Below are 56,858 nucleotides of genomic sequence, written 5' to 3' on the forward strand. Positions count from 1 at the left end.
GCCGAACTGGGCGAGCACGGCATCCGTGTCAACGGCGTCAACCCCGACGGCGTGGTCCGCGGGTCCGGCATCTTCGCCGCCGGCTGGGGCGCCCAACGCGCCGCCGTCTATGGGGTGGAGGAGTCGAAGCTCGGTGAGTTCTACGCGCAGCGGACCATCCTCAAGCGCGAGGTGCTGCCCGAGCATGTCGCCAACGCGGTGTTCGCGCTGACCGGCGGCGATCTCACCCACACCACCGGACTGCACATCCCCGTCGACGCGGGCGTGGCGGCCGCGTTCCTGCGATGAGCGGTGGCGTGAAGGCCTACGCGGCGGTCGACCTGGGCGCGTCCAGCGGACGCGTCATGGTCGGCCAGGTGGGTACGGACTCGCTGCGGCTGGACGAGGCGCACCGGTTCGTGAACCGGCCGGTGCGTGTCCCGGAAGGGCTGCGTTGGGACGTACTCGCCCTGTACGCGGGGGTGTTGGACGGACTGCGCGCGGCGGGGCAGGTCGACTCCGTCGGCATCGACACCTGGGCGGTGGACTACGGGCTGCTCGACGCCGACGGCGCGCTCCTCGGCAACCCCGTCCACTACCGCGACAACCGCACCGAGGGCATCGCCGACAAGGTGTGGGCGACCCTGCCCGCGAGCGAGCTCTACACCCGCACCGGACTCCAGTACGCCCCCTTCAACACCCTCTACCAGCTGGTCGCCGCGCGATCGAGTGCCCAACTGGGGCAGGCCGAGCGGCTGTTGCTCGTCCCGGACCTGCTGTCGTACTGGCTGACCGGCGAGCAGGGCACGGAGCTGACCAACGCCTCCACCACCCAGCTGATCGACCCCCGCACCCGCACCTGGTCGACCGAGGTCGCCGACCGGCTCGGGATCGACCTCGGACTCTTCGCACCCCTGCGACAGCCCGGAGACCCGGCCGGACTGCTCCGGCCCGAGGTACTGGAGGAGACCGGACTGACCGGCCCGGTGCCGGTGACCGCCGTCGGCTCGCACGACACCGCCTCCGCCGTGGCCGCCGTACCGGCGACCGAGAAGCACTTCGCCTACATCTGCACCGGCACCTGGTCGCTGGCCGGACTGGAGCTGGGCGCCCCGGTGCTCACCGAGGAGAGCCGGGCCGCCAACTTCACCAACGAACTCGGCCTCGACGGCACCGTGCGCTATCTGCGCAACATCATGGGGCTGTGGCTGCTCCAGGAGTGTGTCAGGGCCTGGGACGAACCGAATCTGGGCGGGCTGCTGCGGGAGGCGGCCACGGTGCCCGCGCTGCGCTCGGTGGTGGACGCGGGGGATGCCGGCTTCCTCGCGCCGGGGCGGATGCCGGAGCGGATCGCCGACGCCTGCCGGGCCTCCGGGCAGCCGGTGCCCGGGACCCGGCCCGAGATCACCCGCTGCATCCTCGACTCGCTCGCGCTCGCCCACCGTCGGGCCGTCGCGGACGCCCAGCGGCTCGCAGACCACCCGGTGGACACCGTGTACGTGGTGGGCGGCGGTACCCGTAACGCGCTGCTCTGCCAGCTCACCGCCGACGCCTGCGGGCTGCCGGTGGTGGCCGGGCCCACGGAGGCGGCGGCGCTCGGGAACGTGCTGGTCCAGGCCCGCGGGCACGGCCTCGTCGGTGACCTCGCCGACATGCGGGGGCTGCTCACCCGCACCCAGCCGCTGACCCGTTACACGCCGCGCGGCGACACCGCCCGCTGGCGGGAGGCGGAGGACCGGCTCGCCGCACGGTGAGCCGGTCCCTCCCCTCCCCCGCGCAAGGCCGTTGCCCCGCGCGGGACGACCGCGCCGGACGGCGGCCCGCACCGGGGCCGCCGTCGAACGCCTCGCCCCGGCCCGCCCGTTGGCCCGGCGCTCCGGTCCCTCCGCCGTCGGCGGTGTCGATGCCGTCATCCCTTCGGACAACGGGGCCGCGCGCCCTTGAACGCCCGCGGATAGCGTGGGGGAATGATCCGGTTCGAGCAGGTCACCAAGCGGTATCCGGACGGTACGACCGCCGTGGACGGCCTCGACTTCGAGGTGGCCGAGGGTGAGCTGGTCACGCTGGTCGGGCCGTCCGGGTGCGGCAAGACCACGACCATGATGATGGTCAACCGGCTCATCGAACCGACGTCCGGCCGGATCCTCGTGGACGACGAGGACATCGCGGCCGTGGACCCGGTGCGGCTGCGGCGCCGGATCGGCTATGTCATCCAGCAGGTGGGGCTGTTCCCGCACCGCACGGTCCTCGACAACACCGCGACCGTCCCGGCGCTGCTCGGCTGGAAGCGGGCCAGGGCCCGCGAGCGCGCCGCCGAACTGCTGTCCCTGGTCGGCCTGGACCCGAAGACGTACGGTCCGCGCTATCCGGACCAGCTCTCCGGCGGTCAGCGGCAGCGGGTCGGGGTGGCGCGGGCGCTGGCCGCCGACCCTCCGGTGCTGCTGATGGACGAGCCGTTCGGCGCGGTCGACCCGGTGGTGCGGGAGCAGTTGCAGGACGAGTTCCTGCGGATGCAGGCGGCCGTGCGCAAGACGGTGCTGCTGGTCACGCACGACATCGAGGAGGCGGTGCGGCTCGGTGACCGGATCGCGGTGTACGGGCAGGGCCGGATCGAGCAGTTCGACACGCCGGGGGCGGTGCTGGGTGCGCCGGCCACGCCGTATGTCGCGGAGTTCGTGGGTGCCGACCGGGGGCTGAAGCGGCTGTCGGTGACCGAGATCGAGCCGGACGATCTGGAGCAGCCGCCGGTGGCCCGGCTGGACGAGCCGGCCGCGGCCGTCGCCGAGCGGATGCGGGCGGAGGGTGCCCGCTGGGCCGTGGTGCTGGACGCCGGCGGTGATCTGCACGGCTGGGTGGGGCTGGACGAGCTGGCGGCGGGCGGTCCGGTCGGCGGTCTCGCGCACCGGATGACCTCGTGGGTGCCGGTGGGTGCCCCGCTGAAGCAGGCGTTCGGTGTGATGCTCCAGCACGACGCGGGCTGGGTCGCGGTGCTGGACGGCTCGCGTTTCCTCGGTGTGCTGACGCCGGCCCGGCTGCACGAGGCGCTGCGCCGCTCGGTGGACGCGGACGCGCGCGGGGTGTCCCGGGGGCAGGTGCCGTTCGACTCGGTGTCGGACGCCTGAGGCAGGCGGCGGTCCTCCGGCGCGGCGGCGGCCGGGTGCGTCAGCAGTACGTCATCGGGCAGCCGCGGCGCAGCGAGTGCTGGGCGGCTCTCAGGTAGAGCGCGACGTAGAAGGCGGTGTCCAGGTCCTCGCCCCAGGGTCCGGGCCGGGTGGCTGCCGTCCGCTGCGCCTGCCCCTCCAGGAACCAGGTCGTCAGATCGAGGTTGTCGCAGGCCTCCGGTATCGCGTCGGCGGGCAGCCGGACCGCCGTCGCGAGGCGCTGGGCGAGGACCAGGACCTCGGGGGCGCCGACGATCACCGTCTCGTCGTCGTAGGCGGAGTTCAGGGGCAGCCGGATCTCCTCGTCGAGGGAGAACGGCACCAGCACCGACCAGCCCAGCAGCAGTTCGGACTCCGGCGCCGACAGGTGCTCCTGGCACAGGGCGCCGAACCCGTCCATGGGCGGCGCCAGCTTCTCCTCGAAGGACTGCCCCGAGCCGCGGGCGAAGGCGGCCTCCTCGGGCACCGAGGTGTAGGGCGCGCGGCCCCGTCGTGCCAGCTCCTCGTCGAGGGCGGCGGCCACGGCGCCCTTGCCGCCCTCTTCCTCGTCGCCGTCGAACCACTCCTGGGCGGCGACGCTCACCAGATAGATCCCCATGCACCAGAACGTACCGCCCGCCACTGACAACGGGCCCGGACCTCACTTCACCAGGCCTTTGTCCTTCAGGTAGGTGCGGGCTACGTCCGCGGCGAGCCGCCGCCAGCTGTCGACCTGCTCGTTCATGGCGGCGAGGTCGGCGGTCGTCAGAACGTCGTTGAGCCGGCCGAGCGCCTGCGTGACACGCTCGCTCCCGGCGCGGGAGCGGTTGACGACGGGCACGACGTAGTCGGCGTTCTGGAGGTGCTTGTCGTCGGCGAGGAGGACGAGGCCGAACTGGTCGAGGGTCGCGTCCGTGGTGGTGGTCAGGACCATCTGGTCCTGGCCGTTCTGCACGGCCCGCTTGGCCTGGGTGGTGCCGACGCCCTTCGGGTCGACGCCGGTGATGTCGATGCCGTAGACCTTCTTCAGTCCCGGTTCGCAGTAGGGCCGTTGCACGCACTCGTCGCCCGCGGCGAGCCGTACCGGCAGTTTCGAGGCGCCGAGGTCGCTGAGGGTCTTCAGGTGGTGGCGGCGGGCGTAGTCGGCCGCCACCGCGAAGGCGTTCTGGTCGACTGCTCTGCCCGGGTCGAGGACGGTCAGGCCGCGGGGTGTGGCGAGGCGGCGCAGTGCCGTCATGGTGGTGTGCAGGTCGGGTGAGCCCACGGGCGGGGCGTCGGCGCCGTTGGTCTTGGCGTCGAGCCAGTCGGCGAAGGTGGCGGCGTACTCGGGGACGACGTCGATCTGCCCTGATTCCAGGGCCGGTTCGTAGAGTTCGCGGTTGGCGACGGTGATGAGGGAGGTGGGGCGGCCGGCCTGGTTCAGCAGCTGTGCGTACATCTGGGCGAGCAGGTCGCTCTCGGTGAATCCGGCGGAGCCGACGGTCAGCCGGCCGCTGTCGCCCGGGGGTGCGGTGACCTCGCCGCGGTTCTCCAGGGAGGGGCCGGTGGCGCAGGCGGTGAGGGCGAGCAGGAGGACGGCCGTGGCCGTCGTACGGGGTCTCACCGCGGGCCCCGTACCCATACCGGGGCGAGCCGTTCGGCGGCCTCGAAGACGCCCTCGACGACCAGGGCGAAGGCGGCGACCAGGATCGCGCCGGCGACCACCATGGGTGTGCTGGCCAGGTTGAATCCCGCGGTGATGATCCGGCCGAGTCCGCCGCCGCCCGCGAGCGCGGCGATGGTGGCGGTGGCGACGAGCTGGACGGCGGCGATCCGTACCCCGTTGAGGACCATCGGGAGCGCGAGGGGCAGTTCCACGCGGAACAGCAGCTGCCGTCCGGTCATCCCCATGCCCCGTGCGGCCCGCACGACGTTCCGGTCGACCTCGCGCATGCCGACGTAGGCGTTGGTGAGCAGGGGCGGTACGGCGAACAGCACCAGGGCGACGACCGTGGGGCCCTCGCCCCGGTCGCCGATCGGGGTGAGCAGGAGCAGCACCAGGACGGCGAAGGTGGGGACGGCCCGGCCGATGTTGGAGAGGTTGACGGCGAGCGCGCCGCCCCTGCCGAGGTGGCCGAGGACCAGGGCGACGGGGAGGGCGATCAGGCAGCTGATGACGAGGCAGACGACGGTGAGCAGGAGGTGCTGGAGCAGCCGGTGCCGGATGCCGTCGTCGCCCGACCAGTGCGCGGGGTCGGTGAGCCAGGCCCAGGCGTCGGTGAGCGTCGTCATCCGCGGGCCGCCCGGGTCCAGGGGGTGATCAGCCACTGCACGCCGAGCAGCAGCAGGTCGGCGGCGACGGCGATCACCACGCACAGCACGGACGCGGTGAGGACCTGTGCCTTGAAGTAGGTGTTCATGCCGGCGTAGATGAGATTGCCGAGTCCGCCGAAGCCGACGATCGCGCCGACGGTGACCAGGGAGACCGCGGAGACGGTGGCGATGCGCAGTCCGGCCATCGCGGCGGGCAGCGCGAGCGGCAGTTCTACGGTGAGCAGCATCCGGACGGGGCCGTAGCCCATGCCGCGGGCGGCCTGCCGGGTCTCCTCGGGGACGGCGCGCAGGCCCGCGAGGATGTTGCGGACCAGGAGGGTGAGCGAGTAGAGCACCAGGCCGGCGACGACGAGCGTGGCGGAGAGGCCGTAGACCGGCAGGAGCAGGGAGAACATCGCCAGGGACGGGATGGTGTAGAGGATCGTCGTGACGGCGAGGACGGGTCCGGAGGCCAGGCGCAGGCGGCGGGCCAGGACCGCGAGCGGGAGGGCGATCGCCAGGCCGACGAGCACCGAGACGGCGGTCAGCCGCAGGTGCTGGCCGACCGCGTCGAGGAGGATCTGACGGCGGCTGGTCAGATAGGCGCCGCAGATCCACTCGTTGCGCGCGAGGCAGTCGTTCGGGGGCGCGGTCACCCGTCCATTGCACCGGGCGGGCGGCCGGCCGGGCGCGTTGTGGTGACCCGTACGGGTCACAGCGGGCGGGTCAGCGCATGCCCGCGGCGTCCATCAGCGCGCCGGCCGTCCCCGTGACCAGTCCGTCGCCGTAGCGTTCGATGTGGGCGCCGGCGCGGGCGCTGGCCCCGTCGAAGACCAGCATCAGCTGCCGGGCGAGGACCGCCGGGTCGGCCGCGCCGCCCTGTTCCGCCTGCGTCCGGAAGAAGCCCTCCAGCCGGTCCTTGACCGTCCGGGCCACCAGGCTCGCCGGGTGTCCGGCGTCCTTCAGCTCGACCAGGACCGCGAGGTAGGGGCATCCCTGGTAGTCCGGGTCCGCGGAGGCCTGCTCGACCCGCTCGAAGACGAACAGGATCCGCTCCCGGGGCGTGGCCGTCCCCGCGTCCGGGGGTGTGAGCTGGGCCTCGTACCAGGGCCTGCGCCGTTCCAGGCTGGCGGCCAGCATCTCGTCCTTGCTGTCGAAGAGCTGGTACATGGACCGTTTGGAGACGCCCGCGGACCTGCACAGCGCCTCGACGCCGACGGAGACGCCGTCCCGGTAGAAGAGCTGGGCGGCCGCGTCGAGCAGCCGGTCGCGGGGGGACGCCTTGTCCGTGGTGGCCATGCGCCCGAGGTTACCGCGCCGGACGCGGTTCGGAAACCGATCGGTATGCAGGGTGGTCCGCGAGGTGAACAAGCGCTTAGATAGGAGCCGGGGACCGGCCCCGGGTACCGCCCGGACCGCGGCCCCGGACCCGATCCACGACCCTGAGCAGCCGGAGGCCCCGTTGTTCACTTCCGTCGACGACGTCTCCGCACGCCTCGCGGAGACCGGCTACCTGGCCTCCCCCGCCGTCGCCACCACCGTCTTCCTGGCCGACCGGCTGGGCAAGCCCCTGCTGGTCGAGGGCCCCGCCGGGGTCGGCAAGACCGAACTCGCCAAGGCCGTCGCCGAGGTCGCCGGAGCCCGCCTGGTACGGCTCCAGTGCTACGAGGGCGTCGACGAGTCCCGGGCACTGTACGAGTGGAACCACGCCAAGCAGCTCCTGCGCATCAGCGCCGGCCGCGACCGGAGCTGGGACGAGACCCGCACCGACATCTTCAGCGAGGAGTTCCTGCTCCCCCGCCCGCTGCTCACCGCGATCCGGGGCGACGACCCCAAGGTGCTGCTGATCGACGAGACCGACAAGGCCGACGTCGAGGTGGAGGGCCTGCTCCTGGAGGTGCTCAGCGACTTCCAGGTGACCGTCCCCGAACTGGGCACGGTCACCGCGACCCGCCGCCCCTTCGTCGTCCTGACCTCCAACGCCAGCCGCGAACTCTCCGAGGCGCTGCGCCGCCGCTGCCTGTTCCTGCACATCGGCTTCCCGGACGACGAACTGGAGCGCCGGATCGTACGGCTGAAGGTGCCCGGCCTCACCGAGGCCCTCACCGAGTCCGTGGTCCGGGTGGTCGGGGCCCTGCGCGCGATGGACCTGCGCAAGGTGCCGTCGGTGGCCGAGACCATCGACTGGGCGCGCACCCTGCTGGCACTCGGCGCCGACACCCTGGACGAACGGGTCGTACGGGACTCCCTCGGCGTCATCCTCAAACACCAGGACGACATCCAGAAGGCGGCCGCCAAGCTGGACCTGGACGCACTGTGAGCTCCGGCGCCGATGTCGCCGACCGCATCACCTCCCTGGTCGGGGCGCTGCGCGCGCACGGGATGCGGGTCGGCACCGCGGAGAGCGTCGACGCGGCCCGCGCGGTCGAGGCACTGGGCCTCGCCGACCGGGAGCTGCTGCGCGAGGGACTGGCCGCGACCCTGCTCCACGGCCCCGCCCAACGGGCCGTGTTCGACCAGGTCTTCGACCTCTACTTCCCGCGCGGGACGGGCGGTCCGGACACCCGGCCCACCGGCCGCGAGGAACTGCGCGAGCGGATCGCGGCCGCGCTGGCCGCCGAGGACGAGCCGCTGCTCAGGCAGTTGGCGGCCCAGGCCGTCGACGGCTTCGGCGGCTACGGGAGTTCACCGGGATCGGACGGCTGGTCGTCGTACCAGACCCTGGACCGGCTGCGGCCGCAGACCCTGCTCGCCCGGGTCCGGGCCGACGTCCGCGGGCGGGGCGGCAACGGCGCCGGCTTCACCGACCGGCTCCTCGACGACGAGATCCGCCGCCGGATCGAGGCGTTCCGGGGCATGGTCGCGGCGGAGGCCCGGCGCCGGGTGGCCGAACGGCGCGGACGGGACGAGATCGCCCGGCGGGCGGTGGCGCCGAGCACCGACCGGGTGGACTTCCTGGCCGCCGGACGCGACCAGCTCACCGAACTGCGCAGGACCGTCCGGCCGCTGGCCCGCAAACTGGCGACCCGGCTGGCCGCCCGCCGCCGCCGGGCCGCGCGGGGCACCATCGACCTGCGCCGCACCCTGCGCGGCTCGCTCTCCACGGGCGGGGTGCCGATGCGGCCGGTGCTGCGGCGGCGCCGGCCGGTCCGGCCCGAACTGGTGCTGCTGTGCGACGTCTCCGGCTCGGTGTCGGGGTTCTCGGACTTCACGATGCTGCTGGTGCAGGCGCTGCACGACCAGTTCAGCAAGGTCCGGGTGTTCGCCTTCGTCAACCGCATCGACGAGGTCACCGGCCTGCTGGAGCGCGGCCGCGCCGACCCGGAGGGGCTCGGCGCCCGGATCCGCGCCGAGGCCACCCTCACCGGCTGGCACGGCAGCAGCGACTACGGCATGGCGCTGGGCGAGTTCGCGGAACGCCACGGCGCCGCGGTCGGCCCCCGCACCACCGTGTTCGTCCTCGGTGACGCCCGCACCAACAACCTCGACCCGAACCTCGCCGCCGTCCGCGGCATCGCCCGGCAGGCCCGCCGCGTCTACTGGCTCAACCCCGAGCGGCACTCCCTGTGGGGCACCGGCGACTCGGCCGCGCCCGCCTACGCGGAGCTGGTGGAGATGCACGAGTGCCGCACAGCCCGCCAGCTCGGCGGGCTGATCGCACGGCTGCTGCCGGTGTAGGCCGGGGCGTGCCTCAGGTGTCCTTGGCCTTCGCGTAGTCCGTCGCCATGGCACCGGCGAAGTCGTACAGGATCACCTGCTCGTCGCCCACGACCCAGGCGTCGTGCCCGGGCGGGCAGACGAAGACATCGCCCGGTCCGATCTCCCCCTCGCCTCCGTCGTCCATGACCAGGTGCATCCTGCCCTGCACCACGAAACCGTTGTGGTGGACCATGCAGCTCTCGGTGCCCGCGATCGGCCCCACCGACTCCGACCAGCGCCAGCCCGGCTCGAAGGTGCCGACGGCGAAGTCGAGTCCGGTCATGTGCACGGCCTCAAGGTGACCGCGGGGGAAGTCGCGGCGCTCGTCCGGCTTGTCGACCGTCTTTATCTCCAGCATGACGGTGTCCTCCCTTCGACCACTCACTCCATCGTCTGCCTGTCAAGTCGGGAGCGCCATTCGGGGCGGGGGTGCGGGCGGGGACGGGGGCGGGCCGGGGCGGGGCCGGGACCGCCGCCCGCTCGGCGCGGCGTACGGCGAGCACCGCGTACACGTAGCCGAGGTCGAGCAGGAAGCAGCCGGTGTACAGGCAGTACATGAGGGCGCTGTCGTAGCGGGCGTGGATGTGCGAGGCGGCGGCCGGACGCGGAGAGACGTGCAGGGAGCTGACCACGAAGAGGGCGGCGCAGGCGGTGCCGATCAGCTTGTTGACGGCAATGCCCGGTGACTGGCCCCGGGTCGAGCGGCGGGCGGCGAGCATCGACAGGAACAGGCAGGACATCAGCAGGTTGCCGCCGAACGACGTGTAGATGCCCTCGCCTTCGTCGAACCGCAACGAGACGCGGTCCATGCCGAGGAAGGCGAGGACCAGCAGCGCGGCGAGCGAGGGCAGGAACAACTTCCTCGGCAGGTACGGGAATTCGTCGCGGCCGTAGCGGACGACGGTGCAGGCGATGGCGAGGTCGAAGCCGAACCAGGCCAGGTTGATCCAGCGCAGGGCGCCGTCCGCCGGCCGCACGACGGCGTAGGTGAACTCCCAGCTCATGTTGGTGGCGCACGAGACGACCGGCATGCCGAAGGTGCGGTCCCGCAGCCCCGCGCGGATCAGCTGCACATAGGCGGCCGTCCAGAAGACACCCGTGCCGAGCATGAACACCAGCGGCAGCACGCTCACGGGGTCCCCTCCGCCTTGTGTCCCGCCGAGCGGCGGGCCGCATGTCCGTGGACTGTCAAGTGCGGTGCCTACTGTGGCATGACGGGGGGCCGGGACGCAGGGGGTGGGAGCTCGTGTCGCGCCATTCCGCCGCCTGGTGGCATGTGACATATTACTGCCGTGAGCAACCAATTGACCTGCGACGTGGTGATCGTCGGCGCGGGCATGGTGGGCGCGGCCTGCGCCCTCTACACGTCTCGCGCGGGTCTGGACGTCATCGTGGTGGACCGCGGCCCGGTGGCCGGCGGCACCACCGGCGCCGGCGAGGGCAACCTGCTCGTCTCCGACAAGGAACCCGGACCGGAACTCCGACTCGCCCTCCTGTCCGGGCGGTTGTGGACCGACCTGGCCGGCGAACTCGGCGACCGGATCGAGTACGAACCCAAGGGCGGCATCGTCGTCGCCACCGAACCCGCCGCACTCACCGCCCTGGAGGAGTTCGCGGCCGCGCAACGGGCCTCAGGCGTCAGGGCCGAGACCCTCACCCCGGACCGACTCCGCGAACTGGAGCCCCACTTGACGCCCGGCCTGGCAGGCGGCGTGCTCTATCCACAGGACGCACAGGTCATGCCGACACTGGCCGCCGCACACCTCCTGCGCACCTCCGGCGCCCGCCTGCTGACCGGCCGCACGGTGACGAAGGTACTGCGCGGCACCGGCGGTTCCGTACAGGGCGTCCGCACCGACGACGGCGAGATCCACGCGCCGGCCGTGGTCAACGCGGCCGGGACCTGGGGCGGCGAACTGGCCGCCCTCGCCGGCGTCACCCTCCCCGTCCTCCCCCGGCGCGGCTTCGTCCTGGTCACCGAACCACTGCCACCCCGGGTACGGCACAAGGTGTACGCCGCCGACTACGTGGCCGACGTCGCCAGCGACTCGGCCGCCCTCCATACCTCGCCGGTCGTCGAGGGAACAGCGGCCGGCCCCGTCCTGATCGGCGCCAGCCGCGAACGCGTCGGCTTCGACCGGACGTTCTCACTGCCCGCCGTACGAGCCCTGGCGGCCGGCGCCACCCGGCTGTTCCCGTTCCTGTCGGACGTCCGGGCGATCCGCGGCTACCTGGGCTTCCGCCCCTACATGCCGGACCACCTGCCCGCCATCGGTCCCGACCCCCGCGCGCCCGGCCTGCTGCACGCCTGCGGACACGAAGGCGCGGGCATCGGACTCGCCACCGGCACCGGACAGCTGATCGCCCAGGTGCTCGGCGGCAAGACCCCGGAGCTGGACCTCACGCCGTTCCGCCCCGAGCGCTTCGCCGAGGAGCCCGCATGAACCCCCTTGAGCTGGCACAGGCCCACCCCGGCCCCCCGTTCACCGTCACCCTCGACGGCCACGCGATCGAAGCGCTGCCCGGCCAGACGGTCGCCGCCGCACTGTGGACGGCAGGCGTCACGGCCTGGCGCACCACACGGGGCGACAGCCGCCCCCGCGGCGTGTTCTGCGGGATCGGCGTCTGCTTCGACTGCCTGATCACCGTCAACGACCGCCCCAACCAACGCGCCTGCCTGGTACCCCTGCGCCCCAGCGACACGATCCGCACCCAGGAGGGCACGGGCCACGATGACTGAACGACCACGGCTGGCCGTCATCGGCGCGGGCCCGGCCGGCCTCGCCGCCACCCTCGCCGCCACCCGGCACGGCCTGCACGTCACCCTCGTCGACGCGGCACCCGAAGCGGGCGGCCAGTTCTACCGGCAGCCCGCCACCGCACTCGGCGCACGCCGCCCCCAGGCACTCCACCACCACTGGCGCGGCTGGCAGTTGCTGCGCGACGGCCTCGACCGGCAGATCGCCGCCGGACAGGTCACCCACCTCCGCGACCATCACGTGTGGCTCGTGGACCGACAACCGGAGAGCTTCACCGTGCACGCCCTCCTCGGCCCCGAACAGGAGCAGCCGGCCGAGGTGCACGCCGACGCCGTCCTGCTCGCCACCGGCGGCTACGAGAAGGTACTCCCCTTCCCCGGCTGGACCCTCCCCGGCGTCGTCACGGCGGGCGGCGCACAGGCCATGCTCAAGGGCGGCCTCGTCCTGCCGGGCCGCACCGCCGTCGTGGCCGGCACCGGCCCCCTGCTCCTGCCCGTCGCGACCGGACTCGCCGCCGCGGGCGCCCGGGTGGTGGCCCTGGTCGAGTCCGCCGACCCACGCAACGTCGTACGACGCTCCCCGGCCCTCGCCACCCAGCCCGCCAAGCTCGCCGAAGCCGCCCGGTACACCGCCCTGCTCCTACGCCACCGGGTACGGACCCTGGTCCACCACACCGTCGTCGAGGCACACGGTGAACAACGGCTGGAAGCGGTCACCGTCGCCGCCCTCGACACCGACGGCCGGGTACGGCCCGACACCCGACAACGCATCGCCTGCGACACCCTCGCCGTCGGACACGGCATGCTCCCCCACACCGATCTCGCCCAGAGCCTGGGCTGCCGTGTGAACGACACCGCCGTCCACGTCGACCACGAACAGCGCACCGACGTACCGGGCGTATGGGCGGCGGGCGAGGCCACCGGCATCGGCGGCGCGGCCCTCGCACTCGCCGAAGGACACATCGCCGGCCGCTCCGCCGCCGCACGATTGTCCGGCACCGAACCCGACCCCCGCGACTGGACCGGCGCCACCAGAACCCGCACAGCACTCCGGAGATTCTTCGCCGCCCTGGACAGCGCCTGCACACCCCCCGCCCACTGGACCGAACAGGTCACCGACGACACGGTCGTCTGCCGCTGCGAGGAAGTGACCGCCGGCACGGTCCGCCACGCCGTGACCGAACTGGGCGCCGGAGACACACGCACCGTCAAACTCCTCACCCGGGCCGGCATGGGCTGGTGCCAGGGCCGGATGTGCGAACCCGCCGTCACCGGACTCACCGGCTGCCCCGAAACCCCCACCCGCAGACCCTTCGCCCGACCGGTACTGCTCGGAGTCCTCGCGCGGAGCGGGGACGGGGACGGGGACGCAGATGGGGACGGGGAGGGGGAGGGGGCTGGGGGTGGGGACGGGCAGTGATATGTCACGCGGCACACATGACGCACCGCATATCACGCGTCGCACATCACGCGGCACACATGACACCCAGCGCATCACGCACCACACGTCACGCACCACGCATGACGCATCGCACGTGACACAGCACGCATCACACAGAAGGGAACCCCATGCCCACCACCTCACACTCCCACCCCTGGCGCGGCGTCCTGGTAGCCACCGCCCTCCCGCTCACCGACGCTCTCTGCGTCGACTACGACAGGTTTGCGGAGCACTGTTCCTGGCTGGTCGAGAACGGCTGTGACGGTGTCGTGCCGAACGGCTCGCTCGGCGAGTACCAGGTGCTGACGCCGGAGGAGCGGGCCAGGGTCGTGGAGACCGCGGTCGCCGCGATCGGCGGGGCTCGGGTGATGCCAGGGGTCGCCGCCTACGGCTCGGCGGAGGCGCGCCGTAGGGCCGAGCAGGCGCGGGACGCCGGGTGTCAGGCCGTGATGCTGCTGCCGCCCAACGCCTACCGTGCCGACGAGCGTTCGGTGCTGGCGCACTACGCGGAGGTGGCGAAGGCAGGTGTGCCGGTGGTGGCGTACAACAATCCGATCGACACCAAGGTCGACCTCGTGCCGGAGTTGCTGGCGAAGCTGCACGGCGAGGGGTACATCCGTGCCGTCAAGGAGTTCTCGGGTGACGTCCGCCGTGCGTACCGGCTTGCCGAACTCGCTCCGGATCTGGACCTGTTGATCGGTGCGGACGATGTGCTGCTGGAGCTCGCGATCGGGGGTGCCAAGGGCTGGGTGGCCGGCTACCCGAACGCGCTGCCGGCCGCGTCGGTCGAGCTGTACCACGCGGCGGTGGACGGGGACCTGGACACCGCCAAGCGGCTGTACGAGCAGTTGCATCCGTTGCTGCGCTGGGACTCGAAGGTCGAGTTCGTGCAGGCGATCAAGTTGTCGATGGACATCGTCGGCCGGCACGGCGGGCGTTGCCGGCCGCCGCGGGTGCCGTTGCTGCCCGAGCAGGAGGCCGTGGTCCGCGCGGCCACCGAGAAGGCCGTCGCGGCCGGACTGGCTTGAGGGATACCGCCCGACCACCAGGAGTGTCATGCGCAGCAAACTCGTCCTGCACGCCGTCGACTCGCACACCGAGGGCATGCCCACCCGTGTGATCACCGGCGGGATCGGGACCATTCCCGGCGCGACCATGAACGAGCGGCGGCTGTACTTCCGTGAACACCGAGACGACATCAAGCAGTTGCTGATGAACGAGCCGCGTGGGCACTCCGCGATGAGCGGGGCGGTCCTGCAGCCGCCGAGCCGCCCGGACTGCGACTGGGGGGTGGTCTACATCGAGGTCTCCGGCTATCTGCCGATGTGCGGGCACGGCACGATCGGTGTGGCGACCGTGCTCGTGGAGACGGGGATGGTGGAGGTGGTCGAGCCCGTGACCACGATCCGGCTGGACACGCCGGCCGGCCTGGTGGTCGCCGAGGTGGCGGTGGAGGACGGTGCGGCGAGGAACGTCACGCTGCGGAACGTGCCGTCCTTCGCCGTCGGACTCGACCGCAGGATCACCCTCGCCGACGGGCGGAGCGTGACATATGACATGGCATACGGCGGCAACTTCTACGCCATCCTCCCCCTCGAAGAATTCGGCCTCCCCTTCGACCGCACCCGAAAGGACGACATTCTCGCCGCTGGCCTGTCCCTCATGGAGGCGATCAACGCCGAGTCGGAACCGGTGCATCCCGAGGACCCGTCCATCCGCGGCTGTCATCACGTCCATCTGATCGCGCCCGGTGCCACGGCCCGTCTGTCGCGGCATGCGATGGCCATCCATCCGGGCTGGTTCGACCGCTCCCCCTGCGGTACGGGCACCAGTGCGCGTATGGCCCAGCTGCACGCGCGTGGTGAACTGCCGCTGGACACCGAGTTCGTGAACGAGTCGTTCATCGGTACCCGCTTCACCGGACGGCTCCTGGGCACCACCGAGGTCGCCGGGATCCCGGCGGTCCTGCCGAGCTTCACCGGGCGAGCCTGGATCACCGGGACCGCGCAGTACCTGCTGGACCCCGACGATCCGTTCCCGGCGGGCTTCGTACTCTGATTCCTCCGTTTCTCTCCCAGGAGTTCCGTCATGGCCGACCAGCCCAGCCGTTCGCGTGCCGCCGATCCCGCCATTCCCTCGCTCGGCGGCCGGAAGCCCAACTTCCGGGAGCGGGTCGTGGACGTGCTGCGGGCTTCGCTGATCTCGGGTGAGCTGCGTCCCGGCACGGTGTACTCGGCGCCGGGGCTCGCGCCGCGGCTGGGGGTGTCGGTGACCCCGGTGCGTGAGGCCATGCTGGAGCTGGTGAAGGAGGGGCTGGTCGAGATCGTCCCGAACAAGGGGTTCCGGGTCCTGGCCGTGTCGGAGCGGGAGCTCGACGAGTACACGCATGTGCGGTCCCTGATCGAGATCCCGACGACCGTCGGGCTCACGGGCACCGTCGATCCGGCCGCTCTCAAGGCGCTGCGTCCGCTCGCGATGGAGATCGTCACCTCGGCGGTGAAGGGCGACCTGATCGCGTATGTCGAGGCCGACCTGAACTTCCATCTGGGGCTGCTGGCGCTGGCGGGCAATGCTCATCTCGTAGAGGTGGTGCGGGACTTGCGGCAGCGGTCCCGGTTGTACGGGCTGACGGCGCTGGTGGAGGCGGGGCGGCTGAAGGCCTCGGCCGAGGAGCATCTGGAGTTGCTCGACGCGCTGCTGGCCCGCGACGTGTACGCCGTCCGGGAGATCATGACCCGTCATCTCGGTCATGTCCGCGGCCTGTGGGCGGCCCACGGAGCGGAGCACTCCTGACAACCCCAGACCCCACCCCCCCAGGTGGTGGTCTCGGGTGAACTACGTTCCGAGGCCGGCGAGTTGGATGTCGTGGACTTGGGAGCCTGTGTCGAGGTCGGAGAAGGCGCAGGCGCCGTCGTTCCCGGTGGTCGTACGCGACAGGTCCGGTGCTCACGACGAGGGTGGTGGCCGGCAGCCGTCGGCGGAGGCGCTCAGGACGCACTCGTAAGGAGAGCCGGCGTCTCCCGTTCAGCTCGACTCGCGCACCACCAACTGGCAGGGCACCGTGTGCACTCCGGGTGCGGGCTCCGCGTCGATGGCCTGGAGCAGGCGTAGCGCGGCGATGCGGCCGATCTCGGCGAGGTTCATGTCGACGGTGGTGAGCGGGGGGCGGCAGGCGAGCGCCATCGTGTCCCAGTTGTCGTAGCCGACGACGGCGATGTCGCCGGGCACTTCCTTGCCGCGTTCCCGCAGCGCGTCGGCCACGCCGCGGGCGATCTGGTCGTTGCCGCAGAAGAACGCGTCCGTGTCCGGGGCGGTGCGCAGTACGGCGTCCGCCGCGCGCCGTCCCCAGGCTTCGCTCCACTCCCCGAAGTGCACGCGTGCGGTGGCGAGTCGGAGCCCGGCTCCGGCGAGGTGTTCGACGGCGTGCCGGGCGCGGTCGCGGGCGGCCTGGTGGTGTTCGGGTCCGGTGACATGGGCGACGCGGGTGCGGCCGGCGGCCAGCAGGTGCTCGACGGCGAGCCGGGCGCCGCCCCGGTCGTCGGTGACGACGGAGGTGTCGGCGGGGTCGGTCGAGGGGGAGAGCGCGTAGACGACGGGGATGGCCGGGTCGATGCCGGTGAGGGGCGGGCGGGGGTCGGTGCGGCGGCCGGTGACGATGATGCCGTCGACGCGCCGGTCGGTGAGGTTGCGCAGGTGGTGCTGTTCGCGGATGGCGTCGCCGCGGGTGTCGCAGAGCAGGACGGAGATCTTCCCGGCGCCGAGCGCGTCCTCGGCGCCGAGCAGTACGGGGGTGCTGAAGCGGCCGATGCCGTCCGTCGTCATGAGGCCGACGGTCCAGCTGCGTCCGCTGTGCAGGCTCTGCGCGTGCTGGTTGGGCCGGAACCCGAGCGCCTGGACGGCGTCCAGCACCCGTTGCCGGGTCTCCGGGCGCATCCGGCCGGCGCCGTTCAGCGCTTTGGACGCCGTGCCCACGCTGACGCCGGCGAGTGCGGCGACATCGGCGAGCCTGGCCCGGCCGGCGGGCGGGGAGCTGGGAGCAGAGGTCACGGGCAAACCTTTTCCTGGACGGTTCCTCGGCCGCGCCGTCGGCCTGTCGGCGACACAGCCGCCCCACATCGTCGCAGTCGTCCAGGTGAAGTGCCAGTCCTCCCGGGCAACTTGAAAAATCTGCGCCGGGCATCTTGACCCCTCTGCCCGGCTGCCCTGTACTTCTCGGCGAGAAAACGGTTGCGCAAAGTGGTTCCGCGCCACCTCGCGTCCCAAGTCCCAGACGGCGTTCGGTATTTCGGCACGGCCGGCGCCCGGGCACCCCGTCCCCTCCCCACCCCGGAGAGCCATGCCCCGCATCCGCTCCGTCCAGCTGCCCTCCCCCGTCGGCCCGGTCCGGCTCACGCCCGGCGCCCGTACCGCGCTGCGTCCGGCAGCCGTCTGTGTCGACGGCGGCTTCTGGCACGACCGGCGCCGGACCAACGCCCGGGTCTCCCTCCCCCAGGGCCCCGGTCTGCTGGAGTCCGCCGGCAATCTGCACAATCTGCGGCTGGCGGCCGGCACGGCCGACGGGGAGTTCCGGGGCGCGTACCCGTTCGTCGACACGGACGTCTACAAGTGGCTGGAGGCGGCCTCGTGGCAGCTCGGCCAGGACCCGGACGCGCCGCTGGCCGAGGACGTGGCGCGGATCGTCGCCCTGGTGGCCGCGGCCCAGCAGCCGGACGGGTACCTCAACACCTGGTTCCAGCTGGTGAAGGGCGGTGCGCGGTACCAGGACCTGCGCTGGGGGCACGAGTTGTACTGCGCGGGTCATCTGATCCAGGCCGCCGTGGCCCACCACCGTTCCACCGGCAGCTGCGAACTCCTGGACGTGGCACGGCGGTTCGCCGACCACATCGACTCGGTGTTCGGCCCGCCCGGCAGCGGGCGGCCCGTCGACGGCATCGACGGCCACCCGGAGGTGGAGACCGCCCTGGTGGAGCTGTACCGGGAGACCGGTGAGCGCCGCTACCTGGATCTGGCGGGCTACTTCGTGGACCGGCACGGCCACGGTCTGCTCGGCGGTGAGGCCTACTGCCAGGACCGCGTCCCGGTGCGCGAGGCGACGAACGTCGAGGGGCATGCCGTACGGCAGTTGTACCTGCTGGCGGGGGCCGCGGACCTGGCGGCGGAGACCGGGGACGCCGGACTGCGGTCGGCGGGCGAGCGGTTGTGGCGGGCCATGACGGCCACGAAGACCCATCTCACCGGCGGGCTGGGCGCCCATCACGACCAGGAGGACTTCGGGGACCCGTACGAACTCCCCAACGAGCGTGCCTACTGCGAGACCTGCGCCGCGATCGCCTCGGTGCAGTGGAGCTGGCGGCTGGCCCTGCTCACCGGTGAGGCCCGCTACTCCGACCTGATCGAGCGCACCCTCTACAACGGTTTCCTGGCCGGGGTCTCGCTGGACGGGGAGCGGTGGCTGTACGTCAACCCGCTCCAGGTCCGCGACGGTCACACCGACACCGGCGGGGACCAGTCGGCCCGCCGCACCCGCTGGTTCCGGTGCGCCTGCTGCCCGCCGAACGTGATGCGGCTGCTGGCGAGTCTGGAGCACTACCTGGCGTCGAGCGACGAACAGGGCCTGCAGATCCACCAGTTCGTGACCGGTGTGTACGAGACCGACCGGGTGCGGGTGCGTGCCGAGACCGACTATCCGTGGCACGGCGGCATCGCGCTCACCGTCGAGGAGACGCCGACCGGCGAGCCCTGGACGCTGTCGCTGCGCGTCCCGCAGTGGTGCCGCGAGTTCCGGGTGCGGTGCGGGGAGCAGGCGTACGACCAGTCCGACGCCCCGGTCGAGGAGGGCTGGCTGCGGCTGACGCGTACCTGGGAGCCGGGTGACCGGGTCCTGCTGGAACTGGGCCTGGAGCCCCGGCTGACCAGCGCCGACCCTCGGGTGGACGCCGTGCGTGGCTGTGTGGCGATCGAGCGCGGGCCGCTGGTGCACTGCCTGGAGCAGGCCGACCATCCGGGCGGCGGTCTGGACGGCGTCGTCCTCGACCCGTCCCGTCCGCTCGCCGTCAAGCACCGTCCGGACCTGCTCGGCGGCGTCACCACCGTGGTGGCCGCCGGACGGCGGCGGCCGGTCGCCGACCGGGGCTGGTGGCCGTACGCCTCCGCGGGCGGCGCGCAGGCCGAACCCGAGGGCGAGCCGGTCGAGTTGACGGCGATCCCGTACGCCGTCTGGGCCAACCGCGAGGACGGCAGCATGCGCGTCTGGCTCCCCACCTCCTGAAACACCCCGTCCTACGACAACGAGGTCACCCCGTGATACCCACCCGCCGTACCCTCCTGGCCGTCGCCGTCGCGACCCTTCTCCCGCTCACCGCCTGCGGTGGCGGTTCCGGCTCCTCGGGATCGTCGTCCTCGGCCGGCGGGACGTACACCTTCTGGGACCCGTACCCGCAGTTCGACGCCTCCTCGGACTGGGGCAGGCGGGTCGCCGCGTGCGGCACCGCGGCCGGGGTGAAGCTCAAGCGGACCGCGTACGACACCAGCGACCTGGGCAACAAGGCGCTGCTGGCCGCGCAGCAGGGCAACGCGCCGGACGTGATGCTGGTCGACAACCCGGTCGTCTCCACGCTGGTGGAGGCCGGGATCCTCAACAGGACGGGTGACCTCGGGCTGGACACCGCGTCGGTCCAGAAGAACATCATCGGCGCCGGCACGATCGAGGGCGCCTCCTACGGCGTGCCGATCGGTGCCAACACCCTCGCGCTCTACTACAACAAGAAGATCCTCGCCGCGGCCGGTGTCGACCCCACTGCCGTCAGGGACTGGGCGTCGCTGACGGCCGCGCTGAAGAAGGTGAAGGCGGCCGGGAAGAAGGGGATCACCTTCTCGGCGATCAACACGGAGGAGGGCAGCTTCCAGTTCCTGCCCTGGTTCTGGGGCGCGGGCGGCGACCTCACGAAGCTCGACTCCGCCGAGGGAGTCGCCGCGCTGTCGCTGTGGAAGCAGTGGGTGCAGGCGGGATACGCGCCGAAGGACGTGCTCCAGAACACGCAGACCACCAGCTGGCAGGAGTTCGCCACCGGGGACTACGCGTTCGGCGAGAACGGCACCTGGCAGCTCGGCAACGCCGACAAGGCCGGTTTCGGGTACGGAGTCATCAACATCCCGGCGAGAGAGGGCGGTTCGGCGCCGGTGCCGACGGGCGGCGAGTTCGTGACCGTACCCGTGCAGAAGGACACCTCGCGCTACGGCGTCAGCAAGAAGATCGTCGGCTGTCTGACCAGCGCCACGAACCTGCTGGCCACCGACACCACGCTCATGTACGTGGCGCCCACCACCGCGGTGCAGAGCGAACAGGTGAGGAAGAACGCGGAGTTGAAGCCATGGGTGGCGGCGGTCGCGGCGGCCCGGGGCCGGACCAGCGGCGGGCTCGGCACCAAGTACCCGACGATCTCGCAGCCGATGTGGACGGCGGTGCAGGCGGCGCTGTCCGGCGGCAAGAGCCCGCAGGACGCCCTGGCCACCGCGCAGTCCAGCGCTCAGAAGGGCTAGGACCGGCATGACCATCGCCCGGGTCGACCGGCCGCGGCGGGCACCGGCCGCCGCGGCGGGGGCGGGCACGGCCGGCGCCCGCTCGGTGCGCCGCAGGCGCCGGCTGACCGCGCTCGCCTTCGTGACACCGCTGCTCGCCTACCTCGCCGCCTTCTACGTCCTGCCTCTCTACCGCAACCTGGACCTGAGCCTGCGCGACTACACCGTGCGCTCCTTCGTCGCGGGTGACGCGCCCTTCTCCGGCTGGGACAACTTCCGTACGGTGCTGGACGATCCGGCCTTCGGCCCGGCGATGCGGCACACGATGGTCTTCACCTTCGTGTCGATCGTCTTCCAGTACGCGATCGGGCTGGCCCTCGCGGTCTTCTTCAACCGGCACTTCCGGCTGTCGACCGTGCTGCGGGCGCTGTTCCTGATCCCGTGGCTGCTGCCGCTGATCGTGTCGGCGTCGACGTGGTCGTGGATGTTCAACAGCGAGTCGGGGGTGGTGAACTACTTCCTGCACTTCCTCGGGGCCGACCCGGTCGGCTGGCTCACCTCGCCCCACTGGGCGCTGACCGCGGTGATCGTCGCCAACATCTGGATCGGCATCCCGTTCAACCTGGTCATCCTCTACAGCGGGCTGCAGAACATCCCCGGCGAGCTGTACGAGGCGGCGGCCCTGGACGGGGCGGGCGGCTGGCAGCGGTTCCGGCGGATCACCTTCCCGCTGCTGCGCCCGGTGTCCGCGATCACGCTGCTGCTCGGCCTCGTCTACACCCTCAAGGTGTTCGACCTGATCTGGATCATGACCAAGGGCGGTCCGGACGACGCCTCCACCACCCTGGCCACCTGGTCGTACCAGCTGGGCTTCGGCACGCTGCTGCCCAGGTTCGGGCCCGGCGCGGCCGTCGGCAACATCCTGATCCTCATCGCGCTGGTCTTCGGACTCCTTTACGTACGCGTCCAGAGGAGGCGGGAGGCGTGAAGTCACGCGGCTGCACCCTGATCGGGCTCGTCCTCACCGCGCTGATGCTGTTCCCGGTGTACTGGATGCTGAACGTGTCCCTCACCCCGCAGCGGGACATGCGCAAGGACCCGCCGGACCTGCTTCCGCTGCACCCGACGTTCGAGGGCTACCGGGCCGTCCTGCACGACCAGCTCCCCTACCTGGGCACCAGCCTGCTGATCGGCCTCGGCACCGTCGCCCTCACCCTGGTCGTGTCCGCCCCGGCCGGCTTCTCCCTGGCCAGGCTGCGGCCACGCGGCGGCGGCGTGCTCGGACTCGCCCTGCTCGTCGCGCAGATGATCCCGGGCATCGTCATGGCGATGGGTTTCTACGGCGTCTTCCTGGACCTCGGTCTGCTCAACTCCTGGTGGGGACTGATCGTCGCGGACTCCACCATCGCCGTGCCGTTCGGCGTCATGATCTTCACCGCGTTCATGTCGGGCATCCCCGGCGAACTGCTGGCGGCCGCGCGGATCGACGGCGCCGGCACCTGGCGCACCTTCCGCTCGGTCGTCCTCCCGCTGAGCCGCAACGCGATCGTCACCGTCTCGCTGTTCGGCTTCCTGTGGGCCTGGTCCGACTTCGTCTTCGCCAACACCCTCGACGGAGGCGGCAGCTGGAAGCCGATCACCCTCGGCATCTACAAGTACATCGGCAACAACAACCAGGAGTGGAACGCGATCATGGCCACCGCCGTCGTCGCGTCGATCCCGGCGGCCGTCCTCCTGGTCCTCGCCCAGCGCTACGTGGCCGCGGGCGTCACCGCGGGCGCGGTGAAGGACTGAACCCCCAACTCCCCCATCCGCTGAGGAGATCCATGCCATGAGCCGCATCATCCCCGCACCCGCCGTCAGAGCCGCGCTCGGTGCCGCGGCCCTCACCGCGGCCGTCCTCGGTCCCGCCTCTCCCGCCCAGGCCGCGCCCACCTCCGCCACCACCCTGGTGGTCAGCGCCAACCAGACGCTGCGCTCGGTCACCCACGTCGCCTCGGGCAGCCTGTACGGCCTGGACACCGCGAGCGTCCCGGCGGACAGCCTGGTCGAGCCGCTGAAGCCGAACACCTTCGTCCAGATGGCGCCCGGCGGCAGCCAGCTGCCCAACGGCGAGTCCAGCCCCGGCGGTGACGCCCTCGTGGTCGCCCCCGAGGCCGCGAAGGCCGGCGCCAAGATCGTCGTACGCATGCCGGACTGGTACCCCGACTTCCCCTACCAGTGGGTGAGTTGGAGCGACTGGCTGTCGGCCGTGGACAAGCAGGTCGCCTCGGTGAAGTCGTCCGGGACCACCACGGTCGCCGCCTACGAGCTGTGGAACGAGCCCGACTGGACCTGGAACACCTCGGCGGCCGGCAGCTTCGACTCCGGGTGGGCGACGACGTACAAGGAGGTCCGCGCCAAGGACTCCACCACCCCTATCCAGGGCCCGAGTTACTCGGCGTGGAACCAGAGCTGGATGAGCACCTTCCTCACCGACGCGAAGGCCTCCGGCACGGTCCCGGACATCATCTCCTGGCACGAACTGCAGGGTTCGCAGGACATCGCCGCCCATGTCGCCGCGTACCGCGCCCTGGAGGCCGGCCTCGGCATCAGCGCCCGCCCGATCGCCATCGAGGAGTACGGCACGACCGGTGAGGTCGGAGTCCCCGGGCCGCTCGCCAGCTATGTCGCCAAGTTCGAGCGGGCCGGGGTCCATGACGCCGAACTCGCCTTCTGGAACCACTACGGCACCCTCGGCGACACCCTCACCGACACCGGCGGATCGCCCAACGGCGCCTACTGGCTGTACAAGTGGTACGGCGACATGTCGGGGAACATGGTGGTGACCACGCCCCCGGCGCAGACCGGCATCGACGGTTTCGCCTCCCTCAACGGCGCGGGCAACCAGATCAGCGTGGTCGCCGGCGGCTGCACCGGATCGTGCGCCGTCACCGTCAACGGGCTGTCGTCGCTGTCGGCGTTCGGCTCCACGGTGCACGTCAAGCTGGAGTACACGCCGTCCAAGGGCCGTACGACGGCGGTCTCCGGGCCGGTCACCGTCTCGGACACCGACTACACCGTCAGCGGCGGCTCGATCACCGTACCGGTGACGATGAACGCCTCCGACGGCTACCGGCTGACCGTCACCCCGAGCGGGACCGCCGCCTCGCTGGCCGGCCGCTACCAGATCACCAACAAGAACAGCGGCCTCGCCCTGGACACCAGCGGCGCGGGCACCGCCCAGGGCACCGCCGTCGTACAGGCCACCTCCGGCACGGGCACCGACCAGAACTGGACCCTGGTCGCGGCGGGCAGCGGCCTCTACAAGATCCAGCAGCAGTCGAGCGGGCTGCTCCTCGGCATCACGAACATGAGCACCAGTGACGGCGGCACCGCTCTGATCTGGGCCGACAACGGCACCGCCGACCACCTCTGGCAGCTGATCCCGTCCGGGGACGGCTACTACAAGATCGCCAGCTACAACAGCGGGCTGCTGCTCGGGGTGAACGGCATGAGCACCTCGTCCGGCGCCCAGGTCCTCCAGTGGGACGACAACGGCACCGCCGACCACCTGTGGAAGCTGACGGCGCGCTGACCGTCGTGACGCGAGGGTGCTCCCCGTCCGCCTCGGACGGGGAACACCCTCTGTTCCCGTTCCTGTTCCCGTTCCTGTTCCCGTTCCTGTTCCCGTTCCCGGGCCTGGTCGAGGGCCAGTCGAGGGCTTCGGTGAGGGCCTTGGTCGCTTCCTCCGTCGTCGCCGTGCCGCCGACGTCGCGGGTGAGGACGCCGCCCGCGGCCGTCCGCTCGCCGTCCGCTCGCCGGCCCTCGCCAGCCCTCGCCAGCCGGGCAGCCTGGTCGGGCAGGCCGGTCGGGCAGGCTGAAGTGGTCCCGTATCAGGGCCGCGCTGCCGGCCGCGCCGATCGGGTTGGCCAGGCCCTTGGCCCTCGATGTCCGGCGCGGAGCCGTGCACCGGCTCGAACATGCCCGTCCACGGCCGGGAACCGATGTCCCGTAGAGCCCTGCCCTGTCGATCCACAGCGGAAGGGACACGCCCGGCCGCGCTTTCGCGGAAGTTCGCTCAAGGCCCCGGCCCCTCGCCGATGTCGCGGCCGCGGCCGCTGCGCAGGTCCGTCCGGTGCAGGCCAGGCCGGCGCCGGACCTCCGCTGGGCCACCTGCCGACCGGCCTTCGACAACGTGAGGGACGGATTCCGCACGACGGGCAGACCGTTCGGCAACCGGGACCCGGGGCCGCTAGGTTGTCCGGCATGAGCAACCTTGACCGCGCACCCGTTCCGAGCGTGTGCGGCGGCCGCGGATTCGTCGTCGCCGAACCCGTCCGCGAGCTGCTGAGCCCCCGCCACGTGAAACTCGGCGAGTCGACCGAGGTGCGCCGGCTGCTGCCGAACCTCGGCCGTCGCATGATCGGTGCCTGGGCGTTCGTCGACCACTACGGCCCCGACGACATCGCCGACGAGCCCGGGATGCAGGTCCCGCCGCATCCGCACATCGGGCTCCAGACGGTCAGCTGGCTGCACCAGGGCGAGGTGCTGCACCGCGACTCCACCGGCAGCCTGCAGACGATCCGCCCGCGCGAGCTGGGGCTGATGACGTCGGGCCGGGCGATCAGCCACTCGGAGGAGAGCCCGAGGTCACACGCCCGGTACCTGCACGGCGCCCAGCTCTGGGTGGCTCTGCCGGACTCCGACCGGCACACGGACCCGCGGTTCGAACACCACCCCGACCTGCCGACGGTCACGGCCCCCGGCCTCACCGCCACAGTCGTCCTCGGCACCCTCGACGGCGCGACGTCCCCCGGTACGACGTTCACGCCCATCGTCGGCGCGGACCTCTCCCTCGCCCAGGGCACCGACCTGAGCCTGCCGCTGGAGCCCGACTTCGAGTACGGCGTCCTCGCGATGTCCGGTGAGGTCCACGTGGACGGCGTACCGGTGCTCCCCGGCTCCATGCTCTACCTGGGCTGCGGCCGCTCCGAACTCCCCCTGCGCGCCGAGTCCGACGCGTCCGTCATGCTCCTCGGCGGCGAGCCGTTCGAGGAGGAGCTGATCATGTGGTGGAACTTCATCGCCCGCTCCCAGGAGGAGATCGTACAGGCCCGGGAGGACTGGGCCAATAGCTCTCGGTTTGGCGAGGTAAAGGGCTACGACGGGGATCCGCTCCGCGCACCGACCCTGCCCGAGACCCCCCTCAAGCCACGAGGGCGAACCCGATGACCAGGCAAGATTCAGTTTTCCGGCTTCAGCCCCTTGGAACGAACCGCCCATCCGCCTCACTGTGACGTTCACTGACGCAAGCCCCTCGGAGGCCGCTGCACCAGCACCTCGAAGGGGCTTGCCGATGCCAGGGTGTGGGCATCTGTGGGCAGCTTTGCCAGAACGAATGCTGACCCAATGCTGACTTTACTGACGAGTAGTCAGTTTCTCGAGATGCGATGAGCTCACTCTGCTGAAGATGGCCCACGGATACCTGCGCGATGACGCGACCATCCGACACGTGTGCTGATCGCGCGGGCTTCGAGCATGGCACCCGATCATCGAGCCGCCAGACGGCCCGTTGTGCACTTTCGACAGAGTCCTCCGTGCCACAACAAGCGCAGCGCAAGGTGTCGCTCCTCAGGACTGTCAATCCCCTCGAATCGTGGAGACCTTTCTATGCAGCCAGCCCCTTGTTGAGGTCGGCCCAGTAGTCGTGTTCGTAGCTGATCGGGCACTTGAAGCCACACACGCTGTGTAGCCGTCGAGCGTTGCAGAAGGCCGTGCTCCAGGTCGCGATCCGGATCCGGGCCGCCGCACGGGTGGTGAAGGTGCGCCGGTGGACGTACTCGACCTTGAGCACACTGTTGAACGCCTCGCTGACGGCGTTGATGCCCCTATGGATGTCAAGCGGCGTCTTGGGCTGGTCCCGTGCGGTCTGACACGGTGGTCTTGGGGACGATGATTTGGTAGATCTCGCGTGCGACGTACCGCTTGAGGCAGCGGATGATCTCGCGACGCGTCCTGCCCTCCGCGAGGCGCCGCCGCATGTACTCCTGGGAACGTTCCTCCCAGCGCAGGCGGCTGAGGACGATGCGGAAGATTGCTGCGTTGGCCTGGCGGTCGCCGCCTCGGATGAGTCTGCGACGCTGGGTCTTGCCGGAGCCTCGACCGGGCTGGTGCCGCACAAGGCCGCGAAGGACGTCTCGCTGCCGAGGCGTCCGGGGTTGTCACGAGCGGCGATGAGCAGGGTTGCGGCACTGTCCGGGCCGACGCCGTTCACCTAGAGCAGGGCAGGGACGCTCGCAGTGACAGCTTCGGCTATCCGCTTGGTGAGGTCGTTGATCTCCTCGGTCAGACTCTGGATGCGGCGGGCCAGCAGTCTCAGAGTGTGACGCGCGGCGTCTGCCGGCCGGGAGATCTCCGATTCCGCGAAGGCGGCACACTGTTGGAACAGCTTCGGGTTGCTCAGCCCGGCCAGGGACTCGCGGAGTTCGGCGTCAGCGCAGATCAGGACGCTCTTGAGCTGGTTGATGGCCTGGGTGCGGGACTTGACCGCGGAGCTCTTGGCCAGCTTGAACAGCCGCAGCATCTCCACCGGGCCGTCGCCCGTCCTGGCTGTGGCAGTGGCCCGGCCGGACAGCACGGCGCGGGCGGCGGCCTCGGCATCGATGGCGTCGGTCTTGCCGTGACGTCGGCGGGCGGCCTTGTCGGGCTGATTGCCTCCGGCTACGCGAACTCGGGCGTGACCACCGCCTACGACGCGGACCAGATCGAACTCGTCCGCAGCCGGATCGACCGCGCACCCCGGTGCCCCGCTCCCGGCACCTGTCCGGCGGGAGCGACGGCGCCGCGCCGCCCCCGCTCCCGCGCGCGGGAGTCCCCGGGGCGGCGGTCCGGCGTCTGCCGCGGTCCTCGGATCGGCCGCCCTACCGGCTTGTGGCCGACGACCTGCGCCGCCAGATCCTCACCGGGCACCTGGCCCTCGGCGATCAGGTGCCGCCCTCCCGGGTCCTCCAGGAGACCTGACGCATCGCCGGCATGACGGCCCGGTCCGCTGTGCGCGTCCTGCGGGACGAAGGACTCGTCCACACCGGGCGCGGCCGGGGAACCTTCGTCGCCGACCGCCTCCCGGCCCCCGCCGGCCCCGGTGCCGGACCTGCGGCCCGCACGCGGTCCCGCATGCCCACGGACGAATACACCGAACCCACCCGCCGCGCCGACGAACTCACCGACACCCTGCTGCGCCTGCTCGGACAGGTCGGCAGCCTCCGCCGCCGGGGGACGCGCGGTCCGGAGCGGGGTAGAACGGATACCGGGCGTCCTTCACCGCAGGGCCCCGCTACTCCGCCAGGCGCTGGCCCATGTGGGGCTTTCGGCGTCGTGACGCGCACGACCCCGGCGGCCACCCGGCCGCGGCCTCCAGGGTGATCGCTCCGGTGTAGGTGCGGCCCGCCTCGATCGGGGTGGCCTCGCCGTCCACGGTCAGGGAGCCGGCGGTGACGGTGGCGTACTCACCGATGGTCAGACCGCTCAGGTACGAGGTGCCGGTGACGTTCCACCGAGCGTCTCCGGCGAGGGCGACGATCACGCCGTTGTTGACGGTGGGCGTCGCGGTGTTGGTGACCTCGCTGATCTCCAGGTACTCGGCCGCGCTGATCACCGGGACGCGGTGACGGGCCAGGGAGGACGAGATCACCCTCGACACCTGCACCCGCACCCTGACCAACGAGCCCCTGCCGGTCTCGAACGAGGAGGGCAGCTGGCGATAGGCCTGCCCCGTCGGCCGGTGCCCGCGCAGGGGATCCGCAGCCGTGCGGATCCCTCGCGGGAGTACGACGCCGCACGCGCCCCGCTCTCCCGGCGCGTGCTGCGGAGAGGTGGGGGGCCGACCACGCCCCGCGGGCCGTGCCGAGGCGGACGACGGACGACGGGGCGGACTCAGGCGCCGGACGGCCTCGGTGTCCGCCCCGGCGCCCTGGTCCGCGACCGTCTCCGGCCGGGGACGGCACCCCGTACGACAGCGTGCGGCTGGTCGCCGCCCCCGGGGACCCCTCGTCGGCTCACGCCGTCCCCCCGGGCCGCTCCCGCCCCGTGCCGTTCGGGCCCGGGTCCGTCTGCACGGGCGCTCCCGACCAGGCGTGCCAGAGCCGGGCGTAGGTGCCGCCGGAGGCGAGGAGCCGGCGGTGGCTGCCCTGTTCGGTGACCCGGCCGGCGTCCATGACGAGCACGACGTCGGCCGTCGCGGCCTGGTTGAGCCGGTGGGCGACGGTCACGGAGGACCGGCCGGCGAGCACCGCCGCGGCGGCCCGGTCCAGCGTCCGGGCGGCGTCGCTGCCCGCCTCGGCGGTGGCCTCGTCCAGGATCACCACGGGCGGGTCGAGCAAGAGCACCCGGGCGAGGGCGAGTTGCTGGGCCTGGCCGTCGGTGAGGAGGTGTCCGCCGCCGCCGACCGGGGTGTCGATGCCGTCGTCCAGCGCGCCGACCCAGGTGTGCGCGCCGACCGAAGCGAGTGCCGCGTACAGCTCGGCGTCCCCGGCCCCGGGGGCGACGAGCCGCAGGTTGTCGGCGACCGAACCGGCGAAGACATGGGTCTCCTGTGTGACCAGGGCGATGTGCCGTTGCGGTGTGTCCAGTTCGCCGAGCGGTACGCCGCCGAGGCTGACCGTTCCCTCGTCCGGCTGCCGGAGGCCGGCCAGCAGCGAGGCGAGGGTGGACTTGCCGGAACCCGTGGCGCCGACGACGGCCAGGTGCTGTCCGGGCTCCACCCGGAGCGCGACGTCGACCAGCACGTCCGGGCCTGCGCCGTAGCCGAAGCGGATGCCCTGCGCGGCGAGCCGCGCGAGAGGACGGTGGCGGGGTGCGGTCGGCGCGGTGGACGGCGCCGTGGACGGCGCGGTCGGCGCGGTCTGCGCCGTGGACGGCGCGGTCGCCGGCGCGGTCGGCGGCCGGGTGCCGACGCGCGGCTGTCCGTGGCGGGGATCGGTGATCCCGACCAGCCGGGTGAGGCCCACGCCGGCCTGCTGGACGCTGTCGAAGGCACCGAGGACCGTGTTGACCGGGTCGAACAGGCCGGCGAAGAACAGGGCGGCCGTGGTCGCCTCGCCGATCGTGGCGCGGCCGGCGCCGACCAGGAGGAACGCGACGAGCAGAATCGCGCCCAGGCCGGTGAACTCGGCGAGGTTGAGGCGGCCGTAGAAGCGGGTGGCGGCGCGGGTGGCGCGGAACTCGTATTCCATCGCGTCGGCGGAGGCGGCGGCGATGCGGGCCCGCCGGCTGCCGCCGAGCCGCAGGGCCCGCAGGGTGGGCAGGGCCGTGCAGGCCGTCAGGAGCGCCGAGGTGCGGCGGCCGTCGGCGATCCGGCCGGCCGCGTAGACCGGCCGTGAGGTGCGCAGGTACCAGCGCAGGGTGTGGATCTGGACCGGTACGGCGAGCAGTCCCGCCAGGGCGAAGCGCCAGTCCAGGGCGGCGAGGCCGGCCAGGGTGGAGAGGATCGCGAGACCGGAGGCGAGAAAGCTGCCGACGGCGCCGGACGCGGCGTCGGCCACCAGGTCGGCGTCCCCGGAGACGCGGGAGACCAGATCGCCGATGCCGGCGGACTCCACCGTATCGACGGGCAGTTCGACCGCCGCCGTCATGGCGTCCTCCCGCAGCCGGGCCACCGCCGGCAGGACGAGCCCGGCCAGCAGCGCCGTGGAGGCCCAGCCGAGTGCGGCGGCGCCCACCACGGCGGCGGCCAGCAGCGCGAGCGGGCCGGTGAGGGCGTGGACGGGGCGGTGGCCGGCGACGGCCTCGGTGATCCGCCCGATGGTGAACGGTCCGACGAGCCCGGCCAGGCTCTCGGCCACCATCACCACCGAGGTCGAGACCAGCAGGGTCCAACGGCCCCGCATGAGGGCGCGGAGGCGGGCGCGGGTCCGCGCTCCCGTCGCGACGGGCAGAAGTGTCCGCTCGCCGTGGCGTGCGCGGTCGGCGGTCGGCGTACTCATCGGCTCACCGCCTCGCGGTAGTCGTCGTCGCGCACGAGCACGGCGTGGCTGCCGGTGACGCTGCCGGCCGGGGTGAGGTGGATCACCTGGTCGCAGCGGGAGAGCCAGGCCGGGCTGGTGGTGACGACGAGGGTGGTCCGCCCCGAACGCAAGGTGCGGACGCGGTGGGCGATGGCGTCCTCGGTTGCGGCGTCTACGGCGGTGGTCGGGTCGTGGAGCACCAGCACCGGGGGCTCGGCGGCCAGCGCGCGGGCCAGGACGAGGCGCTGGCGCTGGCCGCCGGAGAGTGTCTCGCCCCGGTCCCCGACCGGCGTGCCCTCGCCGTGCCGTACGGCGCCGATCACCTGGTCCGCGAACGCGGCCCACGCGGCCCGCCCGACGGGTCCCGCCGCCGCCCCCGCCTCGGCCTCTGCCGCGGCCTCCGCCTCCGCCCCTGTCTCCTCTTCGGTCCCAGCCCCTGCTTCCGCACCGGCACTCTCCATGGCGCCCGCCGTCAGAGCGGCGAGGTTCTCCGCGATGGTGCCCGGCAGCAGCGGCGCGTCGTGATAGCCGACCAGGACCCGCCCACGCCACTCCTCCAGCGGCAGCCGGGCGCCGGCGACGCCGTCCAGCAGGACCGTGCCGGCCACCGGGTCCCGCTCGCGGGCCAGGAGCGGGGGAATCCGCGCCGCGACGACCGGGTCGCCGCACACGATCCCGGTCATCGTGCCCTTCCCCGCCAGGCCGTTCAGCTCGTACGGTGTCGGACCGCCGCGCTCTACGCCCTGATCCGTCGCCGTGGCCGGCCCTCCGAGTACGACCCGGACGAACTCCAGCCCGTCCGCGCCCGGCGTCCCGGCGGCCGGGTCCACGCCATCGGCGGCCGGGCCCGCGCCGTGGGTGTCAGGGGCAGGCGTCGGGGTGAGGGGGGCGTCCAGGACCTCCCGGACGCGCTCGGCGGAGGCCAGCGCACGGGCGCGTGCGGCGCCGGCCGCGGCCAGGGTCCGCATCGGGCCGGTCACGAACTGGGCCAGCCCGAGGGCGGAGACGAGCTGCCCCAGACCGAGACGCCCTTCCAGCGCGAGCCATCCGCCGACTCCGACGGCGACGACCAGCTGAAGGCCGGTGAGGAGGGAGCCGGCCGAGGAGAGCGCGGCCTGCGAGGAGACCGTGCGCCGTGCGGCGTGCACGGCGGACCGGCTGGCGTGCCGGTAACCGGCGGCGGCGTTGCGGTGGGCGCCGATGCCCCTGAGCACCCGCAGACCGCGCACGATGTCCTCGGCCAGGGTGGTGGCGTAGGCTGTCCGCCCCTGCTCGGCCCGGCTGCGCCGCCCGAGCGGGCGGGCCAGCGCACGCTGTGCCCCCAGTGTGGCGGCCGTACAGACGAGGACGACGGCGCCGAGCAGCGGGGAGAGCGCCAGCAGGATCCCGGTGGCGACGACGAGCACCACGGCGGCGGCGATCGCCGTCGCCAGCATCCCCGCGTAGGCGCCGACCCTGGCGGCGTCGCCGGTGGCCCTGCTCAGCAGGTCGCCCGGGGGGTTGTCCGGCGCGCCGGACGGCGCGAGGATCCGGTCGGTCAGCCACAGGCGCACCTGGTGGCCGCTGTGCTGCTTGGCCCTCATGCTCGCCCGCGCGCCGAGCCGGTAGGACATCGACAGGAACACGAAGTCCGTGGCGAGCACCGCCAGCCATCCGCCGATCGATGCCGCGGAACCGTGGTCGACGGCCTGGCCGATGGCCGCACCGATCACCACCGGCACCATCAACTCGCCGAGTTGATGGGTGCTGTAGAACACGGAGGCGAGCGCCAGGTCACGCCGGCGCGTTCGCAGTGCCTCCCGCAGCAGGTGCCGGGCCGAGCCGGCCGGAGCCCCGGGCCACGAGCGGCGCGAGGAGCGCGGGCCAGGCGGGGGCGGCGCGGGCAGGGCGAGGGTGGGAGCAGCCATCCGCTCACGTTAGGGTTACCTTACTAGTGACGTAAAGCCGTTAGGGCGCCAGGGAATTGTCCCTGCGCGCCATACCGGCGCGGAAACGCCAACGGCCGAGGGGCCGCCGGGGAGCAGGAGGGGCCGGATGAACAGGGGCGGCGTGATCGGCCTGGAGCGCATCGCCATGGACCGGGGGCAGAAGTTCCAGCGGCACGTCCACGAGGACGACCACCAGCTCGCCTGGGCCAGCACCGGCGTGATCATGGTCGACGTCGAGGACCACTACTGGGTGCTGCCCACCTCCCTGGCTCTGTGGATCCCGGCCGGGACCTGGCATGCGACGAAAGCCCTCCGACGCTCCTCACTGGAGGGCATCTACCTCGATGCCGCCGGTACGGCGCCCGGCTGGGACGAACCGACCGTGGTCGCCGTGTCGCCGCTGGCGGCCCGTCTCATCGAGTACCTGTCCGGCGAGTTGACGGACTCCGCGCGTGTGCACGCCGAGACCGTCCTGCTGGAGGTACTGCGGCCGACGGCGAAGGCCGCGGTCGAACTGCCGCTCCCGGCCGACGACCGCGCCCGCGCGGTCGCCGAGATCCTGCTCGCCGACCCGACCGACCAGCGCAGCCTCCAGGAACTCGCGCGCCAGGCGGGGGCGAGCCCCCGGACGCTGCTGCGCCTCTTCCTCGCCGAGACCGGACTCACCTTCAACCAGTGGCGCACGAACGCGCGCCTCCAGGCGGCGATGACCTTCCTCGCCGAGGGACTTCCGGTCGCCGCGGTCGCCGACCGCGTCGGGTACGCGACGGCGAGCGCGTTCGTCGTCGCCTTCCGCCGCGTCACGGGACAGACCCCCGCCGCCTACTTCGCCTCCGGAGGCGCGCCCGACGACCCGCGGACCACGACGGCACCAGGCGACGGCCTGGACGCCACCACCGCCACCACCGCCACCACTGCGGCCGCAACCACTTCCGCCGCCGCCCGGAACGCCGGACCGCGCACCCCGGGCCCCCTGCGCCTCGTGCGCTGACGACACCGATCGCACTCACGCCACCGACTCCACCGATGGCGCACAGGCGAAACCGTGGCGAACGCAGACGATCCGACGGCGATCCACTTTCTTGTCGCCGCCCTCATCACCTCCCTAACCTAGTTAGGCAAGGCAAACCTAACTATCGACTTCCTTGTGTCTGCTCACCACGCAAAAGGAGCATCATGTCCCTCACCGCGCCACCCGCGTCGCCCGCCCCGCACCGGGGTCCGCGCCGACGCGGCCGCACCCGCACGGTCCGCACCCTCCTCACCGCGGTCGCCGCGACCGGGCTGACGATCAGCCTCGCCGCCTGCGGCGGAGGCACCACGGCGGATTCCGCGTCGGCCGGCGCGACGGCCTCCACGGCGACGTGGACCTACACGGACGGCTCCGGCACCGCCTTCACCCTTCCGGCCCACCCCAAGATCGTCACCACCAGCGGCATGTACCTCGCTCTCCACGAACTCGGCGTCGACCCGGTCGGGGTGCTCTCGGTGAAGCCCGCGGCCGACGATCCGGGCTGGGCGGGCGTCGACATCGACAGCATCCGGTGGTTCGGCATCGCCGACGACATCGATCTGGAGGCGCTGGCGGCCGCCCAGCCGGATGCCGTGATCGCCGAGTACGACAAGCCGAACAAGGCGTACTGGGGATACGGCGACAACACCAAGGGGCAGGTCCGCACGAAGCAGTTCACGAACCTGCTCGGCTTCGACATCAGCGGCGACGTGTCCACGATCATGGAGCGGGTCTCCACGCTCGCCGGCGACCTCGGCGCGGACCCGGACTCGGCTTCCACGGTCAAGCTCAAGAAGGAGTTCACCGAGGCCGCCGACCGGGTGCGGGCTGCGGCGGCCGACAAGCCCGGGATCACGGTGGCCCGGCTCGGCGCCGACAAGTCCGGGGTGTCCTTCGGCTGCACCTCGGGCCAGGTGGACGAGGCCTACTGGAAGCAGCTCGGACTCAAGGTCCAGCAGGGCCCGGGATGCAACAACGCCGACGGCTCCTCCAGCTACTGGGGGCAGAGCGTGAGCTGGGAGAACGTGTCGAAGTACCCGGTCGACGTGTGGATCGGCAACGACGACGCCGACCCCGACACGGACACCCTGAAGGCGTCCTCCGTCTGGAACACGCTGCCGGGGGTCAAGGCCGGGCAGTACTACACGATCTCCACGTTCCCCGCGCTCTCCTACAGCGCGTACACCTCGAACCTGAACGCCGTCGCCGACGCGGTCCAGAAGTCGAAGACCGTGACCGGCACATGAGGTACCAGGTGAAGAAGACGGATGAATGAGCAAGTGAGTGAGTAACCGTTGAGCGCCCTCGTACGCGACGGCGACGACACGCGGCGAGTCCCCCCGGCCCTACCGCAGGGGGGACTCGCCCGGCAGGTCGCCACCCGCACCCTCTGGCTCGCGGCCGCGGCCGCCGTCCTGGCCGCCGTCATGCTGCTGAGCGTCACCGTCGGCTCCGGCGACATCCCTCTCCGGGCCGTCTGGCACGCCCTGTTCCACGACAGCGGCACCGAGAGCGACGTCATCGTCCGCGGCCTGCGCGTCCCCCGCACCCTGCTGGGCGTCCTGGCCGGCGTCGCCTTCGGCGTCTCCGGCGCGCTGATCCAGGGCATGACCCGCAACCCGCTGGCCGACCCCGGCGTGCTCGGAGTGAACGCCGGCGCCGGATTCGCCGTCATCGTCGGCATCCGGTTCCTCGGCCTGACCAGTCTCTGGCAGTACGTCTGGCTCTCCTTCGCCGGAGCCGTCGTCGCCACGGTCGTCGTCTACGTCATCGGTTCGGCCGGCACCGCAGGGGCCACGCCCGTCCGTCTCACGCTGGTCGGCATCGCCTTCGGCGCCGTGGTCGGCGGCATCGGCAGCGGTCTGACGCTGCTCGACCCCGACACCTTCGAACGGATGCGCACCTGGACCGTCGGCAGCCTCAGCGGCGACCCGATGTCGCTGGTGCTGTCGGTCACCCCGTTCATCGCCACCGGCACGGTCCTGGCCCTCATGGTCGCCCGGCCGCTGAACGCCGTCGCCCTCGGCGACGACCTCGCCACGGCCCTCGGGGCGAACCTCACCCGCACCCGTGTGCTCGGGGTGATCGCCGTGACGCTGCTGTGCGGCGCCGCGACCGCGGTCGCCGGCCCGATCGGCTTCGTCGGCCTGATGGTCCCGCACATCGCCCGGTGGCTGCTCGGTCCCGACCAGCGGTGGATCATCGGCTTCACCCTGATCGGCGCACCGACGTTCCTGCTAGCCGCCGACATCGCAGGACGGCTCGTCGTGCGCCCCGGCGAGCTCCAGGTCGGCCTGATCACGGCGGTGGTGGGAGCCCCGGTCCTGATCGTCCTCGTCCGGCGCAGGAAGGCGAGCGGTCTGTGAACCCCCACCACCTGCCCGAGGCCCCCGCGCCGCCCGCCCCGGTCGGCCTCGGTACCCGGTCGGTCCGCCACCGCGGCCGGCTCGTCTCGTTCCGCGTCGGACTGCGCACTGTCGTCGTCTGCGTGGTGCTGGCGGTGCTCGCGTCGGCCGTGGTGATCGTCTCGCTCGGGAGCGGGTCCTACCCCCTCTCGCCCGCGCAGGTCGTCGACGCCCTGCTCGGACATGGCGCGTCCTTCAGCCGGACGATCGTGGTCGAATGGCGCCTCCCCCGGGTGCTGCTCGCCCTGGTGTTCGGCATGGTGCTGGCCGCCTCGGGCGCCCTGTTTCAGTCGCTCACCCGCAACCCCCTCGGCAGCCCCGACATCATCGGGTTCGACTCGGGCGCCTACACCGGCGTCCTGCTCGTGATCCTGCTGCACGTCACCGAGGACGACTACTACAGCCGTGCCGCCGCGGCCCTGGCCGGCGGGATGGTCACCACGCTGCTGGTCTACGTACTGGCCTACCGCAAGGGCCTGCAGGGCTTCCGTCTCATCATCGTCGGCATCGCTGTCAGCGCCGTCCTCGGCTCCGTGGACACCTATCTCCTGCTGAAGGCCGACCTCCAGGAGGCGATGGCGGGCGCGGTGTGGGGAACCGGCACCCTGAACGGCGTGGGATGGCCCCAGGTGCTGCCCGCGACCTGCGTCTCAGTGGTCCTGCTGCTCGCAGCGGCAGTCGCCGGCAGGCCGCTGCGGATACTGGAGAGCGGCGACGACTCCGCCGCGTCGCTCGGGGTGAGGGTCCAGCGAACGCGGGCGGCCGTGGTCGTCATCGGCGTGGCGCTCAGCGCCTCGGTCACCGCGACCACCGGACCGATCGGCTTCGTCGCCCTGGCCGCACCCCAGCTGACCCGCCGGCTCACCCGGGCGAGCGGCCCACAGCCGCTGCCCTGCGCACTCATGGGAGCCCTCCTCCTGGCCGGCAGCGACTGGATCGCCCAGCACGCCTTCACTGTCCAGGTCCCAGTGGGTGTGGTCACCGTGAGCGTCGGCGGCCTCTATCTCCTCCGGCTCCTCCACCGAGAAGCACGCCGGAGCTGACCCGTGTCCGCGAGGCGTTCGACTGCGCCTACCCGTGGAACTGGCCTCGCGGGGTGGGTGAGATGGCAGTCATGCCATCTCACCGGCTCGACAGGGGCTCACTGGTAGCGGGGTTGATCGCGAATCCGACACCGTCCGGCTGTCAGGTGTACAACCGCAAAGCGTCCCGTACCGGCCGGAAGGGATTCTCAACGCTCAACCCGATGTCGGAATGGGTGTGGTCGCCCGAGCCCGTGCACGAGGGGGTGGTGACTCTCCAGGAGTGGAAGCAGGCGCAGGTCGTCACTGCTGCACTCAGGGGAGCGGCAGGCAGCGGGGCGCTGTCGCGTATCCGTGCTTCGGCCCGCGCCCTCGGACTCACCGTCAGCGCAGGTGAAAGCAATGGGACGGACACGGCCTTCCGGATCGGGGACCGACAATTCTTGCCCACCCCCATACCGGACACGATCGCACAGCAAGTCATCGACGACATGAGGAATCGGGCATGAACCAGACCATCGAATGCCTCGCCGTCAGGAGCGGTCGGACGTGGGTCGTCCACCTTGCCGAACTGGGTGTCTATGGCCACGGCCGGACGCTGAAGGCACTGCGGCAGAACGTCACCCAGCGCCTTTCGCTCGTCGGCGTGGACTCCGAGATCGAGATCATCCCGGTAACTCCGGAACTGGAGGCTCTGCGGGTCGCCGAAGACCTGGCGATCTGCCCGACGACATCCTCGGGGCGCGGCGAATGGTAGAGGCAGAACGCCGAGACGACGATGTCACTCGGCCCGTCGGGCAGAGGGAGGTCGTGGAAGTCGCCTTCGACGAAGTCCACCGTGCTGTCGGGCAGGTCCTTGGCGCGCTCGCGGGTCTGGGCGAGCAGGGGGGCGGCGTCCAGGCCCACGACGCTCTCGGGCGGAGCTGCTCGGCGATGACGCGGCTGCTCGTGCCGCGACCGCAGCCGATGTCGAGCACCACGCCGAGCCGGTCTGGCCGGGCGTGGTGGGTCTGCACCAGGCTGCCGATCGTCTCGGGCACTGGGTGGCCGGCGGTCTTGGCGCGCATCAGGGCGCTGGTCCGCCCGGCCAGCCGCGAGGCGTGTCCGTACAGCTCTGACTGCCGGGCGGGGTTCAGGAACGGGTTGGGCTCGTTCATGCCGCACCCCCTGACCGGGGGCGCGGACCGGTCAGGACCGCTCGGCGGCGACCTTCCGCAGCCAGCGGCGCGTCTGACGCCGGTTGGCCAGCAGCACCACGTCGGAGCCGGAGCCGAACTCCTCGATCTTCGCCATCACGCGGGGCCGCATCTTGCGCCGGTACGTGGCGACATACTTGATCACGCCCCAGTGGATGCGGTTGTGCACCCCGTTGCCCTTGTGCCCGGCCCCGTGCCGGATCTGCCGGGAGAAGATCCCGTACTGCGCCGCCACGGTCGACACGTCCATCAGGACCACCGTGTCGCGGGCTTCGAGCCGCACCTGCAGCGTCGAGTTGTAGTTGCCGTCGATCACCCACCGCGGCTGCGCGACCAGCTCGCGCTGGACGTCGGTGAACTTGTCCGTGGGCAACGCGTTCCACTCGTCGTCGTAGAACGCGGCGTCCAGGTGCGTCACCGGGGCGTCGAGGATCCTGCCCAGTTCGCGGGCCACGCGGGATTTGCCGCTGCCTCCGCAGCCGACGATGGCGACCTTCTTCATGGTGCTCGGATCGCGCATCCGCTTCAGGGGTGATTGGACAGAGGCGGCCGGGCGAAGTCCTACTCGGTATCGGAGTGTGGCGGCCGGTGTCGGGGGCTCGGTGATCGTCCTGTGGTTCGGTTACGCGTTGTTGTTCGGTTGTGCCGGCCTCGCTTCCGAAACGTCGGCCTGTGTGGGGCGGGTGGCGACGGCTTTCGTGGCTACCCGCCCGACGGGTTCGGTCACGGGTCGGCTTGGTTGCCTCCGAGGTTGAGCCAGGCGCGGGTGGCGCCGTTGGTCGGATCGACGACGAGGTAGTCGTCGAGGCCGTCGCCGGAGACGTCGGCGAGGGTGACTTCGACGGGGAAGCCCATCACGACGCCGTAGGCGACCTTCTTCTTGGCGGTCCACTGGTTGGTGAAGCCGCCGAGGTTCGTCCAGCCGTAGAGCGCGTTGTTCTCGCCGGGATCGCGCAGGACGTAGTCGGCGCGTTCGTCGGTGTTCATGTTGGCGAACACGGTCTTCTGGGTGACGGTGGCTTCCTGGGGCTGGGCGAGGAGGCCCTGTGCGGCCCAGCCGCCACCGCCGGGTGCGTTGGTGCCGTTGTTCTTCCAGGCGGTGACGGAGTGATCGAAGGCGACGAGGAGGTAGTCGTCGTCGCCGTCGCCGTCGATGTCGGCGAACTGGACTTCGTGTTCGGGTGCGGTGGAGGGGCCTGCGGCGATGACGCCGACGTTGGTCCAGGCGGTGATGCCGTTGGTGAAGGGGCCGTCGTTGCGCCAGCCCCGCACGCGGCCGTCGGTGTCGTCGACGACGAGGTAGTCGTCGCGTCCGTCGCCGTTGTAGTCGGCGAACACGACGCGTTCGGTCGCGCTCGGCGAGACGCCGTCGGCGACTCTGCCGATCTTGGTCCAGGCGGTGATGCCGCGGGTGGCGACGTCGTCGTTGCGCCAGGCCTCGACCTCGCCCGTGGGGCCGACGAGGAGGTAGTCGGCGTCGCCGTCGCCGTCGAGGTCGGCGAAGCGTACGGAGCGGGCGTTGCCCGCAGCGTCCAGGAGGTGGTCGCCGTAGAGGCCGATCTTCTTGAAGCCGTTCTCCTTGTCGGTGCGGGTGGCGACCTTGTCGTTCGCCCAGGCGGTGACGGTGCCGTCGGGGTCGATGACGAAGTAGTCGGCGTCCCGGTCGGCGTCGGCATCGGCGAACTGCACGGCCTCACCGCCGGTCCCGGTGCCCGCCGCGATCTTCCCGATGGACCTCCAGCCCTTGCGCAGGTCCTCGGGCACGCTGTCGTTGAGCCAGGCCTCGGTCGAGCCGTCGCTGTGCACGATCAGATAGTCGGCGTCCTTGTCGCCGTCGAGGTCGGCCAGGCGGACCTTGGAGCCGGGGTAGCCGACGCCGCCGGAGATCAGACCGAGACTCGTCCAGGCACTGTGCCCGTTGACGAAAACGTCGTCGTTGAGCCAGGCGTCGATCGAGCCGTCGTCATGGACCACCAGGTAGTCGTCGTCCAGGTCGCCGTCGAGGTCGGCGAAGTGGATGTCCGTACCGCCGCCGGTCCCGGTGCCCTCGGCGATGGTCCCCATGTAATGCCAGGCGCTGCCGCCGTTGATCCACACGTCGTCGTTGCGCCAGGCCCGCACCGCACCATTGCCGTCGACGACGAGGTAGTCGGCGTCGTGGTCACCGTCGATGTCGGCGAACCGGACCTGGGCTCCCCGGCCGGGCACGCCGTTGCCGGCGGCGACCTTGCCGCGGTTCACCCAGCCACCTGTGATCTTCGTCCACAGGTAGACGGCACCGGTGTCGGTCACGATCGCGTAGTCGGTCTTGCCGTTGCCGTCGAAGTCCGCCAGCCGGACCTGTCCCCGCACCCCGGCACTGGAACTGTCCGGGTTGATCGGGCCTTCCGCGATCCGTCCCAGTTCCTTCCAGCCGCCACCGGCCATCAGGCACGCGGCCGAGTTCGCGGTCGCGTCCGGGGCGTCGACCACCCACCCCTTGGCCACCATCGTGGTGACCGCCTCGCTGAACCTCTGCGCGATGTAGGTGTATCCGATGTCGTTGGGGTGCAGCGTGTCGAAGAGCATCGACTCGGTCATCGGCCCCAGTTCCGCCAGCATGACCTTCTGTCCGGCGGCCTGCCGGTCCTGAACCAGCGACCGCACCTGCACGTTGTAGGCGTCGCGTCGCTTCTGCGCCTCCGGGTCGTTCTTCACCGGCACGATCGTCGCCACCGCGATCGCCACGCCCGGGGAGGCCTCCTGCAACTGGTCGATCAGAGCGCCCAGCCGGGCGGGCGCCTCCGCGACGTCCTTCTCCTTGTAGACGTCGTTGGTGCCGGCCATCAGCGTCACCACGTTGGGGCGCATCAGGGTCGCGTCCCGTACCGCCGGAGGCGCCATCTCAGCGATCAGGGAACCGCGGTTGCCCTCGTGCTCGGGATCGGACATGTCTCCCGAGGAGTTGCAGCCGATGAAGTCCGGCTCCATCCCCTGCACGTCCAACGCGTCCCACAGCATCTTGCGGTAGCCGTTGCCGTCCGACGACCCCACACCGTAGGTGATCGAGTCGCCCACCGGCAGCAGTCTGACTCCCGCCGCGTTCGTCGGCGGCGGGCCCCACTCGATGATCCCGTCCGGAAGCATGTCGGCCATGTCGCTCAGGACCTCCGCGACCCAGTTCGCGGCAGCAACGGCCCAGTTCCAGGCCACTGCCTTGAGCGCCATGCTGATGTAGCGCAGCAGACCGGGGAATTCCTTCTCCATCCACTTCACGAAGGTGCCTCGCGCAAACCCCCATAGCGCCCCCTTGAGCGCACCCAGGAAGGTATTGGCGATGGCCTTCGGATCCCCCAGTGTGTGGTCGAAGAACTGGATGATGAGTCCTCGGATGAGCGCCCCGGTGAATCCGGCGATACTGGGGCAGGCCACGACGAGCTCGGGGAAGAGTGCCAGACAGGCGATTTCGGTCTGGGTGCCGGCCAGATAGGCCATCGCCTGGGCGAAGGCCCACTGGAGCCAGGTTTCCGAGGTCTGTACGTCCGAAGCCTGAATGGTGAGGGACAGGCCCGTGTATCCCGCGGTCATGCTCGTGGTGCCGTCGAAGTCGGCCCACCTGTCGCCGCTCTCACCCGGGATGCCCACCGGGTACTGCTCGATGTGCGACCTGATGGTGTCACTCAGCCGGGGGTTCTCGGCGTCCACCTCGTCGAGTCTCTTCTGCATGGCGACCGGGTCGTAGGCGGCCCCCGCGTCCAGGGTGAAGGTGAGACTGCCGTCGGCCGCGGTCACGACCGAGGCGGCGAACGAGCCCACCGACTCCTGCGCGGTCTCATCCGTCGCCGCGGCTGCCGGTGTGACGGCCCCGGCCACCAGCAGGGCCAAGGAGACCACGAGCGCCACCAGACAGTGCGGAACTAATCTCGACCAGGGTCTCTTTCTTCCCGCTCTCAATCTCCGCATTCAGTCTTTCCCTTCACTAAAAGGACCCGGACCGGCGTGAGCAAAAGCACCGAACTCGCTTATTCATGCGCAGGAGTGTCGTACCGTCAGGGCCTCGCGGATTTCTATGCGGCCGAGTATGGCGACAGGAAATCGACGCGTAAAGTAATTCCCTTGAGCTGGAAAAAATGGCCGGACCGACCCGCTTGACTCCCTGGGCGACACGGTGGAGGCGAACGGCGCCTTCGCTTCGAGCGTGTCTCCCTGCGGGTCGCCCAGCCCGACCCCTTCCAGGCGCTCGCCGACAGCACCGCGTTGGGGCAGACACTCCGGAGCCAGGTCACCAGGCTGCTCCCGTACGGCATCCTCGTTCAGATCGCCGACGGAGTCGAAGGGCTGATTCACCTGCGAGCACCCGCCCCGGCACCCGTTCGTACTCCGGCGGATGCCGTCCAGGCGGGCGATGAGATCACGGTCGTCGTCACCAACATCGACCGGGAACGGCGCGGGCTGGCGCTCTTCAGGCTGGGACCGTCCGGGCCCTGGTGACCCCTCTGCCGGGCCGCAGCGACGATTTCAGTGACGCACCCAAGGCTCCACGGACTCAACTACCTTACGTCCGAACGTGGTTGGCGGTGGTTCCTGTAACGGGTCCGTGTACCGCGGCAGGCGCAACCTGTGGGGCTCGTAAAGTCGTCGCTGCACGTCGGAGCCATGATCGGCTGCGGCTGGCAGGATGACCCGGTGATCGTCTCGCTGCTGTACAAGGTGGCCCGCAGGCTGCTGGCCGTCCCCGGCGTGCTGCTGCGCCATGACACTGCGAAGGACGCAGAGGTGCTGGTGCTGCGGCACGAGAACGCCGTGCTGCGGCAGCAGTTGAAGACCCAGGTTCGCTACGAGCCCTCCGACCGGCTGTGGTTTGCGGCGCTGTCCGCCCTGATACCCCGTCACCGCTGGAGCCGGGCCTTCCCTGTCACCCCAGGCACGCTGCTGGCCTGGCATCGCCGGCTGATCGCTGCGAAGTGGGACTGCAGCGCGCGGCGCGCACGCACCGGTCGCCCGCCCACCGCGGCCGCCCTCAAGCGCTTGGTGCGGCAACTGGCACACGAGAACCCGCGGTGGGGGCACCGGAGAATCCAAGGAGAACTCGCCCGGCTCGGGCACCCCATTGCCTCCTCCACCGTGTGGAAGATCCTCAACGCCGCCGGCCTCGACCCGGCCCCACGCCGCACCGGCCCGACCTGGCGCGATTTCCTGACCGCACAGGCCGACGGCATCGTGGCCGCGGACTTCTTCCATCTGGACACCGTGCTGGGGAAGCGTCTGTACGCCATGGCGTTCCTGGAGCACGGCACCCGCAGACTGCACGTGACCGGGGCGACCGCGCACCCGGCGGCCGCGTGGATGGTGCAGCAGGCCCGCAACACCGCCGTCAGCTTCGGCGAACGCGACCGGTCACCGCGGTTCCTGCTGCGCGATCGGGATGCGAAGTACACCGCGGCCTTTGATGCCGTCTTCGCAGCGGAGGAGGCCGAGGTGCTGCTCAGCGCACCCCAGGCGCCGCGGATGAACGCGCACTGCGAGCGAGTGATCGGCACCATCCGTCGCGAAGCCCTCGACCACGTCCTGATCCTGAACGAGGCCCACGCCACACGGATACTGGCTGAGTTCGCCCGGCACTACAACACGCATCGGCCGCACCGTGCCCGGCACCAGCGACCTCCCGAGGCCACCGAGCCGACCACCCCCGTCCACAACCTCGAAGACCGCAGACTCCTCCGAGCCCGTATCCTCGGCGGCACCATCAACGAGTACCGATATGCGGGCTGAGCAGCAGCGATGACTTTTCGAGCCCCACAGGTTCAGCACCCGCTCCGCGATCGCCAGCTCGTCCCGCTCAGCCTGGACCTCCTGGAGTTGCTTGGCCAACTCCTCGGCAAGGGAGTCCAGTTCGCTCCGGTGGGCAGTGATCCACTGCCGCTCCTGCATCCCCCGCGCCCTCCCGCGTTCTCACGGCGTCCCGACCTGCTGACGGATCGTAGGCGGGGGCGGCCGTGGGCGCAGCCGAACCCGGCATCCCGCCGGAGCTGGGCCTGCCCGATGGTCTACACCGTGGTCATCGGCCGCCGACCGGCACGAATACCCAACTCGTCATTCACACCAGACCCGTGACCTGCGACTTCACGATGCACACCGCTCATTGACCACCCGGTCCACCAGCTCTGGCGGGCACGACCGGGTCAGGGCTCCCAGCCCCAGCCGCTCCAGACGGGATATCAGCACACCGGCTCAACGGGCCTACAGCCTCAAAAGCAACGGCATTGTCATCCACTCGACAAGGGGAGGTACTCATGCCAACTCCGAAGACCGGTAACTCCGTTGCGGGGCTACGAAGACGGCAATGGGGAGGCAGTGCCTCTTCCTGAGGGGACGCCTTGAGCGATGCGGTGCGGTTCTGGGGATTGCTGCCCGCTGACTGCGGGAGCCAGGGCGCATAAGGTGGTAGCAGCTCATCCCGTGAGGGGTGGGTGGTGTGCCGGGAAGTCTGGTCGGCGGTTCATCCGCCGTGCCCGGAAGGCTTCCCGTGCAGCTCAGATTCTCTCCTCTCAGTCCTGGCCGGACCGCCGTCCGGCCGCGCGGTGAGCGGGCCGTCGGCAGGTGGCGGCGTGTCCGCCGGAGAGTTCCGCGAGCGTTCGCCCGGGCGCCGGCGTCATGGACGCAGGCCTCGGAAAGGTCATCGATCTCGCCCCTGGGATGCGTACCGCCGCTGGCGGCTCGCCACCGACGGAAACCCCCTCCAAGCCCGTAACTGTGCGACAAGACAAGAGTCCGGCGATGTCATCTCCGAACGTCCCCTCCACACCGCCTCCGCCCACTCCGCTGGAACGAGCGGTCCAGGAGGTCCTCACCTGCTTCGACGCCTACGCCCGCATCCTCGCGGCGGGCAACAGTCTCCTGTCCTCCTCCCGGGGCGGGCCACGCGAGGAAGAACGCACTTTCGGTGAACTCCAGCAGGCCGTCTCCCGGCTACACGCCGCTTCCCGGTCCCGGTGAGACCAGCCGGAGGCCGTCAGCCAGGCGCGGCCGAGGCGCCGAGCCGGCTCTTGCCCACGCGGAGCGGCCTTCCGCTGGACACGCAATGATCACGGTCGAGCCGTTTCCCCCGCGGCCGTCCTCCACGGGATGCCACGTCGCCCGTGCACCTGGCTCACGCTGTCCAGCCGGAACACATCAGCGGAGGGCATGACCGCCCATCCGGGTATCGCTCTCGACAGGACGACCGCTCGTGGCCTCCGGTTCACCGGGCCGGTGGTGGTTCCGGTCACCCACTCGTGGATGGCTGTCTGCCCAGAGCATGGTTCTGTGCCTCGACAGGCTCCGGCTCCATACGGACCGCGTCAGCGACCTCACCGGGCAGCTGGCCCGTACCGGCGGCGGAGCAGCGCTTCACATCGTGCGCTGCTTCAACGGCACCGACCACGCCCAGGCAAGCACCGCGGATGCCGCCAAAATCTTCGGCCGGCATCTGGACCACGGTTGCCGACGACCGCCACTTGGCGCGTCCCCTCGATGACTCACCGCTGCTGGACGACGTCTCAGGAGCCGCCCGACCAGGACAGTGAACCGGCTGCCCACGCCGCCGCCGGCTCGCGTCCCTCGGCGTTGCGGCACGTCGGCGTGGTCGACGCCCGCGGATCCGGCCGGACCGGTGACGGTGTGCCGCGTGCGGTCCGGGGCCGTTTGACGTATCCGAGGCCGTTCGGCCCATTGCGAGGGCATCGGACAGAGACGAGACTTGTGTACAAGCGGTGAAGGCGCATGACGAGGCACATTCCGTCCGGCAGGCCCCCGCAGCGGAGCCTTGGCCGCGGCAGCGTTCGCCCGCGAAAGCGCGCGGACGGCACGGCGCGGCACCGACAGGCTGAAGCGTGCTTCCCCCCCATCGTGCGGCGACGCCCACGACCGCGTTGCATTCCCATCGCTTGAGGCGCGGCCGTCCGTCTCGCACCTTCCCCTGGTGCGACACGAGACAAGGAAAGGTCCAGCCATGCACACTCAGCGCGCGAAGCGCCTCTTCGCGGCTGCCGCAGCCGGCGCCCTGATGGCCGGCGGGGCCGCGATCGGCGCGGCCGGGACCGCGATGGCGGCTCCGGTCCACGACTACTCCTACTCCCACCACTCCGACCGCGGCTGCGGCGACGACTGGTGGGGCAACGACTGCTACGGCGGCGGTTACGGCGGTGACCACGGCGGCTATGGCGGTGACCACGGCGGTTACGGCGGTGACCACGGCGGCTATGGCGGTGACCACGGCGGTTACGGCGGTGGCGGCGGTGACCACGGCGGCGGCGGTGGCGGTGGCGGTGGCGGAGGCCACGGCGGTCGTTGATCCGACGAACAAGGACGTGGTGTGCGGCTCCGTCACCGGTGCCGCACACCACGGCGTCGGCCGGGCGGACGACCGAAAGGGCCCGGAGAGGAGAGCCGCATGCGGGAGGAGATCATCCGGAAGCTCACCCCGCCCAGGGTGGCCCCCCATCTGCGTGACTACGACGAGGAGTGCGCGGGCTTCTCGTGGTCGCGGGAGCGGGCCGGACTTCGGGGGCTGCCGGGCGGACAGGGGCTGAACATCGCGTACGAGGCCGTGGACGTGCACGCCGCGTCGGACCGCGCCGGAGCGGTCGCGCTGTGCTGTGTCGGCCGGGACGGCTCGCTGACCCGGGTGACCTACGGGGATCTCGCCCGCGCCGCGGCCCGGTTCGCCAACGTGCTGCGCGGTCTCGGGACCGGCCGGGGCGAGCGGGTGGTCACGCTGCTCGGCAGGTGTCCCGAGCTGTACACGGTGGTCCTGGGGACGCTGAAGAGCACCGCGGTCCTGTGCCCGTTGTTCTCCGCCTTCGGCCCGGAACCGGTGGCGCAGCGGCTGCGGCTGAGCGATGCCCGGGTGCTGGTCACCACGGCGGAGTTGTACCGCAGGAAGGTCGCCGGACAGCGCGACGAGCTGCCCGCGCTGCGGCATGTGCTGATCGTCGGCGACGGCGCGGAGACGGCGGCGGGCACGCTGTCCTTCGACGCGCTCATGGCCGACGCACAGGACACGTTCACCATCTCGCCCACCTCGCCGGACGACATGGCCCTGCTCCACTTCACCAGCGGCACCACGGGGACGCCCAAGGGAGCGGTCCACGTCCACGGGGCGGCGGTGGCCCACCGCGTCACCGCGCGGTACGCACTCGACCTCCACCAGGACGACGTGTACTGGTGCACCGCCGATCCCGGCTGGGTCACCGGCATGTCCTACGGGATCATCGCCCCGCTCATGCTCGGTGTGACGGTCGTGGTGGACGAGGGCGACTACGACGCCCGCCGCTGGTACCGGATCCTCGCCGAGCAGCGGGTGAGCGTCTGGTACACCGCGCCGACGGCGCTGCGCATGCTCATGCGGACGACACCGCGGAGCGGGCCCTACGGCCTGCCCCGCTCGTTCGACCTGAGCGCGCTGCGGTTCATCGCCTCGGTCGGCGAGCCGCTCAACCCGGAGGCCGTGCTGTGGGGGCGGGACGTGCTCGGGCTGCCGGTGCACGACAACTGGTGGCAGACCGAGACCGGCGCCATCATGATCGCCAACTTCGCCGGCTGCGACATCCGCCCCGGCTCGATGGGGCGTCCGCTGCCCGGTGTGACGGCCACGGTACTGCGGCGCGGCGAGGACGGGCGGGCCGAGGTGGCGGACGGGCACGTGAGGGAGCTGGAGGAGCCCGGTACGGAGGGCGAGCTGGCGCTGCGGCCCGGCTGGCCGTCCATGTTCAGGGGCTATCTGCACGACGAACGGCGCACCGCCGCCGCCTTCGCGGACGGCTGGTACCTCACCGGCGACCTGGTACGGCGCGACGCGGACGGCTGGTACTGGTTCGTCGGCCGTGCCGACGACGTCATCAAGTCGGCTGGACACCTAATCGGACCGTTCGAGGTCGAGAGCGCCCTGATGGAACACCCGGCGGTCGCCGAGGCCGGGGTCATCGGCCGGCCCGATCCCGTCGCCGGGAACATCGTCAAGGCGTTCGTAGCGCTGCGGCCCGGCTTCGACCCGACCACGGCCATGCGGCAGGAGCTGCTGGCCTTCTCCCGCCGTCGGCTGGGACCGGCGGTGGCGCCCCGCGAGATCGCCTTCGACCAGCGGCTGCCGCACACCCGCAGCGGCAAGGTGATGCGACGTCTGCTGCGGGCACGCGAGCTCGGTCTGCCCGAAGGCGACATCTCCACCCTGGAGGAGACCGGCCACGGTCCCTCCTCCCCCGACAGGACGGAGCGACCCGCATGAGCACCACTCGCACCCGCCCGAACCGCCAGGCCGCCCACCGGCTGGCCCTGCTGGAGTCGATGCTGCGCGTCCGCAGGTTCGAGGAACGCTGCGTGGAGCTGTACAGCGCGGCACGCATCCGGGGCTTCATGCACCTGTACATCGGCGAGGAGGCGGTCGCCGTCGGCGTCAACGCGGCGCTCACCGACGACGACGCGGTCGTGTCGACGTACCGGGAACACGGGCACGCGCTGGCCCGCGGGGTGCCGGCCGAGGCGATCATGGCGGAGATGTTCGGCAAGGCGACCGGCTGCAGCCACGGCCGTGGCGGCTCAATGCACCTGTTCGACGCCGCGCGCCGCTTCTACGGCGGCAACGCCATCGTGGGCGGCGGACTGCCGCTCGCGGCCGGCCTCGCCCTGGCCGACCGGATGGCCGACCGGTCCAGGGTGACCTGCTGCTTCTTCGGCGACGGCGCCTTCGCGGAGGGCGAGTTCCACGAGACCGCCAACCTCGCCGCCCTGTGGGGACTGCCCGTGCTGCTGGTCTGCGAGAACAACCTCTACGCGATGGGCACCGCACTGGCCCGGCACCAGGCACAGACCGATCTCGCGCTGCGCGCCGCCGGGTACGGCATGGCCTCCTGGGCCGTCGACGGCATGGACGTCCTCGCCGTCGAGGACGCCGCCCGGCGAGCCGTCGAAGGAGTGCGCGGCGGAGGCGGCCCGCACTTCCTGGAGATGCGCACGTACCGGTTCCGGGCCCACTCCATGTACGACGCCGACCGCTACCGCGAGAAGGCCGAGATCGAGCGCTGGAAGGAGCGTGACCCGGTCGAGAACTTCGCCGGCCGGCTGCGCGAGGCGAAAGAGCTGTCCGACAGGGCCCGCGCCCAGCTGGAGGACCGGCTGGCCGCCGAGCTCGACAGCGCCGTGGAAGCGGCGGAGCGAGCGCCCGAGGAATCCGTCGAGGACCTCCTGAGATACGTCACCAGCCCGGTGGAGGCGACCTCCTCATGACCGCGACCCGCACCCGTACTCCCAGATCCGCAGCCTCCTCCGGCGTGAGGACGACCTACCGGGAGGCGATCCGCGAGGCTCTGCGCGACGCGCTGCGCGACGACGAGCGGGTCTTCCTGATGGGCGAGGACGTGGGCCGGTACGGCGGCTGCTTCGGCGTGAGCCTGGGGCTGCTGGAGGAGTTCGGACCCGACCGGATCAGGGACGCCCCGCTGTCGGAGTCCGCGTTCGTCGGCGCGGGCATCGGCGCGGCCCTCGCGGGCATGCGGCCGATCGTCGAGATCATGACGGTCAACTTCAGCCTGCTCGCCCTGGACCAGATCCTCAACAACGCGGCGACCCTGCTGCACATGTCGGGCGGCCAGCTGCCGGTACCGATCGTGATCCGGATGACCACCGGCGCCGGACGCCAGCTGGCGGCCCAGCACTCGCACAGTCTGGAGGGCTGGTACGCGCACATCCCGGGCCTGCGGGTCCTGGCCCCGGCGACCCTCACGGACGCCCGGCACATGCTGGCCCCCGCGCTCGCCGACCCCGATCCCGTCCTGGTCTTCGAACACGGCAGCCTCTACAACGTCTCCGGCGACCTGCCGGCCGACGCGGGCCCCGTCGACCTGGACCACGCGGCCGTCCGCAGGCCCGGCACCGACGTCTCCCTGATCACCTACGGCGGCTCCCTTCCCAAGGCACTCGCCGCCGCCGACGACCTCGCGCACGGCGGGATCAGCGCGGAGGTCGTCGACCTGCGTACCCTGCGCCCGCTGGACGACGTCACCGTCGGCGACTCGGTCGCCCGTACGCACCGGGCCGTCGTCGTCGACGAGGGCTGGCGCACCGGCAGTCTCGCCGCCGAGATCTCCGCGCGACTGGCCGAGCGGCACTTCTACGACCTCGACGCCCCGGTCGAACGGGTGTGCAGCGCCGAGGTGCCCATACCGTACGCGCGCAGGCTGGAGGAGGCGGCGCTCCCCCAGACGGCCGGAATCGCCGCCGCCGCCCGCCGCGCGGTCGGTGAGGCCGTGCCGACAGGTGGAAGGCCGGGCTGACATGACCGAGTTCACCATGCCCTCACTCGGCGCGGACATGGACGAGGGGCTGCTGCAGGAGTGGCTCGTGGCGCCCGGCGACCGGGTGCGCAAGGGCGATGTCGTGGCGGTCGTGGAGACCGACAAGGCGGCCGTCGAGGTCGAGTGCTTCGCGTCGGGCACCGTGGGCAGGCTCCTCGTCCCGGCGGGCACCCGGGTGCCCGTGGGGACGCCGCTCGCGGTCATCGAAGCGGGGGCCGGGACGGATCGGGCCGCGGCAGCCGAGCCGGCGGCACGGGAAGCGGCCGTACCGAAGGCGGCACGGGAAGCGGCCGCGCGGAAGGCGCCGCGCGGGCCGGCCGTCCCGCCGGGCGAACCCGCCGAACCCCGGCCGAAGCCGGTACGTCCGCGGAAGAAGCCGCCGGACAGCCGCGCCGCCTCGGAGGCGACCGGCACCGCGCAGTCCCCGCCGCCCCTGTACGCCGAGACCGCCTCGGCGGTCGGCGCCGGGCCGCTGGTGCGGCACCTGGCCGCGCTGCGGGGCCTCGACCTGGCGACGCTGCACGGGTCGGGCCCCGGCGGACGGATCACACGGGCCGACGTGGCACACGCCCCGCCGCCCCACGGGCCCAGGGTGCGCTCCACACCGTACGCGCGCCGGCTCGCCCGTGAACTGGGCGTCGATCTGACGGAGGTACGGGGGACGGGCGACGGCGGGGCGGTGCGAGCGGCCGACGTACGCGACCGCGCCGGGGCGGGCGGGCGGGAGCGGCACCGGCCGGCCGGCCCACGGTGCGCACCCGTGGCCGTGTCCGCCGCCGAGCCCACGGAACAGCACACGGAACGGCACACGGAAGCGATGCGCCGGGCCATCGCCGAACTCATGAGCCGATCCAAACGGGAGATCCCGCACTACTACCTGTCCACCACCATCGACCTCGCGGCCGCCCAGGACTGGTTGCGTCGGTTCAACCGCGGCCGTCCGCCCGCCGACCGTCTCGTGCCCGCGGCTCTGCTGCTGAGGGCCGCCGCCCTGGCCGCGCGCGAGGTGCCGGCCCTCAACGGTCACTGGCAGCGCGACGGCTTCGTCCCCGCGCCGGTGGTCAATCTCGGCGTCGCGGTCTCGCTCCGGCGGGGCGGACTGCTGGCACCGGTGATCCACGAGGCCGACACCCTGCCGCCCGACGCCCTCATGCGGCGCCTGAAGGACCTCGTCGAGCGTGCCCGCCGGGGACGGCTGCGCGGCAGCGAGACGTCCGGTGCCACCCTGACCGTCACCAGCCTGGGCGACCAGGGCGTGGAGAGCGTGTACGGAGTGATCCACCCGCCTCAGGTGGCCCTGGTCGGCTTCGGCGCGGTCGTCGAGCGGCCCTGGGCGGTGGGGGGCATGCTCGGCGTACGCCCGGTGGTGACCGCGACCCTGGCCGCCGACCACCGGGCCACGGACGGTGCCGTGGGCGCGCGCTACCTCACGGCGGTCGACCGGCTGCTGCGCGAACCGGAGGAGCTGTGAGCCCTGTGAAACCCCTGACCGACGCGGAGGCCACTTCGGTGATCAAGGAGTCGATCACGCGGATCGTCCCCGACGCCGACTTCGCCCTCGTCCGCCCTGACGACAGGTTCCGCGACGTGCTGGAACTCGACTCGCTCGACTTCCTCAGCCTGGTGGAACTGCTGACCGAGCGCACGGGAATCCGCATCGACGAGGAGGACTACTCCGAACTCACCACGCTGTCGGACGCCACTCGATTCCTGGTCGGCAGGTCCAAGAACGCCTCCGGGCCTCTGTCCTGAGCCCTGCGGGGACAGTGCGGGCGCGTGTTCACCCTGCAGAACGTCGGAGCGCGAGGCCCGCAGCGTCAGGCGGCGGTGAGCAGGTTCTTCACCTCGGCCACGTCGGCCATCACCTCGATCTCGGCCACCAGCCGGTCTCCGGTCGCCGCCGGCGCCCGTCCCGAGAGCTCGACGACGCCGTCGTGCACCGTGACCGCCACGGTCCTGCGGTCACCCGGGGGACAGACGGCGCGGATCCTGTCCTCGACTTCCGCCCGTATTCCGTCGTCGTCCCTGATCAGGGTCTGGAGCAGGGTGTCGCGGCCCACCGTGCCGACGAGCCGGCCGTCGTGGTCGACGACGGGCATCCGCTTCAGCCGGGACAGCGCGGCGAGCCAGGCGGCCTCGGCGACGGTGGCTCCCGGGAGCACGGTGATCGCCGGACTGGTCATGAGATCGGCCGCCGTCTCGCCGTGCGCCTTGTCGTACAGGCGCCGCCGGCGCAGGCTGTCCGCCGGCCCGTGGCGACGCCCGACCGCCTCGACGGCCACCTTCGCCAGCAGGTCCGACTCCGAGACGACACCGACGACGTGGTCCTGCGCGTCCACGACCGGCAGGGCACCGACCCGCTCACGCGCGAGCAGCCGGGCGATCTCCCGGTACGGGAGGTCGTCGCGCAGGGCGGCGGCGGGCACGTCCATCACGTCCCGCACCAGCGGCGCCCCGGCACCTGCCCGCGCGGCGGCGGAGGCGCTCCCGGAAGCCGACGGCAGCTCTTCCTCCGGGCCCGTGCGTCCGGCCGCGGCGGCGACCACGGCGCCCAGATAGCGCACCAGCAGGTCCTGCCGTGAACTCTCACCGGGGCTCCAGGGCCGGGAGGACAGGGACCGCCGGGCGTCGGCGCCGGTGGAGAAGTTCTCGTGCTGGTTCACGGCGGCCTCCTGACTCCGTCGGGTTGCCCGCCGTTCCAGTCTTCCGCTTGCCCCAGAACCGTCTAGAGCCGAACGGCCCTGGTGGCACGGCATGACGGCCCTATCCGGTGCGGGGCCGGCCGAGGACGGTGAGACTGGAGGAGCAGCCGACCGGCAGGAGGCCGGGACATGAGCCTGCGGGACTTCCTGGAACGGTTCAGGCCGACCGGGACACCGGGAGCGGCCGCCACCGGCGTGCCTCCCGACCGGGCGGCGGAACGCGCCGCGGAACTGGCACCGGCGCTCGCCCGGCTGACGGCCGTCCAGCAGGAGGCCGCACGGATCAGGACGGCTGGGGAAGAGGCCGCCGGGACGATCCGCCGTGAGGCCTGGCAGGAGGCGGCGCACATCGTGGCGGCCGCCCGTGAGCAGGCTCCCGAGGTGCGGCGCAGGTGCGCGGTGCCCCTCGTACGGGACGCGCTGCGCGAGGCGGAGGCTGTCCGCGCCGCGGGTGACAGCACCGCCGACGCGGTCCGGGAGCACGCTCGGGCAGCGCTGCCCGCTCTGGTGGAGGAGGCCGTGGCGCGGGCGCTGCGCGCGGTGTCCGGGGCGGGCGCGGGACCATGAGCGTCGGATGGGTCGCCGGAGCGGTCCGGGCGCGGGCGCTGGTCGAGAAGTGCCCAGGGGCGGCCGGGGCCCGAGAGCTGGCGGCATGTCCTTCGCTCGACGAGGCACTGCGGTGGCTGGCCGGCACCCCGTACGCCAGATACGCGCGCGAGGCGTCCGGGCCGGCCGCGGCCCAGCGGGCGGTGTCCGCCACTCTGCTGTGGCATCTGAGAGTGCTGGCGGGCTGGCTGCCGCGGGGCGGGGCCCGGCTGCTCGTGCCGCTGGCCTCGGGATTCGAGGTCGCCAACGTGACGGCCCTGCTGTCCTCGTCGGACCCCGTCGGCCCGGGCGCACCGCCGCCGTACCGGCTGGGGGCGCTGCAGACGGCCTGGATCCGTCTGCGGGAGGCAGGGTCCCGGGGGGAGCTGCGCGCGGCGCTCGCCGCGTCCCCGTGGGGCGATCCGGGCGGGGACACGCCCTGGGCCCTGGTCACGGGCATGCGGATGGCCGCCGCGCGGCGCACGGCGGCCGCCGTGCCGCAGGCGCGTGGCTGGGCGCAGGGCCGCGCGGCCCTGCTGACGGCGCGTGAGCTGTTCGTGCACGGCCGTCCCCTGCCGGAGCCGGTACGGCGGGACGCGGCCCGGCTGCTGGGGGCGCGCGCGTCGGCCGCCGGCTCGTACCAGGAGTTCCGCGACATTCTGCCGACGCCGGCCCGGCGGCTCCTGGCGACGGCCGAGGAGCCGCGGGAGCTCTGGCGGGCAGAGGCCCGCTGGTGGCGCACGGTCCGTGACGACGGCGCCGCCCTGCTGCGCGAAGGCCGGTACGGGCCGGGCCCGGTCGTCGGTGCGGTCGCCGTTCTCTCCGTGGACGCCTGGCGGGTGCGGGCGGCCGTGGAGTCGGCGGCCCGGGGAGGGCGGCCCGGGGAGGCGTTCGATGCCCTTGCGTGAGGGGGTGAGGCCGGTCCGGATGCGCCGCGTGGCGGTGGTCGTGCCGCAGGCGGCGCTGCGGGACGCACTGGTGCGGATCGCACAGGCCGGCTGTGTGGAGCTGGACCGCGCGGCGGAGACGGTCCCGGGTCCCGCCGCGCTGCGCCTGCGGCGGATCCGTGGACACGCAGGGCCGGAGACCGAGGGCCGGGTCGCCCTGGCCGTCGCGGCACCCGACCTGGACCGGCTGGAGGACCGCCGGGAGACCGGGCTGCTGGCCGGGGAAGCGGAACTGGAGGAACGCGCGGAGGGCGCCGTACGGCGGGGCGAGGTGTCGGCACTGGCCGGATGGTGTCCGGCGGCCGAGGTGCCCCGGGTCACGGAGCGGCTCAAGGCGGCGGGCGGCGCGCTGATCCCGCTGCCGGTCCCGCGCGGCACCGACCCTCCGACGCTGCTGCGCCCCGCGAGGGTCTCGTTCACGCCGCTGGTGTCGGCGTACGGCACACCCGCCTACGCGGACCTCGACCCGTCGTGGCCCGCCGGTCTCGCCTACGTCGCCATGTTCGGGATCATGTTCGGCGATGTCGGGCACGGGGCGCTGCTGCTCCTCGGCGCACTGGCCCTGCGGCGCGGACGGCCCCGGCGCCTCGCGCCCCTGCGCCGCCTGTGGCCGTTCATGGCGGGCGCCGGGCTGGCAGCCGTGCTCGCCGGCGCCGCCTACGGCGAGTTCTTCGGGCCGACCGGCGTGCTGCCGGCGCTGTGGCTGGCACCGCTGGAGAGCCCGGCCCGGCTGCTCGCGGCGGCCGTGGTGTTCGGGACCTTGCTGCTGGCCCTGGCGCATGCCGCGGGCGCGGTGAACCGGGTGCGGGAGGGCGGCTGGGCGGCGGGGCTGTACGCGGCGTCCGGCGTCGCCGGGCTGCTCTTCTACCTGGGGCTCGCGCTGGCGGCCGCAGGCCTGGTCCGGCACCTGCCGTCGGCCGCCGCGGCCGGAGCCGCGCTCGCGCTCGCGGGTCTGGGCCTGGTGGCGTTCGGGCTGTTCCGGGCGACGGCGGGCGGCGGTGCCGGGCTCGCGGAGACGGGGGTGCGGCTCTTCGACGTGGTCGTGCGCACGGGGACCAACACCCTGTCCTTCGCCCGTCTCGCAGCCTTCGGCCTGACCCACGCCGCGCTGGCCGACCTCGTGTGGCGCGGCACCGCGGGCCTGGCGGCCCACGGTTCAGCGGGATGGGCAGGCGCCGTTGTGCTGTTCGCCGCCGGGACGGCCCTGTGCTTCGCGCTGGAGTCGCTGGTGGCCGGGGTGCAAGCCCTGCGGCTGGAGTTCTACGAGATCTTCTCGCGGCTCTTCGAGACGGAGGGCCGCCCGTTTTGTCCCTGGCACGTTCCGCCGGCGAAACCTGCCGACGCCGCTCCTACGAAGGTGATCCCATGCTCGCGTGGCTGATCGTGCTGCCGGTCCTGGTGGCGGTGCTCGGTGCCGTACGGCTGCTGCGGCGGCGCCGGACCAGGAGCGCCTTCCGCTGGTTGCTGGCGACGAACCTGGCCGTGCTCGCGAGCGCGGGCGTCGTCCTGGCCACGGCGCTCACGGGCCCGGCTCAGGCATCGGCGCAAGCCGCGGCGGGAGGCGGCGCGGTCAACGGTTCCGCGCTGATAGGAGCGGCCATAGCGGTGGCCGGGGCCTCGATCGGGGCCGCCATCGCGGTCGCCTACACGGGGGCGGCCGCGCTCGCCGCGCTGAGCGAGCGGCCCGAGATGTTCGGCAGGGCGATGGTGATCGTCGGTCTGGCGGAGGGCATAGCCGTGTACGGGCTGGTGGTCGCCGTCCTGCTGATCGGAAAGGCGTGACCATGGGGACGGTGGCCGCGATCGGCGAGCGGACCGGTGTGGGCGGGCTGGCCCTGGCCGGGGTCGAGGTGCTGGCGGCGGAGGATCCGGACGCCGTCCGCCGGGCCTGGACGGGTCTCCCGGCAACCGTCGATCTGGTGATCCTGACGGCGTCGGCCGCC

51 protein-coding genes and 2 pseudogenes (1 of these 53 running past the window's edge) are annotated in these 56,858 nt (G+C 72.0%); 36 read left to right on the forward strand and 17 right to left on the reverse strand.

Features of this window, described 5'->3' with window-relative positions; genetic code table 11:
* The 3 genes from ACZ619_RS37865 to ACZ619_RS37875 form a co-directional block, all read left to right on the forward strand.
* Positions 1–288: SDR family oxidoreductase (locus tag ACZ619_RS37865; RefSeq protein WP_469609090.1), on the forward strand; the 288-nt coding region annotated here is incomplete at its 5' end.
* Positions 285–1,733, forward strand: a complete 1,449-nt coding sequence (locus ACZ619_RS37870) for a rhamnulokinase (RefSeq protein ID WP_469609092.1) — start codon at positions 285–287, stop codon at positions 1,731–1,733. The genes ACZ619_RS37865 and ACZ619_RS37870, both read left to right, overlap by 4 nt.
* A gap of 213 nt (positions 1,734–1,946) precedes the next feature.
* The gene (locus ACZ619_RS37875; protein WP_469609095.1) at positions 1,947–3,101 is read left to right on the forward strand and encodes a betaine/proline/choline family ABC transporter ATP-binding protein; all 1,155 of its coding nucleotides are present in this window, start codon (positions 1,947–1,949) and stop codon (positions 3,099–3,101) included.
* 40 nt (positions 3,102–3,141) lie between these two features.
* On the opposite strand, the gene ACZ619_RS37880 is transcribed toward ACZ619_RS37875, so the two are convergent.
* From ACZ619_RS37880 to ACZ619_RS37900, 5 genes are all read right to left on the reverse strand, one after another.
* A complete protein-coding gene (locus ACZ619_RS37880) occupies positions 3,142–3,738 on the reverse strand; it encodes a hypothetical protein (protein WP_469609098.1) in 597 nt (198 codons plus the stop codon).
* A gap of 42 nt (positions 3,739–3,780) precedes the next feature.
* Positions 3,781–4,740, reverse strand: coding sequence for an ABC transporter substrate-binding protein (locus tag ACZ619_RS37885; RefSeq protein WP_469609100.1), 960 nt, complete (start codon positions 4,738–4,740; stop codon positions 3,781–3,783).
* Positions 4,719–5,390, reverse strand: coding sequence for an ABC transporter permease (locus ACZ619_RS37890; RefSeq protein ID WP_469609104.1), 672 nt, complete (start codon positions 5,388–5,390; stop codon positions 4,719–4,721). The genes ACZ619_RS37885 and ACZ619_RS37890 overlap by 22 nt, the downstream gene beginning before the upstream one ends.
* Positions 5,387–6,067 (reverse strand): ABC transporter permease, encoded by a 681-nt coding sequence (locus ACZ619_RS37895; RefSeq protein WP_469609108.1) that lies wholly within the window; start codon positions 6,065–6,067, stop codon positions 5,387–5,389. Before ACZ619_RS37895 ends, ACZ619_RS37890 begins: the two co-directional genes overlap by 4 nt.
* A 70-nt stretch (positions 6,068–6,137) precedes the next feature.
* On the reverse strand, positions 6,138–6,710 hold the full coding sequence (locus ACZ619_RS37900; RefSeq protein WP_469609111.1) for a TetR/AcrR family transcriptional regulator: 573 nt from the start codon (positions 6,708–6,710) through the stop codon (positions 6,138–6,140).
* 163 nt (positions 6,711–6,873) lie between these two features.
* On the opposite strand from ACZ619_RS37900, the gene ACZ619_RS37905 reads away from it, so the two are divergent.
* Positions 6,874–7,731, forward strand: a complete 858-nt coding sequence (locus ACZ619_RS37905; RefSeq protein WP_469609114.1) for an AAA family ATPase — start codon at positions 6,874–6,876, stop codon at positions 7,729–7,731.
* A gap of 62 nt (positions 7,732–7,793) precedes the next feature.
* The gene (locus ACZ619_RS37910) at positions 7,794–9,089 is read left to right on the forward strand and encodes a VWA domain-containing protein (RefSeq protein ID WP_469609301.1); all 1,296 of its coding nucleotides are present in this window, start codon (positions 7,794–7,796) and stop codon (positions 9,087–9,089) included.
* A 13-nt stretch (positions 9,090–9,102) separates the two neighbouring features.
* Here the strand turns inward: ACZ619_RS37910 and ACZ619_RS37915 are convergent, their stop codons facing one another.
* Positions 9,103–9,468 (reverse strand): cupin domain-containing protein, encoded by a 366-nt coding sequence (locus tag ACZ619_RS37915; protein WP_469609117.1) that lies wholly within the window; start codon positions 9,466–9,468, stop codon positions 9,103–9,105.
* A complete protein-coding gene (locus ACZ619_RS37920) occupies positions 9,404–10,243 on the reverse strand; it encodes a transmembrane-type terpene cyclase (RefSeq protein ID WP_469609120.1) in 840 nt (279 codons plus the stop codon). Before ACZ619_RS37920 ends, ACZ619_RS37915 begins: the two co-directional genes overlap by 65 nt.
* A gap of 159 nt (positions 10,244–10,402) precedes the next feature.
* Between ACZ619_RS37920 and ACZ619_RS37925 the strand changes: the two genes are divergently transcribed.
* From ACZ619_RS37925 to ACZ619_RS37950, 6 genes are all read left to right on the forward strand, one after another.
* Positions 10,403–11,554 (forward strand): NAD(P)/FAD-dependent oxidoreductase, encoded by a 1,152-nt coding sequence (locus ACZ619_RS37925; protein WP_469609123.1) that lies wholly within the window; start codon positions 10,403–10,405, stop codon positions 11,552–11,554.
* Positions 11,551–11,850, forward strand: coding sequence for a (2Fe-2S)-binding protein (locus ACZ619_RS37930; protein WP_469609126.1), 300 nt, complete (start codon positions 11,551–11,553; stop codon positions 11,848–11,850). The genes ACZ619_RS37925 and ACZ619_RS37930 overlap by 4 nt, the downstream gene beginning before the upstream one ends.
* Complete coding sequence (locus ACZ619_RS37935; protein ID WP_469609129.1) at positions 11,843–13,288, forward strand: FAD-dependent oxidoreductase; 1,446 nt, start codon at positions 11,843–11,845, stop codon at positions 13,286–13,288. The genes ACZ619_RS37930 and ACZ619_RS37935 overlap by 8 nt, the downstream gene beginning before the upstream one ends.
* A 149-nt stretch (positions 13,289–13,437) precedes the next feature.
* Complete coding sequence (locus ACZ619_RS37940; protein WP_469609132.1) at positions 13,438–14,337, forward strand: dihydrodipicolinate synthase family protein; 900 nt, start codon at positions 13,438–13,440, stop codon at positions 14,335–14,337.
* A gap of 28 nt (positions 14,338–14,365) precedes the next feature.
* Positions 14,366–15,367, forward strand: a complete 1,002-nt coding sequence (locus ACZ619_RS37945) for a proline racemase family protein (RefSeq protein WP_469609135.1) — start codon at positions 14,366–14,368, stop codon at positions 15,365–15,367.
* A 30-nt stretch (positions 15,368–15,397) separates the two neighbouring features.
* Positions 15,398–16,102, forward strand: coding sequence for a GntR family transcriptional regulator (locus ACZ619_RS37950; RefSeq protein ID WP_469609138.1), 705 nt, complete (start codon positions 15,398–15,400; stop codon positions 16,100–16,102).
* Between the two features lie 231 nt (positions 16,103–16,333).
* On the opposite strand, the gene ACZ619_RS37955 is transcribed toward ACZ619_RS37950, so the two are convergent.
* Positions 16,334–17,356 carry a LacI family DNA-binding transcriptional regulator gene (locus tag ACZ619_RS37955; protein ID WP_469609141.1) on the reverse strand — a complete coding sequence of 341 codons (1,023 nt, stop codon included), beginning with the start codon at positions 17,354–17,356 and terminating at the stop codon, positions 16,334–16,336.
* A gap of 289 nt (positions 17,357–17,645) precedes the next feature.
* On the opposite strand from ACZ619_RS37955, the gene ACZ619_RS37960 reads away from it, so the two are divergent.
* From ACZ619_RS37960 to ACZ619_RS37985, 6 genes are all read left to right on the forward strand, one after another.
* Complete coding sequence (locus ACZ619_RS37960) at positions 17,646–19,577, forward strand: glycoside hydrolase family 127 protein (RefSeq protein WP_469609142.1); 1,932 nt, start codon at positions 17,646–17,648, stop codon at positions 19,575–19,577.
* Positions 19,578–19,609: 32 nt separating this feature from the next.
* Entirely contained in the window at positions 19,610–20,848 is a 1,239-nt protein-coding gene (locus tag ACZ619_RS37965) for a sugar ABC transporter substrate-binding protein (protein ID WP_469609145.1), read from the forward strand.
* 7 nt (positions 20,849–20,855) lie between these two features.
* Complete coding sequence (locus ACZ619_RS37970) at positions 20,856–21,815, forward strand: carbohydrate ABC transporter permease (protein WP_469609148.1); 960 nt, start codon at positions 20,856–20,858, stop codon at positions 21,813–21,815.
* A gap of 44 nt (positions 21,816–21,859) precedes the next feature.
* Positions 21,860–22,621 (forward strand): carbohydrate ABC transporter permease, encoded by a 762-nt coding sequence (locus ACZ619_RS37975; protein ID WP_469609303.1) that lies wholly within the window; start codon positions 21,860–21,862, stop codon positions 22,619–22,621.
* Positions 22,622–22,658: 37 nt separating this feature from the next.
* Positions 22,659–24,404 (forward strand): RICIN domain-containing protein, encoded by a 1,746-nt coding sequence (locus tag ACZ619_RS37980; RefSeq protein ID WP_469609150.1) that lies wholly within the window; start codon positions 22,659–22,661, stop codon positions 24,402–24,404.
* A gap of 671 nt (positions 24,405–25,075) precedes the next feature.
* Positions 25,076–26,041: a pirin family protein gene (locus ACZ619_RS37985; protein WP_469609153.1), complete on the forward strand. Its 966-nt coding sequence runs from the start codon at positions 25,076–25,078 to the stop codon at positions 26,039–26,041.
* A 436-nt stretch (positions 26,042–26,477) separates the two neighbouring features.
* On the opposite strand, the gene ACZ619_RS37990 is transcribed toward ACZ619_RS37985, so the two are convergent.
* The 5 genes and pseudogenes from ACZ619_RS37990 to ACZ619_RS38010 all read right to left on the reverse strand — a co-directional run bounded on the left by ACZ619_RS37990 (position 26,478) and on the right by ACZ619_RS38010 (position 32,717).
* The gene (locus ACZ619_RS37990; RefSeq protein ID WP_469609156.1) at positions 26,478–26,663 is read right to left on the reverse strand and encodes a hypothetical protein; all 186 of its coding nucleotides are present in this window, start codon (positions 26,661–26,663) and stop codon (positions 26,478–26,480) included.
* A 43-nt stretch (positions 26,664–26,706) separates the two neighbouring features.
* Positions 26,707–27,527: pseudogene (locus tag ACZ619_RS37995) on the reverse strand (transposase); the annotation flags it as partial.
* Between the two features lie 615 nt (positions 27,528–28,142).
* Positions 28,143–28,499: a hypothetical protein gene (locus ACZ619_RS38000; RefSeq protein WP_469609158.1), complete on the reverse strand. Its 357-nt coding sequence runs from the start codon at positions 28,497–28,499 to the stop codon at positions 28,143–28,145.
* A gap of 364 nt (positions 28,500–28,863) precedes the next feature.
* Positions 28,864–30,789 (reverse strand): ABC transporter ATP-binding protein, encoded by a 1,926-nt coding sequence (locus tag ACZ619_RS38005; RefSeq protein ID WP_469609161.1) that lies wholly within the window; start codon positions 30,787–30,789, stop codon positions 28,864–28,866.
* Complete coding sequence (locus tag ACZ619_RS38010) at positions 30,786–32,717, reverse strand: ABC transporter transmembrane domain-containing protein (RefSeq protein WP_469609163.1); 1,932 nt, start codon at positions 32,715–32,717, stop codon at positions 30,786–30,788. Before ACZ619_RS38010 ends, ACZ619_RS38005 begins: the two co-directional genes overlap by 4 nt.
* Before the next feature lie 127 nt (positions 32,718–32,844).
* Here ACZ619_RS38010 and ACZ619_RS38015 point away from each other — a divergent pair, with 127 nt between their 5' ends.
* From ACZ619_RS38015 to ACZ619_RS38035, 5 genes are all read left to right on the forward strand, one after another.
* Positions 32,845–33,729, forward strand: a complete 885-nt coding sequence (locus ACZ619_RS38015) for a helix-turn-helix domain-containing protein (RefSeq protein WP_469609166.1) — start codon at positions 32,845–32,847, stop codon at positions 33,727–33,729.
* Between the two features lie 185 nt (positions 33,730–33,914).
* Entirely contained in the window at positions 33,915–34,997 is a 1,083-nt protein-coding gene (locus ACZ619_RS38020) for an ABC transporter substrate-binding protein (RefSeq protein ID WP_469609169.1), read from the forward strand.
* 48 nt (positions 34,998–35,045) lie between these two features.
* A complete protein-coding gene (locus ACZ619_RS38025) occupies positions 35,046–36,116 on the forward strand; it encodes an iron chelate uptake ABC transporter family permease subunit (protein WP_469609172.1) in 1,071 nt (356 codons plus the stop codon).
* The gene (locus ACZ619_RS38030) at positions 36,113–37,198 is read left to right on the forward strand and encodes a FecCD family ABC transporter permease (protein WP_469609174.1); all 1,086 of its coding nucleotides are present in this window, start codon (positions 36,113–36,115) and stop codon (positions 37,196–37,198) included. The genes ACZ619_RS38025 and ACZ619_RS38030 overlap by 4 nt, the downstream gene beginning before the upstream one ends.
* A gap of 484 nt (positions 37,199–37,682) precedes the next feature.
* Positions 37,683–37,934, forward strand: a complete 252-nt coding sequence (locus ACZ619_RS38035; RefSeq protein WP_469609313.1) for a hypothetical protein — start codon at positions 37,683–37,685, stop codon at positions 37,932–37,934.
* 14 nt (positions 37,935–37,948) lie between these two features.
* Here ACZ619_RS38035 and ACZ619_RS38040 read toward each other — a convergent pair.
* The 3 genes and pseudogenes from ACZ619_RS38040 to ACZ619_RS38050 all read right to left on the reverse strand — a co-directional run.
* A pseudogene (locus ACZ619_RS38040) lies at positions 37,949–38,341 on the reverse strand (class I SAM-dependent methyltransferase); the annotation flags it as partial.
* 24 nt (positions 38,342–38,365) lie between these two features.
* Positions 38,366–38,875 (reverse strand): P-loop NTPase family protein, encoded by a 510-nt coding sequence (locus tag ACZ619_RS38045; protein ID WP_469609306.1) that lies wholly within the window; start codon positions 38,873–38,875, stop codon positions 38,366–38,368.
* Between the two features lie 221 nt (positions 38,876–39,096).
* The gene (locus ACZ619_RS38050; protein ID WP_469609176.1) at positions 39,097–42,246 is read right to left on the reverse strand and encodes an FG-GAP-like repeat-containing protein; all 3,150 of its coding nucleotides are present in this window, start codon (positions 42,244–42,246) and stop codon (positions 39,097–39,099) included.
* A 363-nt stretch (positions 42,247–42,609) separates the two neighbouring features.
* Between ACZ619_RS38050 and ACZ619_RS38055 the strand changes: the two genes are divergently transcribed.
* The 9 genes from ACZ619_RS38055 to ACZ619_RS38095 all read left to right on the forward strand — a co-directional run bounded on the left by ACZ619_RS38055 (position 42,610) and on the right by ACZ619_RS38095 (position 52,433).
* Entirely contained in the window at positions 42,610–42,843 is a 234-nt protein-coding gene (locus tag ACZ619_RS38055) for a S1 RNA-binding domain-containing protein (protein ID WP_469609179.1), read from the forward strand.
* A 195-nt stretch (positions 42,844–43,038) separates the two neighbouring features.
* Positions 43,039–44,124, forward strand: a complete 1,086-nt coding sequence (locus tag ACZ619_RS38060; protein WP_469609308.1) for an integrase core domain-containing protein — start codon at positions 43,039–43,041, stop codon at positions 44,122–44,124.
* 1,005 nt (positions 44,125–45,129) lie between these two features.
* Positions 45,130–45,348, forward strand: a complete 219-nt coding sequence (locus ACZ619_RS38065) for a hypothetical protein (RefSeq protein WP_469609181.1) — start codon at positions 45,130–45,132, stop codon at positions 45,346–45,348.
* Positions 45,349–46,342: 994 nt separating this feature from the next.
* Positions 46,343–46,684: a hypothetical protein gene (locus ACZ619_RS38070; protein ID WP_469609184.1), complete on the forward strand. Its 342-nt coding sequence runs from the start codon at positions 46,343–46,345 to the stop codon at positions 46,682–46,684.
* Between the two features lie 99 nt (positions 46,685–46,783).
* Positions 46,784–48,616 (forward strand): acetate--CoA ligase, encoded by a 1,833-nt coding sequence (gene acsA, locus ACZ619_RS38075; RefSeq protein WP_469609187.1) that lies wholly within the window; start codon positions 46,784–46,786, stop codon positions 48,614–48,616.
* Complete coding sequence (gene pdhA / locus ACZ619_RS38080; RefSeq protein WP_469609189.1) at positions 48,613–49,614, forward strand: pyruvate dehydrogenase (acetyl-transferring) E1 component subunit alpha; 1,002 nt, start codon at positions 48,613–48,615, stop codon at positions 49,612–49,614. The genes acsA and pdhA overlap by 4 nt, the downstream gene beginning before the upstream one ends.
* On the forward strand, positions 49,611–50,660 hold the full coding sequence (locus tag ACZ619_RS38085) for an alpha-ketoacid dehydrogenase subunit beta (protein WP_469609191.1): 1,050 nt from the start codon (positions 49,611–49,613) through the stop codon (positions 50,658–50,660). The genes pdhA and ACZ619_RS38085 overlap by 4 nt, the downstream gene beginning before the upstream one ends.
* Position 50,661: 1 nt before the next feature.
* Positions 50,662–52,152: a 2-oxo acid dehydrogenase subunit E2 gene (locus ACZ619_RS38090; protein ID WP_469609194.1), complete on the forward strand. Its 1,491-nt coding sequence runs from the start codon at positions 50,662–50,664 to the stop codon at positions 52,150–52,152.
* A 5-nt stretch (positions 52,153–52,157) separates the two neighbouring features.
* Positions 52,158–52,433, forward strand: coding sequence for an acyl carrier protein (locus ACZ619_RS38095; RefSeq protein ID WP_469609196.1), 276 nt, complete (start codon positions 52,158–52,160; stop codon positions 52,431–52,433).
* Between the two features lie 65 nt (positions 52,434–52,498).
* Here ACZ619_RS38095 and ACZ619_RS38100 read toward each other — a convergent pair whose 3' ends face one another.
* Positions 52,499–53,344, reverse strand: a complete 846-nt coding sequence (locus ACZ619_RS38100) for a CBS domain-containing protein (RefSeq protein WP_469609199.1) — start codon at positions 53,342–53,344, stop codon at positions 52,499–52,501.
* Between the two features lie 168 nt (positions 53,345–53,512).
* Between ACZ619_RS38100 and ACZ619_RS38105 the strand changes: the two genes are divergently transcribed.
* The 5 genes in view from ACZ619_RS38105 to ACZ619_RS38125 are tightly spaced (at most 2 nt apart) and all read left to right on the forward strand, a layout consistent with a single transcriptional unit that may run on beyond the window.
* Complete coding sequence (locus tag ACZ619_RS38105) at positions 53,513–53,950, forward strand: hypothetical protein (RefSeq protein WP_469609201.1); 438 nt, start codon at positions 53,513–53,515, stop codon at positions 53,948–53,950.
* Positions 53,947–54,876 carry a hypothetical protein gene (locus tag ACZ619_RS38110; RefSeq protein WP_469609204.1) on the forward strand — a complete coding sequence of 310 codons (930 nt, stop codon included), beginning with the start codon at positions 53,947–53,949 and terminating at the stop codon, positions 54,874–54,876. The genes ACZ619_RS38105 and ACZ619_RS38110 overlap by 4 nt, the downstream gene beginning before the upstream one ends.
* Positions 54,863–56,296 carry a V-type ATPase 116kDa subunit family protein gene (locus ACZ619_RS38115; RefSeq protein ID WP_469609207.1) on the forward strand — a complete coding sequence of 478 codons (1,434 nt, stop codon included), beginning with the start codon at positions 54,863–54,865 and terminating at the stop codon, positions 56,294–56,296. Before ACZ619_RS38110 ends, ACZ619_RS38115 begins: the two co-directional genes overlap by 14 nt.
* A complete protein-coding gene (locus tag ACZ619_RS38120) occupies positions 56,281–56,697 on the forward strand; it encodes an ATP synthase subunit C (protein WP_469609209.1) in 417 nt (138 codons plus the stop codon). The genes ACZ619_RS38115 and ACZ619_RS38120 overlap by 16 nt, the downstream gene beginning before the upstream one ends.
* Before the next feature lie 2 nt (positions 56,698–56,699).
* On the forward strand, positions 56,700–56,858 hold the 5' portion of the coding sequence (locus ACZ619_RS38125) for a hypothetical protein (protein ID WP_469609212.1). The gene runs 69 nt beyond the window's last position; 159 of the gene's 228 nt are visible here — the first part of the coding sequence; its start codon is at positions 56,700–56,702; the stop codon falls past the right edge of the window.

Source organism: Streptomyces sp. NPDC104367, from assembly GCF_055583825.1.

Bases quoted from the DNA above. Each gene is read 5' to 3' on its own strand.
- ACZ619_RS37870 (WP_469609092.1), top strand. From the start codon at position 285: ATGAGCGGTGGCGTGAAGGCCTACGCGGCGGTCGACCTGGGCGCGTCC.
- ACZ619_RS37875 (WP_469609095.1), top strand. From the start codon at position 1,947: ATGATCCGGTTCGAGCAGGTCACCAAGCGGTATCCGGACGGTACGACC.
- ACZ619_RS37880 (WP_469609098.1), bottom strand. From the start codon at position 3,738: ATGGGGATCTATCTGGTGAGCGTCGCCGCCCAGGAGTGGTTCGACGGC.
- ACZ619_RS37885 (WP_469609100.1), bottom strand. From the start codon at position 4,740: ATGGGTACGGGGCCCGCGGTGAGACCCCGTACGACGGCCACGGCCGTC.
- ACZ619_RS37890 (WP_469609104.1), bottom strand. From the start codon at position 5,390: ATGACGACGCTCACCGACGCCTGGGCCTGGCTCACCGACCCCGCGCAC.
- ACZ619_RS37900 (WP_469609111.1), bottom strand. From the start codon at position 6,710: ATGGCCACCACGGACAAGGCGTCCCCCCGCGACCGGCTGCTCGACGCG.
- ACZ619_RS37910 (WP_469609301.1), top strand. From the start codon at position 7,794: ATGCGGGTCGGCACCGCGGAGAGCGTCGACGCGGCCCGCGCGGTCGAG.
- ACZ619_RS37915 (WP_469609117.1), bottom strand. From the start codon at position 9,468: ATGCTGGAGATAAAGACGGTCGACAAGCCGGACGAGCGCCGCGACTTC.
- ACZ619_RS37930 (WP_469609126.1), top strand. From the start codon at position 11,551: ATGAACCCCCTTGAGCTGGCACAGGCCCACCCCGGCCCCCCGTTCACC.
- ACZ619_RS37935 (WP_469609129.1), top strand. From the start codon at position 11,843: ATGACTGAACGACCACGGCTGGCCGTCATCGGCGCGGGCCCGGCCGGC.
- ACZ619_RS37940 (WP_469609132.1), top strand. From the start codon at position 13,438: ATGCCCACCACCTCACACTCCCACCCCTGGCGCGGCGTCCTGGTAGCC.
- ACZ619_RS37945 (WP_469609135.1), top strand. From the start codon at position 14,366: ATGCGCAGCAAACTCGTCCTGCACGCCGTCGACTCGCACACCGAGGGC.
- ACZ619_RS37950 (WP_469609138.1), top strand. From the start codon at position 15,398: ATGGCCGACCAGCCCAGCCGTTCGCGTGCCGCCGATCCCGCCATTCCC.
- ACZ619_RS37960 (WP_469609142.1), top strand. From the start codon at position 17,646: ATGCCCCGCATCCGCTCCGTCCAGCTGCCCTCCCCCGTCGGCCCGGTC.
- ACZ619_RS37970 (WP_469609148.1), top strand. From the start codon at position 20,856: ATGACCATCGCCCGGGTCGACCGGCCGCGGCGGGCACCGGCCGCCGCG.
- ACZ619_RS37975 (WP_469609303.1), top strand. From the start codon at position 21,860: ATGCTGTTCCCGGTGTACTGGATGCTGAACGTGTCCCTCACCCCGCAG.
- ACZ619_RS37980 (WP_469609150.1), top strand. From the start codon at position 22,659: ATGAGCCGCATCATCCCCGCACCCGCCGTCAGAGCCGCGCTCGGTGCC.
- ACZ619_RS37985 (WP_469609153.1), top strand. From the start codon at position 25,076: ATGAGCAACCTTGACCGCGCACCCGTTCCGAGCGTGTGCGGCGGCCGC.
- ACZ619_RS38005 (WP_469609161.1), bottom strand. From the start codon at position 30,789: ATGAGTACGCCGACCGCCGACCGCGCACGCCACGGCGAGCGGACACTT.
- ACZ619_RS38010 (WP_469609163.1), bottom strand. From the start codon at position 32,717: ATGGCTGCTCCCACCCTCGCCCTGCCCGCGCCGCCCCCGCCTGGCCCG.
- ACZ619_RS38015 (WP_469609166.1), top strand. From the start codon at position 32,845: ATGAACAGGGGCGGCGTGATCGGCCTGGAGCGCATCGCCATGGACCGG.
- ACZ619_RS38020 (WP_469609169.1), top strand. From the start codon at position 33,915: ATGTCCCTCACCGCGCCACCCGCGTCGCCCGCCCCGCACCGGGGTCCG.
- ACZ619_RS38035 (WP_469609313.1), top strand. From the start codon at position 37,683: ATGAACCAGACCATCGAATGCCTCGCCGTCAGGAGCGGTCGGACGTGG.
- ACZ619_RS38045 (WP_469609306.1), bottom strand. From the start codon at position 38,875: ATGAAGAAGGTCGCCATCGTCGGCTGCGGAGGCAGCGGCAAATCCCGC.
- ACZ619_RS38065 (WP_469609181.1), top strand. From the start codon at position 45,130: ATGTCATCTCCGAACGTCCCCTCCACACCGCCTCCGCCCACTCCGCTG.
- ACZ619_RS38070 (WP_469609184.1), top strand. From the start codon at position 46,343: ATGCACACTCAGCGCGCGAAGCGCCTCTTCGCGGCTGCCGCAGCCGGC.
- acsA (WP_469609187.1), top strand. From the start codon at position 46,784: ATGCGGGAGGAGATCATCCGGAAGCTCACCCCGCCCAGGGTGGCCCCC.
- pdhA (WP_469609189.1), top strand. From the start codon at position 48,613: ATGAGCACCACTCGCACCCGCCCGAACCGCCAGGCCGCCCACCGGCTG.
- ACZ619_RS38085 (WP_469609191.1), top strand. From the start codon at position 49,611: ATGACCGCGACCCGCACCCGTACTCCCAGATCCGCAGCCTCCTCCGGC.
- ACZ619_RS38090 (WP_469609194.1), top strand. From the start codon at position 50,662: ATGACCGAGTTCACCATGCCCTCACTCGGCGCGGACATGGACGAGGGG.
- ACZ619_RS38105 (WP_469609201.1), top strand. From the start codon at position 53,513: ATGAGCCTGCGGGACTTCCTGGAACGGTTCAGGCCGACCGGGACACCG.
- ACZ619_RS38110 (WP_469609204.1), top strand. From the start codon at position 53,947: ATGAGCGTCGGATGGGTCGCCGGAGCGGTCCGGGCGCGGGCGCTGGTC.
- ACZ619_RS38115 (WP_469609207.1), top strand. From the start codon at position 54,863: ATGCCCTTGCGTGAGGGGGTGAGGCCGGTCCGGATGCGCCGCGTGGCG.
- ACZ619_RS38120 (WP_469609209.1), top strand. From the start codon at position 56,281: ATGCTCGCGTGGCTGATCGTGCTGCCGGTCCTGGTGGCGGTGCTCGGT.